The sequence below is a fragment of the Acetobacter estunensis genome, from assembly GCF_019083805.1.
GTDB lineage: Bacteria > Pseudomonadota > Alphaproteobacteria > Acetobacterales > Acetobacteraceae > Acetobacter > Acetobacter estunensis_A.
This window is the reverse complement of record NZ_JAHRDV010000017.1, coordinates 1-45,887: the sequence shown is the minus strand read 5'-3', so window position 1 is coordinate 45,887 and position 45,887 is coordinate 1. Positions and strand designations below refer to the sequence as shown.

At 58.5% G+C, this 45,887-nt stretch carries 47 protein-coding genes and 3 pseudogenes; 31 read left to right on the top strand and 19 right to left on the bottom strand.

All coding sequences use genetic code 11. The annotated features are described in order from the left end of the window. The 3 genes from KUA11_RS15170 to vapC form a co-directional block, all read left to right on the top strand. Nucleotides 1-533 (top strand): 3'-5' exonuclease (locus tag KUA11_RS15170; RefSeq protein ID WP_217411745.1); only part of this gene is annotated, 533 nt, incomplete at its 5' end. Nucleotides 534-738: 205 nt separating this feature from the next. Further along, the gene (locus KUA11_RS15165; RefSeq protein ID WP_217411743.1) at nt 739-933 is read left to right on the top strand and encodes a type II toxin-antitoxin system VapB family antitoxin; all 195 of its coding nucleotides are present in this window, start codon (nt 739-741) and stop codon (nt 931-933) included. Further along, on the top strand, nt 930-1,322 hold the full coding sequence (gene vapC / locus KUA11_RS15160; protein WP_217411741.1) for a type II toxin-antitoxin system VapC family toxin: 393 nt from the start codon (nt 930-932) through the stop codon (nt 1,320-1,322). The genes KUA11_RS15165 and vapC overlap by 4 nt, the downstream gene beginning before the upstream one ends. A gap of 63 nt (nt 1,323-1,385) precedes the next feature. Here the strand turns inward: vapC and KUA11_RS15155 are convergent. From KUA11_RS15155 to KUA11_RS15095, 13 genes and pseudogenes are all read right to left on the bottom strand, one after another. Next, a pseudogene (locus tag KUA11_RS15155) lies at nt 1,386-1,586 on the bottom strand (transposase); the annotation flags it as partial. A gap of 38 nt (nt 1,587-1,624) precedes the next feature. Beyond that, the gene (locus KUA11_RS15150; protein ID WP_217411739.1) at nt 1,625-2,413 is read right to left on the bottom strand and encodes a chromosome segregation protein ScpA; all 789 of its coding nucleotides are present in this window, start codon (nt 2,411-2,413) and stop codon (nt 1,625-1,627) included. Further along, the gene (locus KUA11_RS15145) at nt 2,406-3,200 is read right to left on the bottom strand and encodes a hypothetical protein (protein WP_217411737.1); all 795 of its coding nucleotides are present in this window, start codon (nt 3,198-3,200) and stop codon (nt 2,406-2,408) included. Before KUA11_RS15145 ends, KUA11_RS15150 begins: the two co-directional genes overlap by 8 nt. A 3-nt stretch (nt 3,201-3,203) precedes the next feature. Then, entirely contained in the window at nt 3,204-4,214 is a 1,011-nt protein-coding gene (locus KUA11_RS15140; RefSeq protein WP_217411735.1) for a site-specific integrase, read from the bottom strand. After that, nucleotides 4,207-6,186: a P-loop NTPase fold protein gene (locus KUA11_RS15135; protein ID WP_217411733.1), complete on the bottom strand. Its 1,980-nt coding sequence runs from the start codon at nt 6,184-6,186 to the stop codon at nt 4,207-4,209. Before KUA11_RS15135 ends, KUA11_RS15140 begins: the two co-directional genes overlap by 8 nt. Before the next feature lie 151 nt (nt 6,187-6,337). Next, on the bottom strand, nt 6,338-6,862 hold the full coding sequence (gene scpB, locus KUA11_RS15130; protein ID WP_217411731.1) for an SMC-Scp complex subunit ScpB: 525 nt from the start codon (nt 6,860-6,862) through the stop codon (nt 6,338-6,340). Next, on the bottom strand, nt 6,855-7,334 hold the full coding sequence (locus tag KUA11_RS15125) for a hypothetical protein (protein WP_217411729.1): 480 nt from the start codon (nt 7,332-7,334) through the stop codon (nt 6,855-6,857). Before KUA11_RS15125 ends, scpB begins: the two co-directional genes overlap by 8 nt. 34 nt (nt 7,335-7,368) lie before the next feature. Further along, entirely contained in the window at nt 7,369-7,701 is a 333-nt protein-coding gene (locus KUA11_RS15120) for a type II toxin-antitoxin system HicB family antitoxin (protein WP_368041041.1), read from the bottom strand. Between the two features lie 115 nt (nt 7,702-7,816). Beyond that, nucleotides 7,817-9,319: an alkaline phosphatase family protein gene (locus tag KUA11_RS15115; protein ID WP_254454974.1), complete on the bottom strand. Its 1,503-nt coding sequence runs from the start codon at nt 9,317-9,319 to the stop codon at nt 7,817-7,819. Nucleotides 9,320-9,358: 39 nt separating this feature from the next. Then, complete coding sequence (locus KUA11_RS15110) at nt 9,359-9,520, bottom strand: hypothetical protein (RefSeq protein WP_217411727.1); 162 nt, start codon at nt 9,518-9,520, stop codon at nt 9,359-9,361. A gap of 470 nt (nt 9,521-9,990) precedes the next feature. After that, entirely contained in the window at nt 9,991-10,815 is an 825-nt protein-coding gene (locus KUA11_RS15105; RefSeq protein ID WP_217411725.1) for an IS5 family transposase, read from the bottom strand. A 201-nt stretch (nt 10,816-11,016) separates the two neighbouring features. Further along, complete coding sequence (locus tag KUA11_RS15100; protein WP_217411723.1) at nt 11,017-12,411, bottom strand: sensor histidine kinase; 1,395 nt, start codon at nt 12,409-12,411, stop codon at nt 11,017-11,019. Then, nucleotides 12,392-13,093 (bottom strand): response regulator transcription factor, encoded by a 702-nt coding sequence (locus tag KUA11_RS15095; RefSeq protein ID WP_217411720.1) that lies wholly within the window; start codon nt 13,091-13,093, stop codon nt 12,392-12,394. Before KUA11_RS15095 ends, KUA11_RS15100 begins: the two co-directional genes overlap by 20 nt. Before the next feature lie 104 nt (nt 13,094-13,197). Here KUA11_RS15095 and KUA11_RS15090 point away from each other — a divergent pair. Further along, nucleotides 13,198-13,344: pseudogene (locus tag KUA11_RS15090) on the top strand (transposase); the annotation flags it as partial. Between the two features lie 128 nt (nt 13,345-13,472). On the opposite strand, the gene KUA11_RS15085 reads toward KUA11_RS15090, so the two are convergent. Then, nucleotides 13,473-14,552, bottom strand: a complete 1,080-nt coding sequence (locus KUA11_RS15085) for an IS5 family transposase (protein WP_217411718.1) — start codon at nt 14,550-14,552, stop codon at nt 13,473-13,475. Nucleotides 14,553-14,640: 88 nt separating this feature from the next. Between KUA11_RS15085 and KUA11_RS15080 the strand changes: the two genes are divergently transcribed. The 11 genes from KUA11_RS15080 (at nt 14,641) to KUA11_RS15030 (ending at nt 29,137) form a co-directional block, all read left to right on the top strand. Further along, on the top strand, nt 14,641-15,288 hold the full coding sequence (locus tag KUA11_RS15080; protein ID WP_254454973.1) for a tyrosine-type recombinase/integrase: 648 nt from the start codon (nt 14,641-14,643) through the stop codon (nt 15,286-15,288). 427 nt (nt 15,289-15,715) lie between these two features. Further along, entirely contained in the window at nt 15,716-16,639 is a 924-nt protein-coding gene (locus KUA11_RS15075) for a replication protein RepA (RefSeq protein ID WP_217411716.1), read from the top strand. A 215-nt stretch (nt 16,640-16,854) separates the two neighbouring features. Further along, on the top strand, nt 16,855-17,910 hold the full coding sequence (locus KUA11_RS15070; RefSeq protein WP_217411714.1) for an AAA family ATPase: 1,056 nt from the start codon (nt 16,855-16,857) through the stop codon (nt 17,908-17,910). Then, on the top strand, nt 17,897-18,769 hold the full coding sequence (locus tag KUA11_RS15065) for a ParB/RepB/Spo0J family partition protein (RefSeq protein ID WP_217411752.1): 873 nt from the start codon (nt 17,897-17,899) through the stop codon (nt 18,767-18,769). The genes KUA11_RS15070 and KUA11_RS15065 overlap by 14 nt, the downstream gene beginning before the upstream one ends. A 378-nt stretch (nt 18,770-19,147) precedes the next feature. Beyond that, a complete protein-coding gene (locus tag KUA11_RS15060) occupies nt 19,148-24,274 on the top strand; it encodes a DEAD/DEAH box helicase family protein (protein WP_217411712.1) in 5,127 nt (1,708 codons plus the stop codon). Between the two features lie 163 nt (nt 24,275-24,437). After that, entirely contained in the window at nt 24,438-24,617 is a 180-nt protein-coding gene (locus KUA11_RS15055) for a hypothetical protein (protein WP_217411710.1), read from the top strand. Then, on the top strand, nt 24,610-25,134 hold the full coding sequence (locus KUA11_RS15050) for a hypothetical protein (RefSeq protein WP_217411708.1): 525 nt from the start codon (nt 24,610-24,612) through the stop codon (nt 25,132-25,134). Before KUA11_RS15055 ends, KUA11_RS15050 begins: the two co-directional genes overlap by 8 nt. A gap of 45 nt (nt 25,135-25,179) precedes the next feature. Then, on the top strand, nt 25,180-25,845 hold the full coding sequence (locus KUA11_RS15045) for a hypothetical protein (RefSeq protein WP_217411706.1): 666 nt from the start codon (nt 25,180-25,182) through the stop codon (nt 25,843-25,845). A 365-nt stretch (nt 25,846-26,210) separates the two neighbouring features. Further along, nucleotides 26,211-26,690: a hypothetical protein gene (locus KUA11_RS15040; RefSeq protein WP_217411704.1), complete on the top strand. Its 480-nt coding sequence runs from the start codon at nt 26,211-26,213 to the stop codon at nt 26,688-26,690. Nucleotides 26,691-27,224: 534 nt separating this feature from the next. Next, on the top strand, nt 27,225-28,427 hold the full coding sequence (locus KUA11_RS15035) for a ParB N-terminal domain-containing protein (protein WP_217411702.1): 1,203 nt from the start codon (nt 27,225-27,227) through the stop codon (nt 28,425-28,427). Continuing rightward, nucleotides 28,370-29,137: a hypothetical protein gene (locus tag KUA11_RS15030; protein WP_217411700.1), complete on the top strand. Its 768-nt coding sequence runs from the start codon at nt 28,370-28,372 to the stop codon at nt 29,135-29,137. Before KUA11_RS15035 ends, KUA11_RS15030 begins: the two co-directional genes overlap by 58 nt. A gap of 444 nt (nt 29,138-29,581) precedes the next feature. Here the strand turns inward: KUA11_RS15030 and KUA11_RS15025 are convergent, their stop codons facing one another. Together KUA11_RS15025 and KUA11_RS15020 are read right to left on the bottom strand one after the other, a co-directional pair. Next, entirely contained in the window at nt 29,582-29,857 is a 276-nt protein-coding gene (locus KUA11_RS15025; protein WP_217411698.1) for a hypothetical protein, read from the bottom strand. An 82-nt stretch (nt 29,858-29,939) separates the two neighbouring features. Beyond that, nucleotides 29,940-30,707: an SDR family NAD(P)-dependent oxidoreductase gene (locus tag KUA11_RS15020; RefSeq protein ID WP_217411696.1), complete on the bottom strand. Its 768-nt coding sequence runs from the start codon at nt 30,705-30,707 to the stop codon at nt 29,940-29,942. 338 nt (nt 30,708-31,045) lie between these two features. On the opposite strand from KUA11_RS15020, the gene KUA11_RS15015 reads away from it, so the two are divergent. The 5 genes from KUA11_RS15015 to KUA11_RS14995 all read left to right on the top strand — a co-directional run bounded on the left by KUA11_RS15015 (nt 31,046) and on the right by KUA11_RS14995 (nt 33,601). Beyond that, the gene (locus KUA11_RS15015) at nt 31,046-31,744 is read left to right on the top strand and encodes an LPD29 domain-containing protein (RefSeq protein ID WP_217411694.1); all 699 of its coding nucleotides are present in this window, start codon (nt 31,046-31,048) and stop codon (nt 31,742-31,744) included. A 47-nt stretch (nt 31,745-31,791) separates the two neighbouring features. Next, on the top strand, nt 31,792-32,193 hold the full coding sequence (locus KUA11_RS15010) for a DUF6876 family protein (RefSeq protein WP_254454972.1): 402 nt from the start codon (nt 31,792-31,794) through the stop codon (nt 32,191-32,193). A 68-nt stretch (nt 32,194-32,261) separates the two neighbouring features. Continuing rightward, nucleotides 32,262-32,567, top strand: coding sequence for a hypothetical protein (locus KUA11_RS15005; protein ID WP_217411692.1), 306 nt, complete (start codon nt 32,262-32,264; stop codon nt 32,565-32,567). 67 nt (nt 32,568-32,634) lie between these two features. Further along, on the top strand, nt 32,635-33,249 hold the full coding sequence (locus KUA11_RS15000; protein WP_217411690.1) for a hypothetical protein: 615 nt from the start codon (nt 32,635-32,637) through the stop codon (nt 33,247-33,249). A 13-nt stretch (nt 33,250-33,262) separates the two neighbouring features. After that, complete coding sequence (locus KUA11_RS14995) at nt 33,263-33,601, top strand: hypothetical protein (protein ID WP_217411688.1); 339 nt, start codon at nt 33,263-33,265, stop codon at nt 33,599-33,601. Nucleotides 33,602-33,705: 104 nt separating this feature from the next. On the opposite strand, the gene KUA11_RS14990 is transcribed toward KUA11_RS14995, so the two are convergent. After that, nucleotides 33,706-34,710, bottom strand: a complete 1,005-nt coding sequence (locus tag KUA11_RS14990; RefSeq protein ID WP_217411686.1) for an ABC transporter substrate-binding protein — start codon at nt 34,708-34,710, stop codon at nt 33,706-33,708. Nucleotides 34,711-34,732: 22 nt separating this feature from the next. After that, complete coding sequence (locus KUA11_RS14985; RefSeq protein WP_217411684.1) at nt 34,733-35,440, bottom strand: cysteine hydrolase family protein; 708 nt, start codon at nt 35,438-35,440, stop codon at nt 34,733-34,735. Nucleotides 35,441-35,580: 140 nt separating this feature from the next. On the opposite strand from KUA11_RS14985, the gene KUA11_RS14980 reads away from it, so the two are divergent. The 7 genes and pseudogenes from KUA11_RS14980 (at nt 35,581) to KUA11_RS14950 (ending at nt 42,712) form a co-directional block, all read left to right on the top strand. Further along, a complete protein-coding gene (locus KUA11_RS14980; protein ID WP_217411682.1) occupies nt 35,581-36,528 on the top strand; it encodes a LysR family transcriptional regulator in 948 nt (315 codons plus the stop codon). A gap of 737 nt (nt 36,529-37,265) precedes the next feature. Further along, the gene (locus KUA11_RS14975; RefSeq protein WP_217411747.1) at nt 37,266-38,273 is read left to right on the top strand and encodes an adenine nucleotide alpha hydrolase family protein; all 1,008 of its coding nucleotides are present in this window, start codon (nt 37,266-37,268) and stop codon (nt 38,271-38,273) included. A 120-nt stretch (nt 38,274-38,393) separates the two neighbouring features. After that, nucleotides 38,394-38,732 carry a DUF5983 family protein gene (locus KUA11_RS14970; RefSeq protein ID WP_217411680.1) on the top strand — a complete coding sequence of 113 codons (339 nt, stop codon included), beginning with the start codon at nt 38,394-38,396 and terminating at the stop codon, nt 38,730-38,732. 546 nt (nt 38,733-39,278) lie between these two features. Beyond that, nucleotides 39,279-41,292 (top strand): annotated as a pseudogene (locus KUA11_RS14965) (TonB-dependent siderophore receptor); the annotation flags it as partial. A 308-nt stretch (nt 41,293-41,600) separates the two neighbouring features. Continuing rightward, nucleotides 41,601-41,756 carry a hypothetical protein gene (locus tag KUA11_RS14960; RefSeq protein WP_217411679.1) on the top strand — a complete coding sequence of 52 codons (156 nt, stop codon included), beginning with the start codon at nt 41,601-41,603 and terminating at the stop codon, nt 41,754-41,756. Between the two features lie 63 nt (nt 41,757-41,819). Further along, complete coding sequence (locus KUA11_RS14955; RefSeq protein WP_217411676.1) at nt 41,820-42,209, top strand: hypothetical protein; 390 nt, start codon at nt 41,820-41,822, stop codon at nt 42,207-42,209. Further along, on the top strand, nt 42,206-42,712 hold the full coding sequence (locus KUA11_RS14950; protein WP_217411674.1) for a hypothetical protein: 507 nt from the start codon (nt 42,206-42,208) through the stop codon (nt 42,710-42,712). Before KUA11_RS14955 ends, KUA11_RS14950 begins: the two co-directional genes overlap by 4 nt. Here KUA11_RS14950 and KUA11_RS14945 read toward each other — a convergent pair. Continuing rightward, nucleotides 42,709-43,215 carry a hypothetical protein gene (locus KUA11_RS14945; protein WP_217411671.1) on the bottom strand — a complete coding sequence of 169 codons (507 nt, stop codon included), beginning with the start codon at nt 43,213-43,215 and terminating at the stop codon, nt 42,709-42,711. The genes KUA11_RS14950 and KUA11_RS14945 overlap by 4 nt on opposite strands. Before the next feature lie 342 nt (nt 43,216-43,557). Here KUA11_RS14945 and KUA11_RS14940 point away from each other — a divergent pair, with 342 nt between their 5' ends. From KUA11_RS14940 to KUA11_RS14925, 4 genes are all read left to right on the top strand, one after another. Next, nucleotides 43,558-43,905, top strand: coding sequence for a single-stranded DNA-binding protein (locus KUA11_RS14940; RefSeq protein ID WP_217411669.1), 348 nt, complete (start codon nt 43,558-43,560; stop codon nt 43,903-43,905). A gap of 62 nt (nt 43,906-43,967) precedes the next feature. Beyond that, nucleotides 43,968-44,234: a hypothetical protein gene (locus tag KUA11_RS14935; RefSeq protein WP_217411667.1), complete on the top strand. Its 267-nt coding sequence runs from the start codon at nt 43,968-43,970 to the stop codon at nt 44,232-44,234. Next, entirely contained in the window at nt 44,231-44,551 is a 321-nt protein-coding gene (locus KUA11_RS14930) for an antitoxin VbhA family protein (protein ID WP_217411665.1), read from the top strand. Before KUA11_RS14935 ends, KUA11_RS14930 begins: the two co-directional genes overlap by 4 nt. Continuing rightward, complete coding sequence (locus KUA11_RS14925; protein WP_217411663.1) at nt 44,466-45,425, top strand: Fic family protein; 960 nt, start codon at nt 44,466-44,468, stop codon at nt 45,423-45,425. The genes KUA11_RS14930 and KUA11_RS14925 overlap by 86 nt, the downstream gene beginning before the upstream one ends. Nucleotides 45,426-45,887: the final 462 nt, after the last annotated feature.

The window sequence follows — 45,887 nt, the reverse complement described above, 5'->3', positions numbered from 1 at the left end:
CCACCCGTCTGGCCGATCTGGTGCAACTGGAACAGATCGCTGGCGGCTATCCGTCACGCGAGAAATTTCTCACCGAACTGACGCTGGACCCGCCGGATGCGACATCCGATCAGGCCGGCGTGCCGCTGCTGGACGAAGACTATCTGATCCTCTCGACGATCCATTCCGCCAAGGGGCAGGAATGGAAGAACGTGTTCGTCATGAATGCGGTGGATGGCTGCATTCCGTCTGATCTCGCGACGGGCGAGCAGGACGACATCGAAGAGGAACGCCGGCTGCTCTATGTCGCCATGACGAGGGCCAAGGACAGTCTCGATATCATGGTGCCGCAGCGCTTCTATGTGCATGGTCAGCACAGCAGGAGCGACCGGCATGTCTATGCCTCGCGGACGCGCTTCATCGACCGGGACATGCTGCCTTTGTTCGAGGCTGTGTCGTGGCCGGTCATAAAACCGGAAGAACAGGCCCGGCAGGAGGCGGTGAGGTCGGTGCGGATCGATATGGCTGCCCGTCTGCGCGGCATGTGGTCGTAAGGGAGCAGGCGGATGTGCAATCTCTATTCCATGACGTCGAACCCGCAGGTGACCCGGGAGATCGCGAAGGTTCTTGTGGCCTTCGTCGGGTGGCCAAATGGCTCGCATTCAGCCGTCACACTCTTTGGATTAACGGTCAGCTCTTCTGCAACATGCTTGAGGGGAAAGATTTTTATGTGTATAATTTTCACAGGAGATACACATCATGCGAACAAACATCATCATTGACGATGCCCTCATGACGGATGCCCTGAAAGCAACCGGTGCGAAGACCAAACGGGAAGCTGTTGAACTCGGGTTGCGGGTACTGATCAGACTGAAACAGCAACGGGAGCTTCGCGCTCTGCGAGGGAAACTCGACTGGCAGGGCGATCTTGACGTTATGCGTTCTGACGCATGATTTTGGTTGATTCCTCTGTCTGGATCGATTTTTTCCGGGGGAAGACAACGCCGCAGGTTCACATTCTTGATCGCATACTGGGCGAAGAACTTGTCGCAATTGGCGATCTGATGATGACCGAGGTGCTTCAGGGATTTTCGACCGAACGGGATTTCAACAAGGCGCGGCGAATGTTGGGCGCTCTGGAACTGGTTGAAATCGGTGGCCGTGATGTGATGGTCGAAGCGGCGCGGTATTTCCGTCATTTGCGTGTCAAAGGTATAACAATCCGGAAAACCATTGATACCCTGATCGCAACCCGGTGCATCGTGAGCGGTCATCGCCTGCTTTACAGTGATCGGGACTTCGATCCGTTCGTGGAACATCTCGGGCTGGAGCCAGCGATCTGACCTGTCCGTGACAGCTTATTATCATGAAGGAGGCCACTTATGAGTATTACGGCCTCGAAAGCACACGCCATAAACGCTGTCCGCAGCAACCCATCGGAATGGCACGCCAGCGTCAATGCTGCGCTCGATCATCATCGTCGAGGCCAGTGCCGGTTTGGTTGCAAACACCACGTTCTCAGGAACATGAGCCCGTTTCATACGCTCAAGGTTCGATGTCCAGTCTTTTGGAAGATACAGGGCGCGGTCAATAAAGGCATGTCCCCGCAAGTTTTGTCTTCTGGCTTAAAGAATGAGCGCTGAGTCTAATACCACGCGCAGTCCGGAGCGGCTCGTTCTTCCGTGCGTGCAAGTTCTACGGTTCCAAACTGCCTTGCCTGAGAGAGGGTGACGGCGCCCTGCTTGCCGAGTTCCAGCGCGGCGAGGAAATGCGCTGCTTTTGCCGCGTTGCGCTGCAGCGGCGCTTCGCGATCTTCTGACCGGATCCCTTCGTCTTCCGCCAGCCCGTCATCCAGTCGGTACAGCCCCCTGCCCTCCTCCCCCAGATGCTGACGCCACCACGTCAGGGCCTGGCTGACGGTGAAGCACGAGAAACGCTGCGGCAGGGCCGGACGCACCGGCTGCAGCCTCAGACGCCGCCGCAGCAGCGCAAGACAGGCATCGAGCAGATCGGTCTGCAGCCACACAGTATCAGCCCGGTGAGGCTCCCCCTCCCCGCTCCGACCGAACACCTGATCCCCCAGTCGCGGGATCTGCGAAATCGCGGCCACGGCCTGCTCCAGCACTTCGCGCCGCAGCGCCCGCTGGCGGAGGGCCTCCGTCTGTCCGGTCGCCGCCTGCCGTTCCGGTGTCCCGTCCCGCAGCATCAGGGCCGAACGCAACTGCAGCAACGTCGCCGCCAGCACCAGCCAGTCGGCGCTGCGTGCAAGCGGACGCGCACGAACACCCTCTTCGACAATACGCCCCAGCTGGTCGATCAACTGCAGCAGCGACATCCGCCGCAGATCCAGCGCTCCGCTGCGGGCCTGCTCAACCAGCAGAGCCAGCGGACCGGCCCAGTCCTCTGCCTGCAGATGCGGGGACCCGTCAGACATCGTAGAGCGGACGGATCCGCAGACACAGATCCGACCAGTCGCGGGCGATTGTCCGCAGTGCCGCCCAGGGCGTCCAGTCCGCCGACCAGAATCCGAGCGTCCAGACCGTCTCCGGCGCCACCGGTCCGGTCTCCACGGCCTCCACCTTCTGCAGCGGACGGGACGTGCCCCAGTGCTGGCACAGCCAGGCCACGACATCCGGCGACTGTGGCCCCAGCCCGAGCAGCTCCACCGGCACTGGACACAAGGCGTTCAGATCGAACGGAACGGAGTCCACGCCGTCATCCCGGACCCGCAGGCGTTCGGCGGCCCGGGCGACCGCCTCCGCCAGCCCGGTCAGACGGCCGGCGTCGCTCCCGGCTCCGGTCGGCAGCAGCGGCCGGAGCAGATCGCCGGCCGACAGCGCCTCCGCCGCCCACGGGATCCGGCCCGGTCCGGCCGCCCGGATGCGGAACTGCGCCAGTCTCTCCGGCGGGCCTTCTACCGTCAGCAGGTGATACAGCCAGTCGGGCTGCGGGCAGGCCGGAGCGCCGCCCTCCCCTGCCCGGCCGCTTTCAGGTGACGTTTCGAGCACCATGCCGTATCCCGCCCCGGGCGGGCGCGGCGCATGCGCCGCGACGGGCGGCCGGACGGGAAGCCGCAGCGACGCTCCGTCGCCCTGTGGCGGCGCGCTGTCGCCGGTATAGGTATGGGCCAGCGGCTGCGCCCGCAGCTGAATCCGGTACGCCTCAAGCGCGTCCGTGACCGTATCGAGATCCGCCACGAGATCCGTAACGGTTTTCACCATGGCTCAGAGATCCAGAAGATGCGCGGGAGAGTCGATCTCACGCCGCGAGCGCCGCACATAGCGACGCATGGTGCGCAGATCCCGATGCCGGGTGTGCGCCATGATCTGCTCGTCCCGGGCACTGGCCTGAAACGCCTCGGTCACAAATCCGGCCCGCAGACCGTGCGGGCTGAGGCGTTCCCCCGCCGGCGCCGTCACCCCCGCCTGCTTTGCCCGGCGCAGCAGGATCCGCCTGACCGCATCGGGATGCAGCGCATCGCGCCCGACCTGTCCCCAGCGACTGACCGGCCGGAACAGCGGCCCTTTTTCGTCCAGCGCCGCCGCCTCGCGCCAGGCTGCCAGGGCGAGCACCGGACAGGTCGCGGCGTGTTTGCCGCGCGGGATTGCCACCTCCTCGCCCTGCTGCTCCTGGTCGGTCTTGCTGCGGGCGATGGTCAGGATCAGACCTGTCGCGGTGACCCGGACCGTCCCGCCGGTCAGGGCCACCAGTTCCGAGCGCCGCAACGCCGCAGCGAAGCCGATCAGCAGCAGCGCCCGGTCGCGCAGGTCGGTCAGGGTTTTCTCCGGTGCGACCAGTTTGCGGATCTCCTTTGAGGTCAGCGCCGCCGCCTGTTTCTGCGGCCGGCCATACAGCCGCCCGATCGCCCGCAGCGTCGCGCGGATGGCGGCATGCCCGGCGCTCCACTCGAGATTGTTCATCCGGTGCGCATAGCCGATGGCTGCGAGACGGCGGTTCAGCGACGCACGGCTGTAGCGCGGCGCCAGTTCGTGTAGCCAGGCCGCCACGACCGGCGGGGCGGCCGGAAGAGAGACAGCATTATGCTCGTGGCACCAGCGGCAGAAATCCTGCCAGTCATGGGAGTAGGCGCGCAGCGTCTCCGGCGCATGCGCCGCCGCCCGGGCGGTTTCCTTCGCCGCCTCAATCGCCTGGTCCAGTGTGCTCAGGACCGGACCACGAACAATATCCGTTTCAGTAAGCTCCGGCACAGGAACGCGAAACACATCGTCAGACATTTGACGCTTCCGGAAGCGGAATTTTGTCGACGCTCTCGCACAACTGCGAGATTGTGACTCTCAGCCCCTCTCTAAACAGCGGCGAGCCGTCAGACTGTCTCACTGCGGTTCCGAGAGCCGCATTCAGTTTATGAAACCAGGCAAATTCAGGGTATAATGCGTTGCCGGAGTGGATCGTTCTGTCGAACCGTTCTTTCAGACATCCGATGAAATAGATCCGGCGATCTGCAGGAAGATTAATAATCTTCTCAGAAAACCCCGTCACATCCAGATAGTGCAGAAGGGGCGTATGCTCATACACCGCCGCCGTTTCGCCTGCGCGGAACAGAAGCGGTATGAATTCGTCGATATTGTTCTGAAATAGTCTCTCAAGCTCAACGGCCTTCAGCCTGAGTCCTCTGTCCAGCCATGCCTCCTGTTCAGCGAAGTAAAATTTCGTCACTGCTTTCAAATCCGCAGTATCATCTTCGCTGAACGGCCTGCCAAAAGGGGCAAAAAAGAAAGGATTGACCGGTCCGGTCATCCGGACATCTTCCTCGGTCGGTTTTCTTTTCGCAAAGGCCTCCGTGATGTAAACCTTTGCCACGCCAACGGGATCATCTCCACCAAAGCCTTCCTGGCCGACACGGTTCAGCGTCAGATACAGGCTGCAGGCATGCAACATCTCAAGGCCAGAAAATTTCCTGTTCTCAAAGTCAACCGCGAATGCCGCGACGGCGCTGTCTATGTCCTGTTCTGACGATCGTGCATAATTCCAGACACGTACCCATGACGGAAGCTTCGTCTCATCGGTAAAGCGACTGTCCAGTGCCAGACTCTTATTGACTGACTCCACCCGGACCGTGCCCCGCATCACCAGAGATTCAAGATCCTCTGTCGAAATCAGCGGCGAGTGCAGAACCGCATAATCGTACGACCATAGTCTTCGCTTGATGGTCTCACGTTTCTTGTCTGCGTCAGATTCGGTCTTGTCCTCCTTCTTTCGCTGGTCACGTGAAACCTGGGGTGGCGTCCGCGCGAGTTCCCTGAAAGTCTCAAACGGCACGCCATGAACACGGCTTTCCACAAGTGCGATGTAGACAAGTATGAACAGCTCGGAGAGCGCCGCATAATGTTTCGATGTTCGATAGGCCGGCTCGATGCCTTCAAACAGGTCCTCTCCCAGCTGTGCGAAAAATAAGAGCAGCCGAAGATTGGACGAACCGGTCTTAACAACCAGTGGCTGGAGCGGTCGCGCCAAGACTTCCAAAAACGCCCGAAAGACAGGATTTTTAACCTGTGCGCTCACGCCGGTTAAGGCGGATGCAAAATCCGGCTTCACTTCGAGCGTCAGGCAGACCGTCTTTTCCTTGGTACGCCGATACCGTTCTTCTTCGTCCTTGTCGCTGGCTGCAATTTCCTTCTCATTGACCAGAAGCACAACCCGGTTGTCGCCACTGCCGACCAGCGGATGGATCGCGGCCAGAATATCGGTCACTGGCATTTTCGCGCGTTCAAGATCGTCAAAAATAATGATACGACGACGTGGCTTTCCATCCCGCCCCAGTCCGCTCAGATCGGCACCAGCCAGCGTCACGCCCCCGCCGGTTTTTCCCTTACCTTTCTGTTCAGTAAGATCTTTGAGTTCAATTCGCAGAGTGGACTTCAGCAAACTGCGCACAACGAAGCCGCCCACCTGTCCCGGTTTGCCGGCCAGAACCGGATGCAGTTCGGCATAGAGCGCATCGCCAATTTCCGCCGCGGACGCGACCCCGAAAAGCGACACGCGCAGTGGAAACCAGGCGGCGGCATCATTGCTGCGGTTCTTCTTTTTCTCCTCGAAGAAGCGGTCCACCAGCCAGGTCTTGCCACTGCCCCATGCGCCGGTGAGCATCAGGGCAAACGGAGCGACATCCTTCCCGTAGCAGTAGTCATCCAGCGTGCGGACCAGATCCTGGTTCGGGCCGGCCCATCCGTACTTTGATGACTTCATGTGTTCCTTCCCTGGCGCTCTTTCCGCAGGAGTCTGCCCTTCTGCCCCAATTAAGGCAAGCCTATTCTAAGGCGTGGTAAGGGGGCATTACCGCGCCTTAGAGTCCGGCGATGTCCAACACAGAAGCCCGGAAAACCGCCACACGCCCCTTTCAAAGTGGGCCGCGCAACCCGTCCAGAAGCGGATCGAGCTCCGACAGGGTGCGCACGCCATACAACACCAGAAACCGCTCGGTGGTGGCCCACAGCTGTGGCTGTCCAGGTACCGGCTTGCGACCGAGGCAGCGGATCAGGCCCTGCTCCTGCAGGGTGGTCAGGGTCTTCTGCGGCAGCGGGGCGTCACGATAGCTCTCGATCTCCGGTCGCGTCACCGGCTGACGCGCAGCAATCAACAATAGAGTTTCCAGTACCGCTCGTGGCAGTCGCTGCGGCCGCTCTGGACTCACTGCGGCCAGCGCTTCACTCAGGTCGGCCGCTGTGCGGAACATCCAGCCGTCACCTGCGGCCACCAGCTCGAAGCCGAGGCCACGGGTTCGTTCGGCGACCCGCGCCATAACCTCGACCACATCCACTTCCCGCCCAAGTGCCTGGGCAAGAGCGATTGCCGACACCGGCTCTCCGCTTCGAAAGAGCAATGCCTCGGCCAAACGAACCCGCGAACACGACGGATCATCCATCCGTGGCCGTCTCCGCATGTGTCGCAAGTTTGCAGACACCAAGAATGCCGGGGCGATAGGGTCCCTCGAACAGGTCTCCCAACGCGTAGCGGGCTTTCCAGGTCAGGCGACGCTGTGCTGCGTGCCAGGCACGATCGTGCGCTAGATGGCAACGCTGACACAGCGCCCGCAGATTGCGCCACCGGTTATTGCGTGGATCATGGTCCAGATGTGCCGCCGCCAGCACCACCCGGGTCTCGCGCACGGCGATCAGTTCGATGAGATCCGGCCCCTCGGTCTCACGTCCTCTGGCCGTGCGCCAGGTCCCTGTGTCCTCATCGAACCAGTGGCCCGAGGCCATAACCCGAATACACTGACCGTGCGGGCGGCCACAGATCTGGCACCGGCCATGTGCCCGCTCAAACCGCACATGCCGACTGATCGTTGGCCAGTCGGGCGGGTAGAGCCTTCGGAGTTCCGGGCGGATCGGCACAACCACTCATCCACAAAAATATCACCTTTTGTTCTCATACCACAGCGCATACAAAAACGCAGGATGCAGCCCAGTTGAGAAACCGTCCACCCCTCGTGCGACGACAGAATGTTCCAGAGGAACAGCTGCTTCCAACCAGACCATCCTCTTCTTCCATATTACCGCTTACGAACGGCGGTAGGTTTGAGTTGCGGCTGGCTGCGACCATACCGAAGCGGCTTTCATGAGAGGCTCTGGCGATGGTATCCCGTCGTTCCAGAACCCTCCGCGGAAGGGAGGGGTTCGCCCGTTCCACTCGATCATCAAGAATGGCCGGATCAATGGTGACAAAGCCGACGACCCACCCATAATAATCGGGTCGTTGAATGAATGGCCGCTTTCCAAACTACGCCGCCAAAAAGCGGTCAGGCGGGTACCCCCAGAGCCGACTTTATGAGTCGCATTTATTGGGAAACCAGATCGGAGTTTCGTGCCGGGTGAAGTTACTCTCCCCGGAAGGCCTTCACGTGGGCTCGAGCGTCTGCACCCACCTCCCCCGTGGTTGTATGAACAGGCAAAGGCGGTGCTATCGAACCCAGGCGTTTCACGTGTAGGACGGGGTCGGTGCCAGAACTGGGAAGCCGCGACGCGCCTTGAGCGAGTGCCTCTTGCAAACCATTTGGCGGCAGTTTGGAAGCATCGTCGAGTTCCTGCGGCGACGGCAAGGGGCGTTTCGCATCGATCGAAGACGGACCGAGGTTGTCCGGAGTTGCCGCGAAGTGTTCGACTAACGACGGCGCCGATGCCGTCCGTGGGGTCAGCGGTTCCGGGTCTAACCCGAAGAGATCCTGGAGGGTCCTAAAAATGGTTGTGTGATCGAACGGTACCGTGCCGGTCGGCCTGATAACGCTCTTGGCTTTCACGAACGGTGAGACGATTACGGCCGGAACCCGAACCCCATAGTAGTCGAACCGAAACCCATCCGGGAATTCGCCGCCGGGAGACACGGCTGGGCCTGGAGCGACATGGTCGTAGCAGCCGCCGTGCTCGTCATAAGTGATGACGAAAAGAGTATGCTTCCATCCTGGTCCACTGCGCAGCGCGTTGTAAACGTCGGCGATCAGGGCGTCGCCATAACCTACGTTGTGCGGCGGATGCTGATCGTTTGGCATCGCCTTACCAAGCGGATCGGCGAAATATCTTGGCTCGATGAAGCTGTAGGACGGCAGGCTTCCGGCCTTGGCATCGGCTAGGAAGTGTTGGAACGGGTGAAAGTGTTCGCGATGCGGCCACAGACGACCGAGTGTGAGCGTCTGGGGCACGTCGTGGAAATAGATGCCCCAGGTCTTTCCACCTGCGGCGACACGCTCGAAGGTCGTTTGCATCATGTAGGGCACATGCCACCCTGTGTTGTTGACATCTCCGCCAGCACTCCCCGTGTGCACGAAGAGCCGGTTCGGCCAAGTTTGACAGGGGGCCGAAGCAAACCATCTGTCCGAGACGGCAAAGGCGCGCGCAAGCTCGCTGATTGCGGGAACGTGTGCTTGTGTGAAGTAATGCATCACAGCGTCTGGCACCCGTGGCGTTCCCGGCTTTGCGTGGGACATGTAGTTGTCGATAAAACCGCTCATCGGCTTCTCAAAGCCGCTCTTGCCATGGATCTGCATGGCGATATCCGTGAACTGTTCTCCAGGGTCTGGATTCGGTGTGAACATGTCTGCGGAGCCGTCGGTAGGATCGGTTCGAACGGGATACGTAGGGTTCGTCTTCCCGTCATGCCACGTGTTGGTTTCTGTGCCCTTTAGGCCGTCGAAGTCCTCCCTATCCGTGTATAGTTGCCCCAACATGCAATCGAACGACCGATTTTCGAGCATGAGGACAATAACGTAGCGGATATCTGGCGGCATAAACGGACTTTCGTGTGTGAGACGCTGTTCATATTGTTGATCAGATGGTGGCGTGTGCGAAACGGCCACCGATGAGAATAGTGAACCGCGCCTTGCCATGGATCATTCTCTTGGAGGCATGATCCATGCTTTCTTGGTTCAGTTCAAGGCTTGGAAGAGGAGCTTGATGACCGCGTCATCTTGGCGGAAATGCCTGCTGGCTCGGATCGCCCCCCACAGGTTGGCGTCCGATGCCTCGTCGGTGATGACGCCGATCAGGTCCGATGAAGCCTCCACGGCAAGCAACATCGCCCGGAACATCGACAAGGGCGGCCACGCGGCTTCGCTGCATCGTATAGCGGGGCGAGAAGCCCGCTATTCAGTCGATCAGGCCACGATTTTGTCCAGAGAGGACGTGCATCGGTTAGCGGAGCCAAATGAAAGGCAATCCTTTCCAATCGACCGATGCACCATCCTATTCTCTAGCACCCATTATCCAGCGTCAGAGAATCATCGATAGCCCGCAGCGTCCAGCGCCATGCACAGGTCTCATTATCCCCATGCCGGTTTGTTTTTCGCTTGGTTTCCCCGTGGCCATTTTTCTGGTCATGTCTTCCGGCAGCAGACCTTCCACTACCCCCGCAAGGCGGACACCGAGCGAATCTCTTGCACCAAACAGGCCGAGCTGAAACGCGCTGCTTTTAACCTAATTAAGGAACTTCGACAAACGTGTCGAAATTCATTAGATAATGACAATCAAAGTTATTATTTGTCAGAGCCTGTTTGGAAATTCAGGGATGAGCGTTTCTGCGGGTGAGATTAGCTCCCATGGCGACGAGGATCATGGCCTGTGAGACATCGATGCGGCGCTCGTAGTCGCGCACGAGGCGTCGCCATCGGGTCATCCATCCGAAAGTCCGCTCCACGACCCAGCGCCGGGGGAGAACCTCAAAGCCTTTCGCTCCGTCCCGACGCCGGATCACCTCGACGACGAAGTCCAGGTAAGCAGCCTTGTCCATCAACTGGAGCCGGTCATAGGCACCGTCCGCGAACAGGTGCCTGACCCACGGCCAGCGCTTGCGGATCGCGTCCAGGATCATCTGCGCTCCGGCGCTGTCAGAGATGTCCGCCGGTGTCAGGTTGACCATCAGCAGGCGTCCGTCCGTATCCACGGCGATATGCCGCTTGCGCCCGATAATCTTCTTTCCAGCGTCGTAACCTCTTGTTTTCGCACGCGGTGCCTTGATGCTCTGGCTGTCGATCACCCCGGCCGCCGGGCTCGCTTCACGGCCCGATCGCTCCCGGTCAAGCATCAGTTCCACGTCATGAATGGTCTGGAACAGGAACCGCCGGGCCAATTCCCTGAACCAGCCATAGACCGTGCGCCAATGCCCGAAATGGATCGGCAGCATCCGCCAGCCGCAGCCGGATCGAACCAGATAGCGCACCGCGTTGATCACCTCGCGGAATTCGACCTCACGCGGACGTCCCGTGCGTCCTGGTTCGGGCATCAGCGGTGCGATGCGCTCCCATTCCTCGTCCGTCATGTCAGACGGATAACGCTTTGTCTGGCGGGTAATCCGGGCCATGCGGCCTCTCTGCTCTGGCGTCCACATCCAGAGCTTGAATCACACTTCAGCAACTTTCCAAACAGGCTCTAAGACAGCAAAAACACCTCACTCACAGACCATCGTCCGCCAGGAGGCCTGTGAATCACAATAGAACGCTCAGTTCAATAAATTAATAGGTCCTAAGCCTAACTCGACCATTTGATAACTGCCTGCGATTTTCAGAGAGTGACCACTTCTTCGGGGAGATCATGAACTATGGAATCGCGGAAGATCTATCGTGCATCTTAAACCGGGCATGTTGTTGGTGAGCAGAATAGTTCCACTGTGCCGTTGAATTATGGCGCGGACGATGCTTAGCCCTAGCCCGTTTCCGGGCATTGACCGACTATGTTCAAGTCTTACAAAACGGTCGAATACACGTTTGAGGTCAACGTCAGGGATACCTGTGCCATTGTCGGAGACCAAGATTTGAAGGTGCTCTTTTGTAACGGAAATTCCAAGCATAATCTTACTGCCTTGCGGCGTGTGCTGGCTAGCATTCTCCAGAAGATTCGCGAACACCTGCCGTAATAGAACTGGTAGACCCAATATCATTGCTTTAGTCGGTAGACTGACGTCGAGTCGTTGATGCCGTTCTTCTAAGACTGGCAAGTAAGTCTCTGTAATGTTTCGAGCCAAAGCTACCAAATCAACATGCACAAATTTCTCTCTCTGCATTCCGGATTCAATTTGTGCCAGGCTGAGAAGCGAGGTGAAAGTCTCGAGGGTACAGTCAAGATCATCGATTGAGAGACTAATATTTTCTTTAACCGCATCCATTGTGCTTTCACGTTCTAATGATTTTTCAAGTCTATGACGTAGCCGCGCCAATGGACTGCGCATGTCATGCGCAATGTCGTTCGACACCTGTTGTAGGCTCGTGATGAGAGCTTGGTTCTGATCTAGCATCACATTAAGGCTATGCGAGAGATGGTCAAATTCATCGTCCGTTCCTTGTAGAGGAATACGACGCATAACATTACCGTTCATAATGCTGCGTGCTGTCACGCTAATAGCTTCAATACGCGCTAGAACAGCGCCGCTTAGCAAAATACCGCCTATAAGACCTAAAACTATGAACGCAACCGAGCTCCACGCGACCGTGCACCAGAGATCTCGTCGTAACTGGTGTAATCTCGATGCGTCGATGCCGACAAAATAATATCCACCGTCGGAAAGTTGATAGCCTTCGCCATACACAATGATAGGTCGTGGCGGACGGGGAATTCTATGTGACCACGATAACCATCGTGGCCCACTTACTGGTCGAAGGTGGAGCATATTTCCTGCGACAATAGTTTGCGTTTTATCCTCTAAAAGGTAGAAAAACCCGGGTTCGTTATGAACAAGGGCTTTTACCACAGGTAGAAAATGATCGAGATCTGGATGACCTGCCGCCGCAAACGTTTCTTCGCCTTCATTGGTCACAACCTGGCGGATTTCACGTTCGAACAGGTGTTGATTATGAAATCCCGTGACAATGGTTACGATCATTCCTGAAACTAGAAAAAATCCGACAAAGCTTATCACAATACGAAAGGAAGATGTTTTAAACACACGACGCATAGCAGAAAGGAAATCTCTAGATAGCAAAATCGCCATCTTTCATAATATACCCAGCGTTCTTAACGGTATGGATGAGTGGCTTTTCGTCTCTACCCAACTTTTCTCTTAACCGCGAGAGATGAGTTTCGACGATATTCGTCCGAATTGGAAAATCTATGCTCCAAACATCTTTTAAAAGCATTCGGCGTGAAAGAATAGTCCCGGAATGACGCATAAAATATTCAAGAAGGTTTAATTCCTGAGGTTGAAGAAGAATTTTTTCTCCTTTTCTTGTGACCGTACGGGCCAGTAGATTGAGCTCGACATCAGCCACGCGCAGGACAGTCGCCACGTGAGTTGGAACAGATCGTCGTAGCAATACCTGCACTCGAGCGATGATCTCCCGAAGTGCAAATGGCTTAACCACATAATCGTCCGCTCCATGTTGTAAACCGCTCACCCGACTAGATATTCCATCCATCGTTGTTAAAAAAAGTACGGGTGTCGTAAGATGAAACTCTCGCATACGGATCAAGATCGTAAGGCCGTCCAGTCCAGGAAGCATTCTGTCTAGTATAACAATGTCCCATCGTTGCGAAAGAGCAAGCTGCAAACCTTCGGTTCCATCAGCAATATGGACAACATTGATATCGTTTTCAGCTAAGCCTGTTTTTAGATAAGCCGATGTTTCTATATCGTCCTCCACAAGGAGAAGTCGAACATTTGAAGATGGTTTCATGAAGGAGGCAATCACGCAGATTAAGTTTATTGTCAATTATGGCTGATAGCATGTTAGGCTTAGAGCCTGTTTGGAAAGTCGCTGAAGTGTGATTCAAGCTCTGGATGTGGACGCCAGAGCAGAGAGGCCGCATGGCCCGGATTACCCGCCAGACAAAGCGTTATCCGTCTGACATGACGGACGAGGAATGGGAGCGCATCGCACCGCTGATGCCCGAACCAGGACGCACGGGACGTCCGCGTGAGGTGGAGGGATCGAAGAACCGTTGGTTGATGCGCTTGGCTCGTGATTTCAGGGTTGTGGCGTGCTGATTGAGGGTTCCCGGGGTGGCTTTCGATCTGCGTTTTGAACAGACCGAGGAGTATCGCCACCGGGAGGGCTACGTGGCGGCGCTGATCCGCTCCAGGAAGAGGAAGCGGCGCATGTTGTAGACGATATTGGCCAGCCCGATCCTCATGGTGGCCCGGGTGATGCCGACAGTTCGGATGAACAGTCCCGTTTGTGATTTCTGGTTGGCAAAGACATGCTCGACGCGTGATCGGATTACCGACTTTCCAGCATTCGACTTCTGGATATGCCGTGGCATGGGCTTGAGATGTGGTTTTTTCCTGTGAACCTTCGAGACAAAGCCATCCTTTTCCATGAAGTCCTCATTGGCTTTTGAGCGGTAGGCGGTATCCGCCCAGACGCTTGAGGCTGTATTGGTTTTATCAAGCAAGCCCTCTCTTAATCGCGCACCATCACCGGCGGCGGCATCCGTCGTTTTCCATTTTCGGATGAACCGAAACTTCCGGTCGATGGAGACGTGGGATTTGTAGCCAAAGAACGGGATGGCGAGATCACTCGATGGCATGGTTCCATCGTCCTGCCGCTTTGCTTTGGTGAACTTCAGCGTCCAGCGCGTATGGCGATCCTTGTGGGACAGTTTGGACGGCTTGTCCTGCCAGTCTTCAGGAATACGCCCTGCCCGGAGATCTGCCTTCTCGGCATTCGTATTGCGCTGCTTTGGAGCAGCCACCAGCGTTGCGTCCAGGATCTGGCCGGACATCGGCAGATAACCGGCGTTGCGCAGGGTCGCATCAAAGCGCTCAAACAGTCTTTCAATGGCCCCTGCCTGTGTCAGGCGTTCACGGAACAGCCAGACCGTTTTGGCATCCAGCACCCGATCTGAAAGCCCCAGACCAAGGAAGCGCATAAAGGAGAGGCGATCGTTGATCAGATACTCCGTCCGTGCATCGGACAAATTGTTCAGCGTCTGGATCACCAGGATCTTGAACATCAGTACCAGATCAAATGGTGGTCGCCCGCCTTTGCTCCCATCCGAATACACCAGAGCCAGCTCAAAATCCGGACGGAAGACTTCAAAATCCACCGTCCGGGAAAACGCTTCGAGCTGATCACCAAGCCCGCTCAATCGAGCAAGCCGCTCTTCAACATCAAAGAAACCCGGCTGCTTCATGAGCCAATCCCTCAAATCACGACATGAGGAATGGAATCATACAGAGAGACCCAAAACCAGTGGGTTTTTCGAACCCTCCACCTGGGAGATGATCCGCGAGGTTGTCGATGCGATCCCGATGACCTCGCTAGTGGACGCCCGTGACCGCGCCATTCTGCTGATCGGTTATGGCGGCGCCTTGCGCCGATCCGAACTGGCCGCGATCCAGCTTGAATACGTCACGCTCGACGACGACTGCATGCGGATCACCCTCCCCCGCTCTAAAGGCGACAAGAAGCATCAGGGCACCACGATCATCATTCCGCGCGGAATTACCCGGCATTGTCCGGTGCGCGCATGGGAGACGTGGCTGCGGCAGTCAAAGCTGACGCCACGAAAAAAGACCAAGGGGGCTAAGGCCGACAGCGAGAACACGAACACGGCGGCCTTCCCGCAGATCTGGGCACCGGCGGCTACGAAGGACAACAAGCCGCCCCCTGCCCCGAAAATCGGCACGCAGAGCCTCTCGGACTGGTCAGTCGCCAAGATCATCAAGCAACGTTGTCATGCGGCCGGGATCGAAGGCGACTTCAGCGGCCACAGTCTACGCCGTGGTGCCATCACAACCCGCGCGCAGGACAGCTTCGACCTTACATCGCTCAAGCGCTTCTCGCGTCACCGCGATTACCGCGTGCTGGAAGCCTACATCGAAGAGGATCAGGCGCTCACAAAGCATCCAGGAAAGACCCGGTTTTAGAATAATCGAGCTTTGCGCGTGGTTGCACGCCCAGCGAACATACGGTGCTGATGTAAAGCTCCTCTATTACAGGAGTTAGACTTCTGCCTGAAGCGAAAAACCAGTCTATGCAACGTTGCATAGAGTCGCGACCGATTGGACTTTACTCACGCTTAACTCTTGCTGATCTCAATCGCCGAAAATCGCCTGAACAGCAGCGTCGCCGATGTTGGACTTTACTCACGGGCGGGCTGGACTCTTCTCACGCGACTCCCGTCTATCCACTGGACCCCACTCACACAGCAAATAATATATCTAATAACCTTTCAAATCGCTGCGTGAGGTAAGTCCAAACCCCGTGAGTAAGGTCCAACCTAATCACGTGAAAAACCGTCGTGAGTAAAGTCCAACTTGACCGAAAGCCCCGTACTGCGTCACATTTCCGGTAATGGCAGATGTGCATCACCTTTTGTTAAGACATGGCCTCGACGAGGCCCGTCGATTACAGAACACCGACAAGAACTCGCGTGCTTGTGTCGATGCTGCTCATGAAGTGCTGTGCGATGAGCAACAGGCTATCGGAATAGCCCACGCGGGTTTCGCGATGGCAGCTCTTCCACACAAAAAACCAACATCCCCAGTTTGGGAACGTGACGGCGGCCCAGTAAAACTGCTTATCGAAAGTGGCCTCGATGCGAATAAAGAGCCTGTAGGTATTCCCTACGGCTCGGTAGCGCGGCTGATCCTGCTTTATCTTCAAACCCAAGCAGTGAGAAACAAAAGCCGGCAAATCGAACTTGGCGCGTCAATGAACGCTTGGCTTTCCGCAATGAATCTTTCTGTTGGCGGGAAAACCTACAATTTAGTAAAAGAACAAAGCCGCCGAATTAGCCGCTGTCGATTAACATTTTTTCGATCCGATGCGGGGAATCAATACGTCAGTAACGGCGCATTCGTGCGTGACGCGATATTTCCCCTTGACCCATCAAACTACGATCAACAGTCACTTTGGCTAGAGGTCGTAACACTTGATGAATCCTTCTATAATAGTTTGATTCAGCATCCGCTCCCCTTACGCGAAGTCGCAATCCGCCAAATATCCGGCAGGTCAATGGCTATAGACCTTTATATTTGGCTAGCGTACCGCCTCCACGTTCTGCCGGCTCCAATTAAAGTTACATGGGCCGCTCTCAAATCTCAGTTTGGACCGGATTACAGGGAGCTCCGGTTTTTTAGACGGGATATTATCCCGTCTCTGAATCTCGCCCTATCGGTTTACCCCGAGGCTGTGGTGACGATTGATGAACGACAGGGATTAACTCTTTTTCCTTCGCCTGCCCCGGTTAAGGAACGAAACCGAAAGCTGCTCTAAGACGCTCTTCGGGTTTGGACTTCTCTCACGCTGCCACGATCATCAAACTAAAATGCTGGCTCTAAACCCAGTATTATTATGCCGGTAAATCAAGCACCTATGGCTGAAACGGCGTTCCGTGAGTAAAGTCCAATCGCCCTCTGTTGATGTTGAGTGTTGACAGGGGGGGTGTTGAGCAATCAACACTCGCCTTACTTCATGGCGAAGGTGGCACAATGACAGATAACAATCCGGGCGAAACGCTCAAAAAGGTCAGGTTAAGCCTCGGACTTTCTCAGGCCGAATTAAAATCACTGTTAAACGATCGGCTCGTGAGAAACTACGATCGGCACACTATTTCACGCTGGGAAAATGGACGACAGCCGATTCCAGCCGATGTCCTGAACGAGTTGAAGCAAATAGTCGAACGCAGGCCGCAACCGTTGCAGGTAATAGTGTTTGCCAATCAAAAAGGTGGTGTCGGGAAAACGACGAGCGCCCTAAATGTAGCATATGCTTTAAGTAGGCTGAATTATCGAGTGTTGCTAATAGATGCAGATCCACAGGCCAGTGCGACATCTGCTCTAGTTGGGGATGCGCTCGTAGAACTATATCGAAGCGGCAAGACGCTCGACGCGGCGCTTCTTAAAGGGACACCGTTTTCAGACGTCATCCTAGATAAATCTTCTGATCTGGGGAACGGACGAACTCTCCCGTTTGCATTCATTCCGAGCCATATTGATCTCGCCGAAGTGGATGTTCGCCGGGAGCCGGGAACTGAGGGACTTCTTCGTGAGGCTGTGCAAGGAATACAGGGCGATTTCGACTATATTATTATTGATAGCCCCCCTCATCTCGGTTTTCTAACCTGGATGGCGCTCACCGCCGCCAATCTCGTATTCATTCCGGTCCGCACAGAACCTTATGACGTTATGGGCGTGAACCTAATTCTGGATACAATCTCCAAAGTTAATCGCCGGTCCAATCCGCGGCTCCGAATTGGCGGAGTGATTCCGACTCAATATTCGTCCAGTCAATATGTTGATGCTGGCATAATCGAACATTTAATAACGTCGCTTTCAGGCAAAGCAGATGTCTTGGAGCCTGTGCCTAGCAGCACCGCGTTCAGCAATGCAGCCTGGGAAGGTAAAATCTCTGTTGAACTAACGCCAACGAACTCCGCAGTGCGCCCGTACGTGCGCCTTGCTGAATCTATCAGCACGGGAAGCCAGCCTCTGCTTGCCGTTGATGTTCTCGAGATAAATGAAACTGAGGAGGATGTGCGTGGCTAGACAGTTCAGGAAGAGAAGTCCCTCCCCCTTTTTGGAATCACAAAAGGGTATTACGCCAGATTTCTCGACTCCATTTCTCGGAAAGGGAAAATTTAATCACAGTTTCGAGGTTAAGCTTTCAGACTTGGTTCCCGACAAGCAGCAGCCACGGAAATTTTTCGCTGCGGAAGAGATTGAGGCTTTAGCGACCTCTCTCGCAGAGCGAGGAATTTTGCAGCCTATCCTGGTAAGGGAGGCGGCGGCCGGATCTGCGAAGTGGATTATCGTTGCAGGCGAACGGCGCTGGCGAGCGGCAGCCATTCTTGGTTGGGAGACGCTTCCCGCCATTGAGTATGAAGGGGATTACCGAGCCGCAAGTCTGGTTGAGAATTTGCTGCGGGCTGATTTATCAGCTGTCGAAGAGGCGCGCGGGCTGAGAAGCCTAATGGACGTAAATAAGTGGTCACAAAGTGAAGCAGGACGCCAACTTGGACTAAGTCAGTCTCGTGTGAACCGCACGCTCCGGATACTCGATCTCCCAGGCGATTTTCTAGATTTTGCATCGGCCAATGCTGTACCAGCAAATGTCTTGGTTCAAATAGTGCGAGAAGAAGAGCCTAAGCAACGGAAAGTCTTAATTGACCGGGTAATGTCTGGCGCCGCGACGGTTGCAGAGATGCAGCACTTACGTCAAAAGGAAGCCGCCAAAACGTCCAGCATAGTGAAGGCAAAATCTGATCCTGAGAGGAAGGTCTTTAGAACTATTCGTCGATTTATAAAGGAAACCACAAGCATTAGGGAGGCGACGATACCACTGTCAGACGAGGACAAAAACGATCTACGGCGTGCTCGCGATATGATTGACCGGTTACTCGGTTAGCGGCGGGAAACACACTGACAGTTCCAAGGCTATGCAACGTTGCATAGCCTTTTTTTTGGTCGGCGCGTCGTCGGCCCTATGCAACGTTGCATAGGACAGAAGGACAGAAGGTGGCACCAGCCCGGCGCAGGTGCGGCGCAAGTGGTGGGTTCTCGCCAGGCTTGTCCGCTACGCGGCTGCGATCCCGGCGCTGCGCGCCGCACCTGCGCCCCCCCACTCCGGCCCGCTTGCCGAAAAGGCATCAGGGAGAAGAAATGAGGTGAGACCGAAAGGTCAGCCCCCTTCCCGCTCCTGACGACCAATCCCGGTCATCCCCGAAATCTGGCACCCCGACCCTCGCAAGAGGCGTCGGGCGCTGCCGTTTGGACGGAGTGCGTCATGTCCGCGTCTTCCCAGCAGTTCAGCCTGTTCGACACCACCGCCCTCTCTGGCGACCTCGCCGCCCTGTGGTCACTCGACGACGATCAGCCCATCCCCGAGGTGGCCCCGGCCCCAGCCGAACCCCTGCGTATCCCCGCGCGCGATTTCCGCCTCGACGGCGTGCGTGGTCTGGCCCACGGCTGGAAGGCCCGCGCCGAGGCCAATGTCGCGGCGATCGCGCTTGTCGCCGCGCTTGAGCGCGAGGACCGCAACGCGACACCGGCCGAGCAGGACGTGCTGGCCCGCTTTACCGGCTTCGGCGCGGGTGAGTTGGCCAATGGCCTGTTTCCGGCACCCGGAAAAGAGGTGCGCAAGGGCTGGGAGGACGTCGCCTCGGAACTCACCCGGCTGACCAGCGAGAGCGACCGCGCCGGGCTGCAGCGCGCCACGCAGTATGCCCACTACACGCCCGAGCTGATCGTGCATTCGCTGTGGGACATGGCCCAGCGCATGGGCTTTCGGGGCGGCTCCGTGCTCGAGCCCGGTTGCGGCACCGGCCTGTTCATCGCCGCTCGCCCGGCAAAGCTTGAGGGAAAGATCGCTTTCACCGGGATCGAGAACGATCCGATCTCGGCGCGGATCGCCCGCAAACTCTATCCGAACCAGTGGATCCGTAGTGAGGACTTTACTCGCGCCCAGCTGGTCCAGGGCTACGATCTCGCCATCGGCAATCCGCCTTTCTCCAACCGGTCGGTGCATGGTCGTGACAGCCTGGAGAAGCTGGGGCTGAGCCTGCACGACTTCTTCATCGCGCGCTCCATCGAGGCGCTACGTCCGGGCGGCATCGCGCTGTTCGTGACATCCCGCTACACGCTGGATAAGACCGATCCCACGGCGCGCCGGACCATCGCCGAGAGCGCCGATCTTCTGGGCGCCGTCAGACTGCCCGAGGGGGCTATGCGCGATGACGCCGGCACCGACGTCGTGGCGGACGTGCTGGCCTTCCGCAAGCGCGAGATCGGTGAGGCGCCCGGCGACGAGACCTGGCTCGAGTCGGGTGAGATCGCCGACAGCGATGAGGGCAACGGCCCGCTGATCGTCAATCGCTACCTTCTCGCACATCCCGCGCAGGCGCTCGGCACGCACGCCTGGACCACCACGCAGTTCGGTCCCGGCTACACCTGCGCGCCCCGCAAGGATACCGGCCTCGACGTCCTGCTTCCGGAAGCCCTCAGCCGCATCGCGCCCAACGTGCATTTCCTGCCGCCGCGCGAGAGCCGCATCGTCCGGCCGGCAGGCGACGGCGTGCGGATCGGCACGGCCGCAACCGGCGCCGACCTCAAGGAAGGTAGCTACTTCGTCGAGAAGGGCACACTGCACCAGATCATCGACGGGCAGGCCCAAGTGGTCGCGATCCGCAAGGCCGGTTCCACCGAGGGGATCTTCGCCAAGCACGGCCGCATCATCTCAGCTCTGGTGCCGGTGCGCGACAGCGCCCGTGCCGTCCTGCGCGCGCAGATGGCCAATCAGCCCTATGGCGAGCTGCAGCGTCGGCTCAAGACCGCCTATCTGTCCTTCGTGCGTGAGTTCGGTCCAATCAACCACACGCGCACGACCGTCCGCGTGGATGAGGAGAGCGGCGCGAAACGCGAGACCCAGCGCCGCCCCAACATCCAGCCTTTCGTGGACGACCCGGATGTGTGGCTGGTCGCGTCGATCGAGGACTACGACGAGGCCACCGACACCGGCCGCATGGGACCGATCTTCTCCGAGCGCGTCATTCACGCGCCGAGCGAGCCGGAGATCCACGGCGCGCACGATGCGCTGGCGGTGTCCTTGCACGAGACCGGCCGCGTGGACCTTGCGCTGATCGCCGAGCTTCTGGGCCGCAGCGAGGCGGATGCGCTGACCGAGCTGGGCGAGAGCGTCTATCTCGACGCAGAGAAAAGCGGGCAGGGCAGGGACGTCTGGGTGACGGCCGACGAGATGCTCTCGGGCGCAGTGCGCACCAAGCTGGCCCGCGCGCGTGAGGCAGCGCAGGGCGATCCGCGCTTCGCCCGCACGATCGCCGCCCTCGAGGGCGTGCAGCCATCCGACCTGCGTCCGTCGGAGATTACCGCCCGCCTGGGCGCGCCGTGGCTGCCGGTCGCCGACATCGAAGCCTTCGTCTCCGAGGTGATGGGCGTGCAGACCACGATCCATCACACGGCCTCGGTCGCGTGCTGGAGCATCGACCGCGCCCCGTTCGTGGGCAAGGCCGAGGCGACGTCCGTCTGGGGCACGGAGCGGCGGAACGCAGCCGAACTGCTCGACGACGCGCTCACGCAGTCCATCCCCAAGATCTGGGATCACTGGAAGGATGAGAACGGGAGCGACCGGCGCACGCTGAACACACAGGAGACCGAGGCGGCCAAGGAGAAGCTCGGAGCCATCAAGCGCGCCTTTGAGACATGGGTGTGGCAGGACGCCGATCGTTCGGACCGTCTCGTGAAGCTCTACAACGAGACCTACAACAATCTCGTGCCCCGCGCCTTCGACGGCTCGCATCTCCGGCTGCCCGGTGCCAGCAGCGCGATCACCCTGCGCCCGCACCAGAAGCGCGTGATCTGGCGGATCATCGCCTCGGGCGGCACCTACATGGCGCACGCTGTGGGGGCGGGAAAGACCTTCTCGATGGCGGCGGCTGTGATGGAGCAGAAGCGTCTGGGGCTTATCAGCAAGGCGTGCATCGTCGTGCCCGGCCACTGCCTGGCGCAGATGGCGAAAGAGTTCCTGATGCTCTACCCGACCGCGCGCATTCTGGTCGCCGACGAGACGAACTTCGTGAAGGCGAAACGCCAGCGTTTCATCGCCCGCGCGGCCACGGAGAACTGGGACGCGATCATCATCACCCATGACGCTTTCAAGTTCATTCCCGTCGAAGCCGATTTCGAGCGCGGTATGATCGAGAGCCAGATCGCCTCCTACGAGACGCTGCTTACCGACATCGACAAGGACGATCGCATCTCGCGCAAGCGCATCGAGCGCATGAAGGAGGGGATGGAGGCCAAGCTGGAAGGGCTGGCCACCCGCAAGGACGATCTGCTGCACATGGGCGAGATCGGGATCGACCAGATTCTTGTCGATGAGGCACAGCTTTTCCGCAAGCTGTCCTACGCCACCAACCAGTCGGACCTGCGCGGCGTCGATCCCAACGGCTCGCAGCGCGCGTGGGATCTGTTCGTGAAAACCCGCTACCTGTCAGCAAACGATCCGACACGCCCGCTCATCATGGCGTCAGGTTCGCCGATCACCAACACGATCGCCGAATTGTGGAATGTCGGCCGCTACATGAACCTTGCCGCCCTGGAAGCGCGCGATCTGCATGAGTTCGATGCCTGGTCGGCCAGTTTCGGCGAGACCCGCACCGAACTGGAACTGCAGCCCAACGGGCAATACAAGCCGGTCACGCGCTTTACCGAGTTCGTCAACGTCGCCGACCTGATCGCGATGTATCGCGACTTCGCCGACGTGGTGCAGTCCGACGAGCTGCGCAAATACGTCAGATTGCCCGAGGTCCGGGGCGGCAAGCGCCAGATCGTGGTCGCCGACAATCACGTTGAGTTCAAGGCTTTTCAGAAGACGCTCGCATGGCGGATGCAGGCGATTGAGGAGCGCACGCGCCGTCCGCAGAAGGGCGACGACATCATCCTGAGCGTGATGAACGACGCGCGCTTCGGGGCCATCGACCTGCGTTTTGTCGATCCGTTCGCGGCCAATGACAACCGATCGAAGCTCAACGTCATGATCCGCAAGGTGTTCGCGATCTGGCAGGAGACCTCGGCCAACCGCTACACCAACCCCGACACGGGGCGTCCTTACGATCTGCCCGGCGCGGTGCAGATGATCTTCTCCGATCTCGGCACGGAATCCGCGCAGGCCAAGCGCGGCTTTTCGGCCTATGTGTGGATCCGCTCGGAACTGATCCGCATGGGGGTGCCGGCCGAGCAGATCGCCTTCATGCAGGATTACGACAAGGCGGCCGCGAAACTGCGGCTGTTCGGCGATCTCAACGCCGGACGCAAGCGGATCCTGATCGGCTCGACGGCCACGATGGGCACGGGCGTGAACGCCCAGCAGCGCCTGATCGCCCTGCATCATCTCGACGTGCCCTGGCTGGTGGCCGACATCATGCAGCGTGAGGGACGCATCGAGCGACAGGGCAACCAGAACGCGGAAATCCAGATCTACGCCTACGCGCAGCAGGGATCGGTGGACGCGACCAACTGGCAGCTCCTTGAGCGGAAAATGCGCTTCATAGGTCTGGCGATGTCGGGAGACCGGTCGATCCGACGCATCGAGGACGTGGGCGGCGAGGGCAACGACTTCGCCATGGCCAAGGCGCTGGCGTCCGGCGACATGCGCCTGATCCAGAAAGCAGGGCTGGAAGCCGACATCGCCCGTCTCGAGCGCCTGCAGGCGGCGCATTACGACGACCAGTTCAACGTGCGGCGTCAGATCCAGCACGCGGAGCGCGACATCGCAACGGCAACGTCGATCATTCCGAAGCTGGAAGCGGCGATCGCCCTGCGCGTCTCCACGAAAGGCGAGGCGTTCGCGCTGCATCGTGACCGGGGCGTGGTGGAGAGCCGCGAGAAGGCCGGCGCGTGGATCCTCTCGCAGGTCCGTCTCGCCGAGCGCGAGAAGCAGGAAGGCCGCTGGGTGATGGGCCGCATCGCGGGCTTCGAGGTGGTGTGCGAGGCGCGCGAGAACCAGTTCTTCTCCACGAACAAAGGGAAACCCGACGTGGAAGCCTGCGTCTTTCTCGACACGCCCGCAGGCGATGTGGACATCGAGATCGACCGCGAGACGAAACCACTGGGTCTGATCTCGCGCATCGAGCACGCAGCACTCCGCTTGGACGGCGATCTGGCGAACGCGCGCCGCAGCTTTGATGAGGCCGAGCGTCGCCTGCCAGCCTATCGCGCGCGTCAGGGCCTGCCGTTCACAGAGGCGGGCGATCTCGAGGCGAAGCTGGCCGAGCTGGTGGCGCTGGATGCGGATCTCGAGGCCTCGGGCAAGGAGGAGGAAGCCGCGCTGAAAGAGGCGACCGCCAATGACGACAGCGCGGTCGAGACCACCGAGCCGGTCGAGGAGGTGGCCTGAGAAAAGCAGGAAGAAGAAGGGCAGGGAAGGGGAGGAAGGGCGCGCCACAGGCCGTCCGTCCGCCGCAAGGGTGCGCCCCGTTCCGGGGCCGCGCAGGCGCGCCCTTGCCCCGGCCAGCCGTCTGCGCCGTCGCCGGAGAGCATAAGGAAAGGAGTAAACAGAAATGACGGCGCACCATCGAGACGACATCGTGATCTGGCCTGACGGGTTCCATGCGACAGTGGGAGAGGTGAGGTCTGGAGAGTTCGCGCACAGGTCGGATGATTTCGAGATTGTCCGGCTCGAGGATACCGATCGTCTGCGGGAGCTGGGTGTCATGGATGGGGAGTCTGAGGATGACTGATCCGATGACCGCAACCGCTCTCGAAGGCGTGCTCACGCGCGTGTTCGAGGGCACGTTCAGCCATTTCCCACCCGACGTTCGCGAGGCCGCGCGGGATGGCTATCTGGTGTCCATCTCGGTCGCCCCTGACGATCTCGTGGACAACGTGCGCGAGCGTCTGCTCGATGACGTGGTGCGGGCGATCAATGGCCCGGCACGGCCGAGCGTCCATGATCGCGATCAGGAGGTTCGCCGTCGCTTCCGGGCGGGTGTGGAAAAGGCCGTGCCGGGATCGTGCGCCGAGCAGGTGGAACCACTCGCGCCCGCGCCTCCCATCGACGCCCAGCCCTGGCAGCTTGCCCGCGATCCGCAGGCATACGGACAGCACGCGGGGTGGTGGATCGTCGTGGACGGCACGCTCGCGCACGAACTGTCCGAACCGGTGCCGACACACGCCCTGGCGCAGCGCATCGCTGACGGGATCAACGCGGCCGATCCCACGGCCGAGTGGCACCGGCACTGGTTTGTCCTGCGCTGAGCGTGCCGCCGACAGTCCCTCATTTTCACAACAGGAATACAGATCATGTCCCATCGTATCGCTTACGATGCCGTCGCCGTACGCTTCCCGATCGAGACGTTGCGCGAGGCCTTTCCCCAGACCCGGCTTTTCGACGACCAGTTCCTGCTTTTCGAACTGGGCGGCGATAATAATGTCACCACCAGCCAGTATCGAGGCAACCGGGTTGTGGAGATCCGGATGCGCAGCTGGTCTCTGATGGCCTCGGGGCAGAAATCTACGATCATGCGAACCGTCGTCGAGAACGCGGCGTGGTGCGAAAGCGGCTGCCTGCGCCTATCTGGAAGCCGTGACACACAGGCCGAGACGTTTATTCGCCGCTACCGCAGCGTCGTGGAGGCGGCCGTGCCGCCAGAGGTTCTTGGCAGGCACCTTGCGTGCTCCATGACGCTGAGCGTTCCCGACCCGCAGACGCTGGATGACGCATGGCGTCGCAAGGAACTGACCGGGCTCAGCGAAAGCCTCGCAGAGCACGCCCCCGCGCATGTCGGGGAGCGGCTCCATTGGACGCTTTCGCCTCTGAGCAACATGCACGACGCCGCCATCATGTTTTCCTACCAGTATCTCGACGAACGGCGGATCTTCAATCGGGCGCAGGTGTCCGGGCACGAATACGACGCAACGCCGCTGATGAAGCAGATGAACACAGCCACACTCTCACTGGCGCTGTGAAAACCCTCTGGCCAATGCGCTGGACACTTCACCGTAATCAGCCTGCCTCCCAAAATGCGTATCCATGTCCCACTGGGTTACACCGATCTGCGCAAGGGAATGGACTCTCTCACCCTCATGATTCAGGAAATAATGCGCGCCGAACAGACAAAAGGCTCTGCAAATTAGAAATATATAAATTCACCACGGAACAATCTCTGTTTATTGAGAATGTGAAGAATACCTCGAATATAACATATTCGAAATGCGATCACCCGAGAGGCTTCGCATTAACGTCTTATATATCTTTACTCTAAAAAATGATTGCAGACAGAAAATTGCCCGTAGTTCGATCGGCATACAGAGCATTCATCCGGAGCTAGACGATGAACATTGATTTATCAGGCGAATTAAGCGTGATCAGGCTTTCTGCTGATCTTGGCTTGATCAAACCGACAACCACCACCTCATCGACGTCGAACGCATCCGTAACATCTTCTTATGCAAATGGTGCTGCAACGATATTGGATGTCTCATCAACATCGTCCACTTCTGTCTACAACTCTGACGGCCCGATCGTTCTCATCCCTGAAGGCGATCGGTATGTTCCTGACAGCGCGGGCGACGTGATCAATGGAGTGCCTGCCTCGAAGATAAAAGGAGCCATAACGGTCAACGGAGACCTTGAGACCGATCTGACATCATCTTCGTCAAGCCTCACCCTTTATACAGCTTCCGGCAGCACTACTGCGCAGGGCGCGCAAGCTGTTTCCAACATTAACGATGGAAATAGTGAACAAGAACTGATTGCAAAACTGTTTTCTTCACCGACTAACAAAAGTGTAGACGGAAACCAGAGTGCATAAAAACAACTTCCCCATAGGCGATTGAATGCGTCGAACTGTCATTTTTTGACGATACTCTTCGCGCAGGTGAATATCGGTTGTGCTCGGTAAGGCCAGCATTCGGATGGTGATTACCATCTGAATGCTGACGGGATTGGTTATTCCGGTCAAGTCGATGTAGGGCTACGTTTGGTCAGCAGACTCAACCCAATACAAAAAGTCCACATAAAAGCAACGTAGATACACGTATTTCAAAAACGTATTTCTTGTGTTGCTTGTTTTGAAACGTCTTTCCAGAAACCTTTATTTCTTGAATGTGCTGCAAGCTGTTTTCAAGCATGTGACATCGGGACGCTCACAGCGCAGAGAATAAGAGGACGAAGAAGGGCAGGGGAGGAAGGGACGCGCCACAGGCCGTCTGTCCGCCGCAAGGGTGCGCCCCGTTCCGGGGCCGCGCACGCGCGCCCTTGCCCCGGCCAGCCGTCTGCGCCGTCGCGGAAAGCATGAGGCAGAGAAAAAAGCCAGCCTCGCAGCCCTGAGATCAAGGAGATGACCATGACGGAACTTCGTCGTGTGGACCCGAAAACGCTTGTCGTGAACCCCGACAATCCGCGTCGCAGCGCCCCTGATCCGCGCGCGGACCACCAGCTTGCGCTCAACATCAAGACCGTGGGGCTGATCCATCCGCCCTGCGTGCGCGAGCTTGAGGACGGCCGCCTGATGATCGTGGCCGGGCACCGGCGCGTGCGCGCCTGCATCGCCGCGAAACTTGGCGAGATCGACGTGCATGTGCGCCAGGGCGACGAGAAAAGCCATACGATGGCCTCTGTCGCGGAGAATGTCGTGCGTGAGGCTATGTCGGAATCCGATCAGTGGAACGGCGTGCTCGACATGCGCGTGAAAGGTGCGAGCGACACGGAGATCTGCCGGGCCTTCATGATTACGCCGGGCTATCTGCGCGGGCTTTCCCTGCTTGCGCAGATGCACGCGCCGATCATCGCGGCAATCGACGCGGGCATGGGCCCGTCCTTTGCCGAACGCAACGCAATCGCCCGCACGCCGCTTGAGCGTCAGCGTGATGTCTGGGCCGAGGTCTGGGCGGAAAGCGGAGAGGGTAAGAGCGATCCGACCGACTACCGCATGACGGCCGAGGATTTCCAGTATTTCGAGTGGTCCGAGTTTGTGCAGGCGCTCGATCGCACCGAGCTGTATGCACGCGATTTCGCGTTTGATGAGGCCACCGCGAAAGAAGCGGGTGTCGTCTGGGAAGAGGATCTGTTCGGGCAGGGCGATCAGGATAATCGCTACTGCACCAGCTTTCCGGCCATGTTCAGGGCGCAAAAGCTCTGGGCGGAAAAGACGAAGCCGGACGGCGCGGAAATGCTGGAATGCGGTGAGTATGGCTCGGGAATTGCCCCCGAAGGTTATCGACGGGTCAGCACCTGGGAGAGCGTTCTGAAGAGCGATATTCCGGTCGTCTGGGTCAGTCCAGGCACGCTGGAGATCAAGACCGGCCACATGCGCGCGCTCGCCGCGCGTGCGGGAGAGGAGGGCGTGAACGGATCGCTCAATGTCACGATCGTTCCGGCCTCGACCGCGCCAAAGGAGCGGCCCGACATTTCGGGGACGGGCCTGAAGCTGATCGGCGAGGTCCGCACACAGGCGCTGCGCGAGGCGCTCGCAGGTGCGGGCGAGGACGCGTGGATCCGTGGGATCTGGTGGGCGCGTTCCTGCTGGCGCTCAGCGCGAACAACGTGAAGGTCGATGGCGATCACACCTACGATCCGTATGGCGGCGTGTCCGCGCGCGAGCGGGCGGTCGGCCGCGTGTTTCCCGAGGGCGTGCTGGTGCGCGATCCGGCTACACTGCGTGAGGCCGCGCTCGAGGTGCTCGGCAGCTTCATGAACTGCGAGGTGAGCATGCACAGCGGCAGCGGTCTGCCGGCGCAGCTTCTCGGCGTGCTGTTCGGCGCGGACGCGCACATGCCGAACATGGCCTTTGAGGCGTTCCTCAAGACCTATAGCAAGCCGGGCATCACAAAGGCGGTGAAGGCCGAGGGGCTGGAAGAAAAGCCGACCGGCAAGGCCATGCGCGAGGCGCTGATGGGCCACGTCGGCGAAGGCCGCTGGGTGCCCGAGGCGGCGGGTTTCGGGGAAGGGATCGCCGCTTGGAAGGAAGAACTGGCGCGAAAGGCCAAAAGCGCGGCCGCGCGAGCGAAACTTCAGGCCGAGGATGAGCAGGACGAGGACGTCGCCGAGAACGAGGATCTCGGCGAGGAGATCGAAGGCGGGGAAGTGAGTGAAGATCTGGCACCGGTCGAGGCCGTAGCGCCTGCAGACGAGCCCGAAACAGACGAAGAGCCCCCCGCAGCGCCTCTTTCCGAACGCCCGGCCGATCCGCGCATTCCGCGCGAATTGGCCGAACTGGCGCGCGCCATGCCCGATCACTTCGAGGTGGTGATGGTGTAAGGGGACATCGCAATGCGGACGGGCTGTGCGCCCGTCCGTGACATGCTATCAGAGCATTTCGGGGCCGCCTGACGAGCCGGAGCGGCGAAACATCGCGTGAGACCATGCGCGCGGTGTCGCGGCCCCCATCAATCGTGGTCGGCCATGGCGCTTCGGGGGCCGCAGCGTCTGGCCTTACTGTGAAGGGAAAACCATGATCGTCGTGATCGTGGTGGACCGGAAGTGGCTAAAGCGGGTTCTTCGTAAAACGAAGAAGGCCCTTCAGGCGGTGGCTGCCGTCCTGAAGGGCCTCTCCGAATAGTCACTTCTAACCACCGGGCCGGGGGTTATCTTTAGCCGGATGCCCCCGGTCCTTGGCTTCAGAGTAAGGCATACCGACCACGATTTTCAAGGGGCGATGCACATGCGTGTGTCGCCCCTTATACTTCGGGATAAAGTGGATTTTCATTTCAAGCCGGGCGTGAGCTTTCCTTGTAAGAGAAGTTCAAGCACCCACCCCGGCCGCCAACCAGCATTGCAGAGATCAATTGGTGACCGATAATTCTGCCGTTTCTGGATTTCAGCCCATTCGGCAAGTTCACGCACAGCCTGTAGGGCTGTTGTCGGAAGTAAGCGTCTGTTGATTTCACGCACTTCCGGAACAAGATGGGAGTTGTAGAATTTCCATATTTTCCAGTTTTGGGAGAGCTGATTTTTCCACGCGATATAGGCCTCTGGCACAATAGTCGATCCAGACACCGTCACAGCAAAAGACCACGCATCCGGTGCCTAATACGTGGTCCTTCTGCGGTGGGAGCAAGTGTTATACGAACATGCCCCCGGAGACTTCGACGCGCTGTCCAGTCATCCAATGGTTATCCTCGGACAGTATGGCGGCCACAGCCGGCCCGATATCGTCAGGCATGCCTGCCCGTCCCAGAGCGGTGACACTGGCAATTAGATTATTGATTTCCTTGTTGTCGCGGACAGCGCCGCCGCCGAAATCGGTCTCGATCGCTCCCGGTGCGATCGTGTTTACGGTAATGCCATTCGCGCCCAGTTCTTTTGCCAAATACCGTGTCAGCACTTCAATGGCGCCCTTCATGGCCGCATAGGCGGAATATCCTGCCAGACTGAAGCGTGTGAGGCCGGAAGACACATTTACGATCCGACCACCATCCTTGAGTAAAGGCAGAAGGTTCTGTGTCAAAAAGAATACGCCTTTGAAATGCACGTTCACGAGTTCATCGAAGTCCGCTTCGGTCGTGGTGGCGAAGGGTGCGTGAATTCCGATCCCGGCATTATTCACGAGATAGTTGAAGTGTTCCCGCTGCCAATGGGTCCGCAGGGTGTCCTGGATACGGTCCCGGAATGCCGAAAATGTTTTGATCTTACCGGTATCCAGAGGAAGCATCACGGCTTTGCGTCCGCACCGCCAGATTTCTTCGGCAACGGTGTCGGCGTCCGTTTTGCGTGAACGGTAAGTGCCAATGATATCAACGCCGTTTCTCGCGAGAGCAAGAGCGGTGGAACGCCCCAATCCTCGGCTTGCGCCCGTTACGATGGCAATGGGTCGACGAGTATTATCCATAAGGCTCTCCACCAGATCGTACGACCTTCTGGCCGCGTCTTGGCGACATTAACAATGTCGCAAGTTGGGATAATGCAACGATAACGGGAAACACTGGTCGTAAACTCCGAACAATAAGGGCGAAACAGATGCAAAAATAAGACAGAACCAAGGAGAAGAAGGCAGGGTAGGGGGCGCCACAGTCCGGCGTCCTCCACAAACGGTGGGTTCTCGCCATGCTCGCCCGCTGCGCGGCCTGCGCGTGGCTCCGATCCCGGCGCTGCGCGCCGCGTCTGCTCCGGCCCCCGGCCCATGGCCGCTGGAGAGGTATCAGGAAAAGATGCTGGAAGGAGCACAGAATGTCGGTATCGGAAAACCCCGTGGTGGTGGGCACCATGGTCTCCACGATCCTCTACAATCGCGGACGCGGCTACGTGAAGGCCGTGCATGGGGAGGCTGGTCGTCAACCGGTTCGCGCGCTTTCACGAGGCGCGATCATGACGGGCGGCTCGGCCAGCTACGACATCGTGTTTCTCACTGGTGAGCGCAGCGTGCGGCTTCCCGAGGCGATCCTGCGCGGCGTGCAGTGGACGGTGTATGCGCGCGAGGACGGGTTTGCCGATGCCGACGAACTGGCGCGTCTGGATGCGCTGGCGGAAGCCCGTGAGGCGGAGAAACGCCGCAAACAAGCCGAAGACAAAGCCGCGTTCGACGCCGAGGTGGCGCACCTGCAGACCGACCCGGAACTCGCCCGTCTCAAGCAGGGCGACGAGGGGAGCGGCACGCTCGCTGCCGCCAATCTGCGCGTCCTGTTCAAGAAGCACTGGCCAAAAACCCGTTTCCGGGTCCGCAAGCGCCACTACGGCAGTCTGACCGTGTGCTGGGAGTGCGGGCCTGCGGAAGCGGACGTCAAAGAGATCACCGACCGCTTCAGCGGCTCGGGATACGATCTCATGAACGACTGCAGCACCGTCGTCGCCACGCCGTGGAACACGGTGTTCGGGCACGCCGACTACATCAGCCTCTACCGCGATCCCAACGCGCCGGTCGCAGACTGAGCGCGTTCCTCAATCCTTAAAACCTGTCTTTCTTACGGAGAGTTTCCATGTCTGAAACGCTGACGCCCGCGCACGCCATCAACCGCACCGACCTCGCGCAGTTTACCGGCACCGCGCACTACTACCGCTGGTTTGGCGGGCTGGTGCTCACGGACGGGGCGCACTTTCTCGCCAGCAACGGTGCTGCGTGGCTGATGGACGTGCTCGCAAGCGTGCAGTCCCTGCGGGCCATGCGCGCCGAAGAGCGGCAGTTCTGGACGCTGAGCGTCGATCTGGAACAGCACCGCGGCGTGGTCGTCTGCACGGACGGCGGCAAGAGCGGTCAGCCGGAGCGCGAACTTTACCGTCAGGAGATCGATTACACCGATTTCCCGCTCACCGAGATCAAGCTGTTCGCCTTCCGCGAGGCGGGCCTTGGCCGCGTGGTGCTTCTGCCCAGCGAATACTGACATCGCCCCCTTCTTTCGTCTGTCCCGGCCGCCCTCGAGGCGGCTTTTTCGTTTCTGGAGAGTCCATCATGTCCGACAGCCTTACCCGCGAACCGCCCGTCCTGCGCTGGGGCAGCGAGCATGAGCCCTTTCAGCGCGAAGGCCAGCCAGCGATCACGGAAATGTCGGCCTGTTCCACGACGGCGGAATACGCAGCCGGCCATCTGGGTTTCTACGGCTATCTGCGCGTGGCCAATCGCATCTGCATCCGCATCGCGGGTGTCGGGATCTTCGATCTTCCCGATCAGTGCTGGTGGGATTCCTACGAATCTCAGGAGCCGCCTGGGGACGTGGTGCGCGCAGCGCTGGAGGAAGAGGGTTTCTCCGACTTCTGAGGCCCGCCTCGCCATCCGTCATTCCACGCCGCCTTCGAGGCGGCTTTTTCATGTCCGGAGACCCGACATGCCGCGTTTCACACTGACCGCTCTGCCTGTCTATCGCCTCGTTCTGCCCCACGGCTCGATCCTCAAGAGCGCCGGTGACACCGAACTGGATCGGCCCACCACCATCGTCGCCGACGACGTGGCCGAGGTTGCGCGCAAGGTGCAGGAGTACGGCGAAACGATCACCCGTCATGCACCGCGACGCTCGTTCGGAATCGTCATCGGCTGCGAGCGCGGCGTCCGCAAACCCACGGGGTTTGAGACCGCCCGACGGCACCATCAGCTCAATCTGGAACGCTGGACGCACGTGATCCATCCTGCACCTGCACCGCGTGGGCATGACGGTGAGCCCGGTGTGCGGATGTGGGGCAGCGGCGAGACGCCGTTCCAGATCGACGGGCAGGCACCCTTCTGGTGGCCTGCGCAGAGCGACGAGTTCGTCACTCCTGCTCAGGGCCACCTAGGGTTCTACGGATGGCTCCGCGCGGCCAATGCGGCCGTGCAGCGCAAGACCCACGGCACGCGGATGTTACTGAACTTCGCTCATGCGGGGACGTTACGTGTGGGCTATGACGGGCATGAACATCCTTACGACGTGGTGGAAGCGTTTCAGCTCCACACCGAGACCGCGTGAGGGAGCGATCGAGATGACCGATGCTCCCCCGATTATGCGCCGTAAGATCGGGCGCTATGTTGTCGAGACCTGTGCGCTACCCGATGGTACCGTGCTGCTTCGGACGCCCGAAATCTACCCGCTCAACGCCCGGGACTGGCGCGAACCGTATCCGGACATGAAGACAGCGCTTGCGGATTTTGCCGCGCGCACTGCCATTCCGAAGATCAACCGCACGCGGCTGGCGCAGTTGCGCCGCCACGGTTTTGCGGGGGATGTCTGTGGCAAGGAGATGATTACCCGTCTTGATCCCTGGACGGGTGCCACGACACTGAGCGAGTACGAACTAGTGGAGGAGACGGCAGGGGCCTGAGCTTCGTGTCTGGGTGAATCACATTATTTACATTTAAATATTCCTGGTCATCGCGGTGTCCGGAATTATAGTCTCTCGAGAAAATACAAAAAAGTCGCTTAAGATTATTGCTCGGTTTTTCCTGTAGTGGCATCGACCTTAAGTAGAGGATGAATATAACTGTCTATCCGCTGCGGCGACGCGTAGGCTTTGTAACGGACATTGAAATTGTCGGCATTTTGGGTTGAACCGTAAATAGAGTTCAGACCAGGTTTTTTTTCAAATACTACGGCGTTGTCGTCGAGGCTTAACAGATGGGTGCCAGCGAGAAACCGGGCATAGGTTTCTGGACTGATACCGACTTTTTTTGCCATAATTTTGACTGCGTCGTCATGTGTTGCAGGGTTCTGAATATAAGCGACAATTCGTCCCCAAATCTGTACCAATGTACGCCAATCGTTTTCATGGAGTCTTAAACTAACGGGATCTACTGCGAGCGAATCATAGATAAGACCTGGAGCATCATGGGACGTGAAAATGGGATGAGAACCCGAAACCATTCTGAGCGCTTGTCCAGCGTTAGGCTGCCAGACTCCAATAGCAGCCACGGTGCCGGTGGCCAGAACCTGAGGGGTTTCATTTGTAGTCGTGCGGACTATATCCACATCTTCTTCACTCAAGCCATTTTTTTGCAACGCAGTTAAGAGTAGCAAATGGTCCACTAGCCCGGTTTCGACTGCGATCTTCTTGCCCTTCAAATCTGCTACGTTCGAGATATCGCGAGTGGCAACAATCATGTCGTTACCATCTGAATAGTCGTTCAGCATCACGATCACGCTTTTGCGGCCGTTCGCACCTGTCGACAGGACGTCTCCGTTGGTGGCGCTAATCGCGTCTAACTTTCCGGCGATGTAGGCGTCCAGCATGGCTCCGTAGTCAAACCATTCGAAGGCGATATCGAGCTTTTTCTCCTCAAGCCAGTGCTTCTCAATGGCGATTTGCCAAGCAACGCTGCCCGGCCAGTCGCTATAACCAACGTGTAAGGACTCAGCGCGCGCTAAAGGTGGCAGCGTTAGTGTGGCAAGAGCCGCAGCGATAAAAATGCGTTTGCATTTGGTGTAGAGCGTCATGAGCTTTATCCTTGGCATGTGATTAGACATGTTCGACTGGGTACGATTGCAAAACTGCAATTAAATCGTTCGAAGTGCCGACAGTGCCAAAGAGCGTTGAAGGGTCGCGTATGATGTCGATTGCAGCTGTCTTGAGTTCTGGTGTCACGGCGGCTGTCGCGTCTTCCAGCAAGAGATTGTCGAAACCGCGATCGGCTGCTTCGCGCATAGACGTATGCACGCAGCATTCAGTGGTTACGCCGACGAAGATGAGATTTTTAATGCCGCGGTGGCGTAGAATATGCTCCATTTCGGTAGCATAAAAACACCCACTACCGACCTTATCGATAATAACGTCTTCCGGATGCGGTCGTAGTTCTGGAATGATTTCGTGACCCGGTTCGCCTCGCGTCAATACTCTGCCTAAAGAAGTCGATTCACCTACGGCGGCCCCATTGTAAGCTAGACGGGTCCGATAGGCTTTCACGGCGGTCAAATCTGATCCGTTGGAGCGATGACCTTCGCGCGTGTAGATAATTGTCATCTTGTGTGCACGGGCAGCGTCAAGAATGCGGATAATGGGGGCGATAGGTTCACGCATGAGTGGTAAAGCGTCTGTAAAACTTGCGACCCATCCGCCTTCGGCACAGAAATCGAGTTGCATGTCGATGACGACAATTGCAGTTTCCGACGGTTTTAGCGTGCCCTGAAAGGGAAAGGGATAGCCCGTAGCTGGTACTTGCAGTGACATATCACGGGAACCTCTTTCTGAGTGTCTTACTGTCTTTGTTTCGATCCCGGAAAAATAAGTCGAGCGTACCATATCGCGAAGATGGAAAAATGGGATAGGCTCTATATTGTCACAGTATAATGACACAGGATCAGTATGGAATGGCAGATGAGTCTTCTCTCGTAGATCGACAGGCTGTGCAGCGTTTTGTAAAAAATATCGACTGGAACGCATTTTATCAGTTTCATCAAATTGTCGAGGCTGGCAGCATCAGTGCGGCAGCTAGACAGCTCAACGTTCATCAGCCGGGCCTGAGCCTCGCTCTCAAGCGGTTCGAGGAACAACTCGGCGTGAAATTGTGTCGACGGTCTCCTCAGGGAATTGAGGTAACACCAGCCGGCCGTGCTGTTTGGGAGCTTATAAATAACGCTTTTGATATCATTAGGATGGTACCGCACGCAGCTATACGTGCAGCCAACAAGGTCGATGGCACGTTGCGACTGGGCATGATTTCAAACATCGTCTCGCCTGCGCTGGATACGGCGCTATCGGTTTTCACACAGGCACATCCAGATGTAAAATTGAGTATCGATATCTTAACCTGGCAAGAAGTTCTGGATGCGGTAATTGCGGGTGACTGTGATATTGGTCTGACGTACGAAAGCGATTCAGTTCCTACGTTACATTATGAGCCAATTGTATGGGAGAGTCAGCAGCTTTATTGTGGCCGAAATCATCGATTGTTCGGGAAGACCGTTGGAAATCCAGCTTTATTGTCTCGACAACGATTTGTCTTGGCTCAAGGCGATGAACCAAAAGATGTCGAGCGATTTCGTCTGCATTACGCTTTGGGACGACATGTCGGAGCCCGAGCCGATGATCTAAGTGAGGCGATGAGGCTGATCCAGCTCGGTGTAGGAGTTGGTTTTCTACCGACCATTGTCGCCGACACTGCTGGCGATAAATTGTGGCCTCTTTTACCAGCGTCCTTATTACCAAGTTATTTTGTTTATATGATTAGTTTAGAGGTATCGCTACTCTCAACGCCGGCTCAGCTTTTTCACGAAGAAATGCGCCAGTCTATGCGAGAGTATACTACTTTTCGGTGAAGTCACTGCAGCAAGGTATAAGACAGCAATATTTCAAATGTGACATTTAGCCTATAAACGGGTTATCGAAAAAATATAATAATCGCGATTATTTCGCGGTTATTGATCTTTTTTAAAAGAATAAAATTCGTAACGAGATGATTCCAGTCCCGCAGTGAAATATGGACCGGCAAATCGGTACGTTCCGCGTGATGGAGCGGGTTCTGGCTTCTGCGGCGTCTGGAAGAGCGGGAGAGAGAGAAACAGGAAGCAGGATAAAGCAGGGAAGGGCGCGACCAGAAGCGTCCGTCCGCGTCAAGCGGTGGCGCCGCACCGCGCTTGCGCGCGCTTTACGGTGCCGGCGCAGGCGCCGCGCCTGACCCGGCCAGCCGCTCCCGGCCTGCGGGGAAGCATTCAGAGAGGAGAATGTTTCCATGGTATACGCGGCCTCATCCACACGTCCCCGTAGCGTTACCTTCCGCAGGCCCACACGCTGGATCTGCACATCCGAGCCGGTGCAGTGTCACCGTTGCGGGATGGAATGGGAGCATGGCGACCCGGCGCTGACACTTCCCTGCGCGGGCTGTGGCGCGGACGCGGGCGAGCCGTGCCAGCGCCGCTCGGGCGGCAATGAAACCGTGTGCATCAAACGGGATCGGGCCGCCGAGGCGGCCGGACTGCTGCGCCCGTGCGAGCGTCTGACATGGGACGGACGGCACACCAAGCCGCTGCGCCTGTCCGGCGTGCCTCTGCCGCACATGCTGCCGGTCCTGACCGGTGAGCCAGGAGCTGTGAGCGGATCGGATCTGGCGAGCTATGACCACATCATCGTCGCCTGTTCCTTCGGCAAGGATTCCCTGGCCTGCACGCTGCATCTTCTCGAATGCGGCGTGCCGCCCGAGCGTATCGAGTGGTGGCACCATCTGGTCGAAGACGAGGCCGACGTGTTCGACTGGCCGCACGTCACCGATTACGGCCGCCATCTCGCCGACGCTCTGGGCGTAAACCTGTATTTCTCGGCCCGTCAGGGCGGGATCGTGCGCGAGATGTTGCGCGAGGACGCGCCAACCGCGCCGGTCTGGTTCGACACGCCCGAGGGGCGCGTGACGATGGGCGGGCACGGCTCGCGCAACACGCGCCGCCGCTTTCCCCAGATGTCGGCGAACCTGTCGGTGCGCTGGTGCTCGCCCTACGCCAAGATCATGGTCGCCGACACGGCGCTGTGTAATCAGGCGCGGTTTCACCACGCACGCACACTGTTCGTGACTGGTGAGCGGGCCGCTGAATCCGCCAACCGCGCCCGCTATGCGGCCTTCGAGCCGCATCGCTCGGATCTGCGGGATGGACGCGCGCGGCGCCATGTCGATCACTACCGGCCGGTGCATGGCTGGAGCGAGGCCGAGGTGTGGGAGTGCCTGCACCGACACGGGGTGATCGCACCTCTGCCCTATCGGCTGGGTTTCGGTCGGCTGTCGTGCCTGACGTGCATTTTCATGTCGGCCAATCAGGCGGCGACGCTGCGCTACATGGATGGCCAACGCTTTGCCGGTTTGTGCGCGTGGGAGCGCGCGTTTGGCTGCACGATACGCCGCGATCGCGATCTCTGGGCGCTTGCCGATACGGGCGAGGTGTTTGCCCCGGTGCTGGCAAGGCCGGATCTGGTGCGTCGCGCGCTCTCGCGCCGCTGGCGCGGACCGGTGCTTTGCGCCCCCTCACACTGGCAGATGCCTGCGGGCGCGTTCGGCGAGAATGCCGGACCGGTGTGACAGTTTCTGACACACCTTGCATCGCCGCTGCCGATTTTTCGGAAAAACGCTGCACAGTCGCACGAACAGGGCGGAGTGTGTGGCGGTGATCTCTCACTACCACGCTCAAAGGAGCCTGTCATGTCCGATACCGCCACGGTCGTTTCTCTTCCGGTTGCCCGTCAGCCACGCAATGTGCGGCGCGTGCTCGATCTGAGCACGGCGCATCTGGATCGCGGCGACACGCTGGAGTTTGAGGAATACCTCGTCACCAAGGGCCAGAACGGCTCCATGCCCTGCCTGTCCGGCCCCTATGGCTGGCTCGTCTCGGTGCCCGACGAGCTGGAGAGTGTCCACGACGACGCCTCGCCGGGGCTCTACGCCATCCTTGCCTACGCCAAGGAGGCCGGATGTGACTGGGTGCTGTTCGAGCGCGACCGCGACATCGACGATCGGTTTCCCGTGCAGTGGCAGGACTGAGGGATAAGGAAAGAAGGGGGGAACCGGAGAATACGTTTTCAGACAAACTGGCCAAGGAGCCGCATACGTCTAGTTGGGATGCGCGGACAGTTTTTCAGTTTTAGGAACGCGATTCTGATAGGTCGGCTCTTGTGCGAATGCCAACTGTTCCTCCGATCGTCCTTTGGCTACGGGATATGGCAGAAAAATCCCGTTTTTTAACAATGTGGCGCTCTTCGTTGAGCGATCAGCCTCCTGTGATCCTCACTTCAATATCATCGACGAACAGGACAAAATATTTTTTGACGTTTGAATATGAGAATCAGTTGCATTAAAGGGCGGGGGCGAAGATCAGCCTAAGGATGTCAAATGGGTTTCCCCGTGCCCCGCAACGCCTTACTCTATATGCCTGTTGCCTGGTTCTTTTTAGGTGACGTTGCGCTGTGCGCCGATTTATCGCGAGATAGATCATCGCCCTCTCGCGCATCTGACGCGCATATTTCAAAAAAGACGGTTGAGCCGAATGTCTCTCATGTCCGGCATATAACGGTGCACGGACAGAATGTTTCAACAGTCGCATCATCAGCAACAAAAACCGATACGCCTCTGATTGAAACTGCACAGTCGGTGACCGTTATTACTCGCAAAGAAATGGACGTTCCGGGGGGTGCTCAATCTCAATCAGGCAATTCGATATGCCGCTGGGGTGACATCCGATTTGCGGGGAGGTGGCGTTGGCACTCGTTTTGATCAGTTCAAGCTTCGCGGCTTTAGCGTGCCGACATTTCTTGATGGCCTCAAACTCCAGTCTGGAACTGGCTACGCATCGCCACAGACGGATACATTCCGCCTCGACCGTGTTGAAATTCTCAAAGGCCCTTCATCGGCTCTCTATGGTCAGTCAAGTCCGGGCGGTCTTGTGGGGCTTTCAAGTAAGCTGCCTTTGAATCGGAAATTTTATGGGGATATTGCGACAACAGGAGGAAGCTTTGATCTCTACAGAGTCGATGCCGATGTTGGGGGATATGCCACAAAGGACGGCTTCGTGCGTTACCGTCTGTACGGCACGGTCAATGGTCAGCATAGTCAGTTAAAAAAGACTGGTAGTCGCCGGTTTTCAATCAGCCCTGCGTTCACATTTGGTGGGGACGGTCCCACGACACTGACGTTACTTGGGAATTATCAATATGATCCAGAGAATGGAACGTATGGTGGCGCCCCGCTTCTAGGTTCACTTCTACGCGCACCCTTCGGCCATCTTCCCCGTAACTTTTACGATGGAGATGCTTCTTTTGAGAAATATAATCGTCGTCAGGGCGCGATTACGTATATCTTTAATCAAAAAATCAATAGCGACTGGAATTTTTCCACACGTGGTCGTTATGACGACATAATGGTGGAAAATCGCAGCGCATATGATGCCGGATATTACACAAATGCCACGACACTTCCCCGCTATGCGTACAGTACGAACGAGCACGTACACAACCTAGCCTTTGATAGTGCCTTTAAAGGAAAAGTGCATACCGGCAGCGTGAAACATTCGCTCATGTTCGGCTTTGATTATATGCAGCAAAGCGCCTCGGAATACGGACTTTTCGGATCAGCACCCAGTATTGATGTCCTGCATCCGGACTATCACATGGCTAATCCCACCCTATCGCCGTGGGTCAATTACCAAACCAATTCGCATCAGATCGGCGTCTACGGGCAAGACGAAATTCACTGGAAGGGCCTCGTTATCACGGGGAGCCTGCGCAACGACTGGTATCGATCCGATCAACTGAACAGGAGCAGCGGGGCCACCACACGACAAAATCCATCGCAGATTACATGGCGTGCTTCGGGACTATATCACTTCAAGTTTGGCCTTTCGCCCTATATTTCCTATTCAACGTCTTTCGAGCCCCAATCCGGCCTTGTCTCGGGCAATGGCGGTGCGACCCTTCGCCAGGCGGATCCTTCTGTGGGGAAACAGCTTGAAGGCGGATTGAAATATCAGATCCCAAAAACCAGTTTGTTATTTACGGTCGCCGGGTTTCATATCGAACAGAACAACGTTCTCGTAGCATCAAGTAACGGAGCCTACAGCACTGAGAGTGGAAAAGTGCATTCGGATGGATTTGAATTTGAGGCGCATGCTCAACCATTTAAAAACTTCGACATCACGGCCTCAGTCAGTGTCCAGAAAGTGAAAGATGATTCGACGGGAAAGCCTCTTCTTCAGTCTGGGAAAGGGAATGCAGCCCTATTCGTTTTCTACACTCTTCCAGACGGGCCAGCAAAAGGTCTCGGATTTGGTGGCGGTATGCGTTATTCCGCAAAAACATACGGTGGCGAAAGTCCTTACGGAAAAGGCAGCGTCTGGGTGCCGCAATACGCCGTTTTCGACGGTTCCCTGCGTTATGACCTTTCTCAACTGTCTGAGTCTTTACGTGGCTGGAAAGTGTCCGCAAGCGTCAGAAATCTCTTCGACAAGAAATACATTGGGAACTGTTTGAGTTATGCGTCCTATGGCCAAGGATGGTGCTACTACGGAGAGCGCCGCAATGCTCAGGGCACAATCGCTTTTTCGTGGTGAGGCTCTATCAACAGTATTGTGCCGTGAATAAATGCTGTGTGCTTCTTCTAGTCCACAGAACGTGTGACAAAATGACCGCGATGAACACAAAATGGACGTCACATGTGTTACGTGTGGGCATTTAAAGAAGACAAAAATTAAAGAAAGAAAAGCGGGAGAAGGCCACACCAGGCCTTGCCGTCCAATGCAAAGCGTGGCTCCTCGCCGCGCTGCGCGCGCCTGCGGTGCCGACGCGATGCGTCGGCTTTGCATTGGCCGTCAACGCCCGGTTGCGCGGGAAGGGTCCAGAGAAAACAAGGGATCCGGCCATGTCCAAGCGCAGCTTTCCGATCACACGCAACGACGCGCGAGAAATCATCCTCGGCGTCATGGGCTTCATGCTCTTCATGGGGCTGGTCACGGTCCTGATTGTGGGACCGGGCTTTTTTCTCCCCGACATCGATGATCTCATCAGCCTCCTCTGAGGCGTCACCGCTTGTCTATTTTGGCCGCCCTTGAGGCGGTCTTTGTGTTTCAGGAGAGTTCCGATGCTGCGTCAGTATCATACCTCGCCCTTTCAGGGCGGGCACAATCCGCTGCGTGTCGGCACCGTCGCGCTGGGTTCGATCTTTCGCTTTCCAAGCCCTCGTTCCGGTCATCCTTGCCGCACGGTGCCGTGGATCGTTGAAGGGTTCTGCAATGGCACCCTGGCGGCCGCCGTGCGCAATCCGGTCACGGGCTTCTGGGAGGATCGTTATATCAGCGGGCGCTCGCATCTCGCTCTGGTGCGATGCCTTGCCAACGACAAGCGCTCACGGATTTCGGTGCGGATGCTGGCGCAGATGGAAGATGAGGGGATGGGTGGCGGTCGCTATCCCGATCTGCCCGACGTGACGCGCTTTCATAACTGGTATCGCAACCGGAGCCGGGCGGCATGAGCGCGGCCCCGATCCTGTGCGAGCGCTTGCGCTCGCCGCCTCTCGTGGCGGAGCAGTTCACGCCCACCAAATGGAGTAGCGCGGCTGAGAAAGCCCGGATCGGCAATGCCATCCTGCGCTTTCTCGCCCAGGGCATGCCGGCCGAGAAGTTCAACAAGGCGCTGTATGGGCGCGTGTCCCAGATGTGGAGCCATATTGCTCACTTCAATTCTCTGGGCTTCAGATCAGCATGGTTTGCAAGCGCGAAGACCCGCCATGCGTTCCTCAAACACATGGTGGATTACCCGTGCTGGGGCGATCCGGCCTTCACGTGGTCGGACGTCGAGCGCGAAATCGGCCAGCGGGTGCGCGAAAATCTTCTGGTCGAAGCCTGGGCGAAGCAGGCGCGCGACGAGGAAGAAGCCCATGAACGCGCCATGCTTGAGGTGTTGATGAAAAAGCACGGCGTCGCCGCCGGTGTTCCAGTCGTCAATCGGCCCGCGATGCAGCTGGGGCTGTTTTAGGCGACGCTCAGCGCACCGTGCCCGCGCAGCGCCTCACTGAGAAACGCAAGTGCAGCACGCGGATATTTGCGGATCTCGATCACCGCGCCGTCCGGCACGGCCAGACGGTAGGCGCCGTGTTCGCGCGCGCAACACGGCGCGCCTTCGAGAAACTTCACGCCTTTGCCGGTGCGCAGCGCCTGACGCGGGCCGAAGACGCCCGCGATATGGCGACCGCCGAGAAAGATGTCGGCGTTGAACTGTCGCCAGACGGGCGCGCGTATATCGCGCTCCTCGACCTGGACATGGACGTTGCACTGATCGGCCCAGGCTTCGGGCGTGCCGTCCACGCCGTAGAGCGTGCGGCAGATCCCGCGCACGTTGTGCTCCTGATCGGCGAGAAACGTCCAGCCGACAGCCTTGTCTTGCCAGCGGCCTTTGAAACGTCGGCATTGCGTGGCCAGCTCGGGATGGAAATCCGCAAGCAGACTCACGCGATCTTTCGAGACGGTGACAACGGCCATGTCCGTTTCTCCTGAAATACCCGGTGATTCTAGGAGAAATCCCTGATCTGTACAAGCGGATACACAGGGAAATGAAAAAGAAAAGCCGAAAAGCGAAGAGGAGAGCGCAGAAAAGACGCGATGCCGAACCGCCTGCCGGTCGTCGCGGTCTGACAGGGCCGTCGTCAGGCGCAATCCCCGGGCCTGCGGTCGCTCCGGCACCGTGAAGCCGCACGCGGCTTCCGCACCATGCCGGACCGAGGGAGTGCGCCTGCCGCCTGATGGCCCTGTCCGTCTGACCGCTACCGGCAGACGGTGCGGCATCGGGCCTCACCCTGTTGGAATAAACACAGGGAGACGGCCATGTCGGACGTCGTAAACCGGATCATCCTCGTGGGGCATATCACGTGCTCTCCCGCGTTTGAGACAGGGGCGAGCGGAGAGAAGGCCGCTGCGCGCTTCTGGCTTTGCACAACGTGGAACGGGACGGATCGTGAGCCTGCGCCGGGCGCTGACGCGCTTGGCTGGCATTACGTGGTCTGCACCAAACTTCACGCGCTCCGCGCCATCGAGAACCGCTGCAGAGTGGGTACGCGCGTCTATATCGAGGGCCGCGCGCGGGCGCGGGCAATCGTTGCGAATGGCCTGACGCGCGGTGTCGTCACGGATGTGACGATCGAACCTGAGAACTGTGACCTGGTCGTTCTCTGACACGCAAAAGAAGGGACCGCGCCCCGTGCGCGCTCCTCCCAATCCTGACTGGAGTAAAGATCATGATGTTATCCTCATCCTTTTCGGGTGCCCCGGTCGCGCGGCTGCAAGCCCGCGCCCTGGCCCGTCGTCTGGAAGGCGAAGCCCTGCATATCGAAGGCAACCTCGTGCTTCCCGAGATCTCCGATCGTGCGCGCGCCCGGCTGCGCCGCACGGCCCACGAGGTGCGCCGTCGCCGCTCGGCCAAACTGCTTGAAAGCAGTCTGCGCGAGCTGGCAGGGCGTGAGGTTCTCGTTGAGCGTACGCCGCGCCGGAGTATGCGGACATGAGTGCTCTTCTTCTGGGCTCACGCAGGACAGGACAGAAACTCTCTGGTATGATCGCCCATCTCATCAATCGAGGTGCCGTCATGACCAGACCTGCTGCCATCTCCGACGTTGAACGGGCACGCCGCGCCGAGGCAATCCGGCAGGCGACGGGAAGTGTCGAACTCGAAGGTTTCACAATCACGGATGAGGTGCGTGCCATCGACCGCCGCTTCATCGAAGGCGAGCTGAACGATGACGAATACCGGGAAGAAATCTTCAAACTCTGCCGCGCCGAATACGCCCGCCTCGCCGCAGAGCGGATCTCGTCTGTCTCTTGACGGTCTCCTCTCGAGGGTCCGGATCACCGAACTCGAACGTAAACCCCTCACAGGGTCGTTCGATCTCGATCATCTCAAGAGCACGCACGCCTACATCTTTCAGGATTTCGACCATTATCCGGGCGCTGTGCAGAAGGTCAGTCCGGGGCAGGTGCGTGGGGACAGCCGGATATGGATGAAACCCCGCACGCTTGAGGGCACGGACATCCAGTACGATGTGATGTATGCGACGCAGCACGTCGGTCAGAAGGCGGCCGAGGCCCTTGAGACCTTTCACCAGCTTGGTGGAATCAAGGAACTTGCGGGTCTCGACATCCGCGAAGCCGGAAACCGGCTGGCCGACCTCTACGCGGATCTCGACCATGCCCATGTTTTTGAAGAAGGCAACAGCCGGACGCTGCGCAGTTTCGTGCGGTCTGTAGCGCGTAAAGCGGGCTTCGATCTGGACTGGACGCGCACAGGAGTGACGCAGGAAAGTCGGAACGAGCTTTATGTCGCTCGCGACGTGGCCGTGATCGAGCGCGCTTTCCCCGGTATGACCGAGGCCCGTGCGCTCGAGGACGAGGGCATGGGCTATATGGCGTTCCAGACGCTCAAGCAGTTGCGCGAGCTTCAGGGAAAGCGCGATCTCGGGGCGATCATCTCCGCGGGTCTCACGCGGCTGGAGCCGACACCGCGCCCCGAACCTGCGCCACAGAGCGGTCAGAGCGTGTTCGGACGCATTGTGGACTCTTTCTTTCGCAAGCCCGCCGCGGACGCCCCGCAGGCGTCTTCTGGCGCGTCGCCTGAAAAAGCGCCGTCACCTGGGAGCCGGGAAGACCCCAAGCCGTCCGCGCCGACACCTTCGAGCCGCTCGCCCGGACCCGGTTTCTAGGACGACCGGAAAAAATCGCGCTCATAGGTGCGATTGCACGTTCAGTCGCACGGCACGCCCGCATGATGTGACCTCGTTTCCTGTGGGAGAGGTCTGTCATGGTGTGTTCTGTCCGGTTGCCGCTTCAACCACCCCCGCAGGCGGGGGTGGCACGGGGCCGGGGTCTGACCTCGCCGTCATGCGTCCAGGATGACATCCACGAGCCCGAGGTCTCAAGACAACCCTTCGGGCTCAGGAACGCACGCGGCGACAAGGCGTGGCTGCGTTCATCGCAGGGCTACGCCCCGCGCTGCCCGCATCCCCACCTCGCTTGCCTGCATTCCACCGGTCTTGACACCTCGGGCTCGTGGATGTCATCCTGGACGCATGACGGCGAGGTCAGACCCCGGCCCCGTGCCACCCCCGCCTGCGGGGGTGGTTGAAGCGGCAACCGGACAGAACACACCATGACAGACCTCTCCC

What these genes read in the sequence shown, in the direction of transcription:
- KUA11_RS15165 (WP_217411743.1), top strand. Translation starts at nt 739, where the DNA reads ATGCGAACAAACATCATCATTGACGATGCCCTCATGACGGATGCCCTG.
- vapC (WP_217411741.1), top strand. Translation starts at nt 930, where the DNA reads ATGATTTTGGTTGATTCCTCTGTCTGGATCGATTTTTTCCGGGGGAAG.
- KUA11_RS15150 (WP_217411739.1), bottom strand. Translation starts at nt 2,413, where the DNA reads ATGTCTGACGGGTCCCCGCATCTGCAGGCAGAGGACTGGGCCGGTCCG.
- KUA11_RS15145 (WP_217411737.1), bottom strand. Translation starts at nt 3,200, where the DNA reads ATGGTGAAAACCGTTACGGATCTCGTGGCGGATCTCGATACGGTCACG.
- KUA11_RS15140 (WP_217411735.1), bottom strand. Translation starts at nt 4,214, where the DNA reads ATGTCTGACGATGTGTTTCGCGTTCCTGTGCCGGAGCTTACTGAAACG.
- KUA11_RS15135 (WP_217411733.1), bottom strand. Translation starts at nt 6,186, where the DNA reads ATGAAGTCATCAAAGTACGGATGGGCCGGCCCGAACCAGGATCTGGTC.
- scpB (WP_217411731.1), bottom strand. Translation starts at nt 6,862, where the DNA reads ATGGATGATCCGTCGTGTTCGCGGGTTCGTTTGGCCGAGGCATTGCTC.
- KUA11_RS15115 (WP_254454974.1), bottom strand. Translation starts at nt 9,319, where the DNA reads ATGGCAAGGCGCGGTTCACTATTCTCATCGGTGGCCGTTTCGCACACG.
- KUA11_RS15110 (WP_217411727.1), bottom strand. Translation starts at nt 9,520, where the DNA reads ATGTTCCGGGCGATGTTGCTTGCCGTGGAGGCTTCATCGGACCTGATC.
- KUA11_RS15105 (WP_217411725.1), bottom strand. Translation starts at nt 10,815, where the DNA reads ATGTGGACGCCAGAGCAGAGAGGCCGCATGGCCCGGATTACCCGCCAG.
- KUA11_RS15100 (WP_217411723.1), bottom strand. Translation starts at nt 12,411, where the DNA reads ATGGCGATTTTGCTATCTAGAGATTTCCTTTCTGCTATGCGTCGTGTG.
- KUA11_RS15095 (WP_217411720.1), bottom strand. Translation starts at nt 13,093, where the DNA reads ATGAAACCATCTTCAAATGTTCGACTTCTCCTTGTGGAGGACGATATA.
- KUA11_RS15085 (WP_217411718.1), bottom strand. Translation starts at nt 14,552, where the DNA reads ATGAAGCAGCCGGGTTTCTTTGATGTTGAAGAGCGGCTTGCTCGATTG.
- KUA11_RS15080 (WP_254454973.1), top strand. Translation starts at nt 14,641, where the DNA reads ATGATCCGCGAGGTTGTCGATGCGATCCCGATGACCTCGCTAGTGGAC.
- KUA11_RS15075 (WP_217411716.1), top strand. Translation starts at nt 15,716, where the DNA reads ATGGCAGATGTGCATCACCTTTTGTTAAGACATGGCCTCGACGAGGCC.
- KUA11_RS15070 (WP_217411714.1), top strand. Translation starts at nt 16,855, where the DNA reads ATGACAGATAACAATCCGGGCGAAACGCTCAAAAAGGTCAGGTTAAGC.
- KUA11_RS15065 (WP_217411752.1), top strand. Translation starts at nt 17,897, where the DNA reads ATGTGCGTGGCTAGACAGTTCAGGAAGAGAAGTCCCTCCCCCTTTTTG.
- KUA11_RS15060 (WP_217411712.1), top strand. Translation starts at nt 19,148, where the DNA reads ATGTCCGCGTCTTCCCAGCAGTTCAGCCTGTTCGACACCACCGCCCTC.
- KUA11_RS15055 (WP_217411710.1), top strand. Translation starts at nt 24,438, where the DNA reads ATGACGGCGCACCATCGAGACGACATCGTGATCTGGCCTGACGGGTTC.
- KUA11_RS15050 (WP_217411708.1), top strand. Translation starts at nt 24,610, where the DNA reads ATGACTGATCCGATGACCGCAACCGCTCTCGAAGGCGTGCTCACGCGC.
- KUA11_RS15045 (WP_217411706.1), top strand. Translation starts at nt 25,180, where the DNA reads ATGTCCCATCGTATCGCTTACGATGCCGTCGCCGTACGCTTCCCGATC.
- KUA11_RS15040 (WP_217411704.1), top strand. Translation starts at nt 26,211, where the DNA reads ATGAACATTGATTTATCAGGCGAATTAAGCGTGATCAGGCTTTCTGCT.
- KUA11_RS15035 (WP_217411702.1), top strand. Translation starts at nt 27,225, where the DNA reads ATGACGGAACTTCGTCGTGTGGACCCGAAAACGCTTGTCGTGAACCCC.
- KUA11_RS15020 (WP_217411696.1), bottom strand. Translation starts at nt 30,707, where the DNA reads ATGGATAATACTCGTCGACCCATTGCCATCGTAACGGGCGCAAGCCGA.
- KUA11_RS15015 (WP_217411694.1), top strand. Translation starts at nt 31,046, where the DNA reads ATGTCGGTATCGGAAAACCCCGTGGTGGTGGGCACCATGGTCTCCACG.
- KUA11_RS15010 (WP_254454972.1), top strand. Translation starts at nt 31,792, where the DNA reads ATGTCTGAAACGCTGACGCCCGCGCACGCCATCAACCGCACCGACCTC.
- KUA11_RS15005 (WP_217411692.1), top strand. Translation starts at nt 32,262, where the DNA reads ATGTCCGACAGCCTTACCCGCGAACCGCCCGTCCTGCGCTGGGGCAGC.
- KUA11_RS15000 (WP_217411690.1), top strand. Translation starts at nt 32,635, where the DNA reads ATGCCGCGTTTCACACTGACCGCTCTGCCTGTCTATCGCCTCGTTCTG.
- KUA11_RS14995 (WP_217411688.1), top strand. Translation starts at nt 33,263, where the DNA reads ATGACCGATGCTCCCCCGATTATGCGCCGTAAGATCGGGCGCTATGTT.
- KUA11_RS14990 (WP_217411686.1), bottom strand. Translation starts at nt 34,710, where the DNA reads ATGACGCTCTACACCAAATGCAAACGCATTTTTATCGCTGCGGCTCTT.
- KUA11_RS14985 (WP_217411684.1), bottom strand. Translation starts at nt 35,440, where the DNA reads ATGTCACTGCAAGTACCAGCTACGGGCTATCCCTTTCCCTTTCAGGGC.
- KUA11_RS14980 (WP_217411682.1), top strand. Translation starts at nt 35,581, where the DNA reads ATGGCAGATGAGTCTTCTCTCGTAGATCGACAGGCTGTGCAGCGTTTT.
- KUA11_RS14975 (WP_217411747.1), top strand. Translation starts at nt 37,266, where the DNA reads ATGCTGCCGGTCCTGACCGGTGAGCCAGGAGCTGTGAGCGGATCGGAT.
- KUA11_RS14970 (WP_217411680.1), top strand. Translation starts at nt 38,394, where the DNA reads ATGTCCGATACCGCCACGGTCGTTTCTCTTCCGGTTGCCCGTCAGCCA.
- KUA11_RS14960 (WP_217411679.1), top strand. Translation starts at nt 41,601, where the DNA reads ATGTCCAAGCGCAGCTTTCCGATCACACGCAACGACGCGCGAGAAATC.
- KUA11_RS14955 (WP_217411676.1), top strand. Translation starts at nt 41,820, where the DNA reads ATGCTGCGTCAGTATCATACCTCGCCCTTTCAGGGCGGGCACAATCCG.
- KUA11_RS14950 (WP_217411674.1), top strand. Translation starts at nt 42,206, where the DNA reads ATGAGCGCGGCCCCGATCCTGTGCGAGCGCTTGCGCTCGCCGCCTCTC.
- KUA11_RS14945 (WP_217411671.1), bottom strand. Translation starts at nt 43,215, where the DNA reads ATGGCCGTTGTCACCGTCTCGAAAGATCGCGTGAGTCTGCTTGCGGAT.
- KUA11_RS14940 (WP_217411669.1), top strand. Translation starts at nt 43,558, where the DNA reads ATGTCGGACGTCGTAAACCGGATCATCCTCGTGGGGCATATCACGTGC.
- KUA11_RS14935 (WP_217411667.1), top strand. Translation starts at nt 43,968, where the DNA reads ATGATGTTATCCTCATCCTTTTCGGGTGCCCCGGTCGCGCGGCTGCAA.
- KUA11_RS14930 (WP_217411665.1), top strand. Translation starts at nt 44,231, where the DNA reads ATGAGTGCTCTTCTTCTGGGCTCACGCAGGACAGGACAGAAACTCTCT.
- KUA11_RS14925 (WP_217411663.1), top strand. Translation starts at nt 44,466, where the DNA reads ATGACGAATACCGGGAAGAAATCTTCAAACTCTGCCGCGCCGAATACG.